At 41.1% G+C, this 57671-nt stretch carries 40 protein-coding genes and 3 tRNA genes (2 of these 43 cut by a window edge); 27 read left to right on the top strand and 16 right to left on the bottom strand.

Annotated elements, in window-relative coordinates:
* The 8 genes from ABDW32_RS16855 to ABDW32_RS16820 form a co-directional block, all read left to right on the top strand.
* Nucleotides 1–2481, top strand: partial view of a valine--tRNA ligase gene (locus ABDW32_RS16855; protein WP_343564458.1) — the 3' portion only. It extends 156 nt beyond the left edge of the window; only the last 2481 of its 2637 coding nucleotides appear in the window; its start codon lies off the left edge, out of view; its stop codon occupies nucleotides 2479–2481.
* Between the two features lie 234 nt (nucleotides 2482–2715).
* Nucleotides 2716–3057 (top strand): DUF4342 domain-containing protein, encoded by a 342-nt coding sequence (locus tag ABDW32_RS16850; protein WP_343564456.1) that lies wholly within the window; start codon nucleotides 2716–2718, stop codon nucleotides 3055–3057.
* Nucleotides 3058–3079: 22 nt separating this feature from the next.
* Complete coding sequence (locus ABDW32_RS16845) at nucleotides 3080–3454, top strand: DoxX family membrane protein (RefSeq protein WP_343564454.1); 375 nt, start codon at nucleotides 3080–3082, stop codon at nucleotides 3452–3454.
* A gap of 317 nt (nucleotides 3455–3771) precedes the next feature.
* Entirely contained in the window at nucleotides 3772–9057 is a 5286-nt protein-coding gene (locus ABDW32_RS16840; RefSeq protein ID WP_343564452.1) for a translocation/assembly module TamB domain-containing protein, read from the top strand.
* A complete protein-coding gene (locus ABDW32_RS16835; RefSeq protein ID WP_343564450.1) occupies nucleotides 9029–11353 on the top strand; it encodes a BamA/TamA family outer membrane protein in 2325 nt (774 codons plus the stop codon). The genes ABDW32_RS16840 and ABDW32_RS16835 overlap by 29 nt, the downstream gene beginning before the upstream one ends.
* 349 nt (nucleotides 11354–11702) lie before the next feature.
* Nucleotides 11703–12173: a hypothetical protein gene (locus tag ABDW32_RS16830; protein ID WP_077437596.1), complete on the top strand. Its 471-nt coding sequence runs from the start codon at nucleotides 11703–11705 to the stop codon at nucleotides 12171–12173.
* A gap of 359 nt (nucleotides 12174–12532) precedes the next feature.
* Complete coding sequence (locus tag ABDW32_RS16825) at nucleotides 12533–13471, top strand: malate dehydrogenase (protein ID WP_343564447.1); 939 nt, start codon at nucleotides 12533–12535, stop codon at nucleotides 13469–13471.
* A 129-nt stretch (nucleotides 13472–13600) separates the two neighbouring features.
* Nucleotides 13601–14056, top strand: a complete 456-nt coding sequence (locus ABDW32_RS16820) for an aspartyl protease family protein (protein ID WP_343564445.1) — start codon at nucleotides 13601–13603, stop codon at nucleotides 14054–14056.
* A 45-nt stretch (nucleotides 14057–14101) separates the two neighbouring features.
* Here the strand turns inward: ABDW32_RS16820 and ABDW32_RS16815 are convergent, their stop codons facing one another.
* Nucleotides 14102–15322 carry an MFS transporter gene (locus ABDW32_RS16815; protein WP_343564443.1) on the bottom strand — a complete coding sequence of 407 codons (1221 nt, stop codon included), beginning with the start codon at nucleotides 15320–15322 and terminating at the stop codon, nucleotides 14102–14104.
* A gap of 180 nt (nucleotides 15323–15502) precedes the next feature.
* On the opposite strand from ABDW32_RS16815, the gene fsa reads away from it, so the two are divergent.
* The 3 genes from fsa (at nucleotide 15503) to rnr (ending at nucleotide 19131) form a co-directional block, all read left to right on the top strand.
* On the top strand, nucleotides 15503–16162 hold the full coding sequence (fsa, locus tag ABDW32_RS16810; RefSeq protein ID WP_343564441.1) for a fructose-6-phosphate aldolase: 660 nt from the start codon (nucleotides 15503–15505) through the stop codon (nucleotides 16160–16162).
* 130 nt (nucleotides 16163–16292) lie between these two features.
* Nucleotides 16293–16721, top strand: coding sequence for a transcriptional repressor (locus ABDW32_RS16805; RefSeq protein ID WP_343564439.1), 429 nt, complete (start codon nucleotides 16293–16295; stop codon nucleotides 16719–16721).
* A 277-nt stretch (nucleotides 16722–16998) separates the two neighbouring features.
* Nucleotides 16999–19131, top strand: coding sequence for a ribonuclease R (gene rnr / locus ABDW32_RS16800; RefSeq protein WP_343564437.1), 2133 nt, complete (start codon nucleotides 16999–17001; stop codon nucleotides 19129–19131).
* A gap of 71 nt (nucleotides 19132–19202) precedes the next feature.
* On the opposite strand, the gene ABDW32_RS16795 is transcribed toward rnr, so the two are convergent.
* Nucleotides 19203–19613: a hypothetical protein gene (locus ABDW32_RS16795; protein ID WP_343564435.1), complete on the bottom strand. Its 411-nt coding sequence runs from the start codon at nucleotides 19611–19613 to the stop codon at nucleotides 19203–19205.
* A gap of 515 nt (nucleotides 19614–20128) precedes the next feature.
* Between ABDW32_RS16795 and rpsL the strand changes: the two genes are divergently transcribed.
* The 4 genes from rpsL (at nucleotide 20129) to rpsJ (ending at nucleotide 23670) form a co-directional block, all read left to right on the top strand.
* Nucleotides 20129–20542 (top strand): 30S ribosomal protein S12, encoded by a 414-nt coding sequence (rpsL, locus tag ABDW32_RS16790; RefSeq protein ID WP_002993550.1) that lies wholly within the window; start codon nucleotides 20129–20131, stop codon nucleotides 20540–20542.
* 19 nt (nucleotides 20543–20561) lie between these two features.
* Nucleotides 20562–21029: a 30S ribosomal protein S7 gene (gene rpsG / locus ABDW32_RS16785; protein ID WP_077437603.1), complete on the top strand. Its 468-nt coding sequence runs from the start codon at nucleotides 20562–20564 to the stop codon at nucleotides 21027–21029.
* A 133-nt stretch (nucleotides 21030–21162) separates the two neighbouring features.
* Nucleotides 21163–23286, top strand: coding sequence for an elongation factor G (fusA, locus tag ABDW32_RS16780; protein WP_077437604.1), 2124 nt, complete (start codon nucleotides 21163–21165; stop codon nucleotides 23284–23286).
* Nucleotides 23287–23364: 78 nt separating this feature from the next.
* Nucleotides 23365–23670 (top strand): 30S ribosomal protein S10, encoded by a 306-nt coding sequence (gene rpsJ / locus ABDW32_RS16775; protein WP_028070501.1) that lies wholly within the window; start codon nucleotides 23365–23367, stop codon nucleotides 23668–23670.
* A gap of 73 nt (nucleotides 23671–23743) precedes the next feature.
* Here the strand turns inward: rpsJ and ABDW32_RS16770 are convergent, their stop codons facing one another.
* The 4 genes from ABDW32_RS16770 to ABDW32_RS16755 all read right to left on the bottom strand — a co-directional run bounded on the left by ABDW32_RS16770 (nucleotide 23744) and on the right by ABDW32_RS16755 (nucleotide 28048).
* The gene (locus ABDW32_RS16770; protein WP_343564432.1) at nucleotides 23744–24406 is read right to left on the bottom strand and encodes a porin family protein; all 663 of its coding nucleotides are present in this window, start codon (nucleotides 24404–24406) and stop codon (nucleotides 23744–23746) included.
* A 229-nt stretch (nucleotides 24407–24635) separates the two neighbouring features.
* Complete coding sequence (locus tag ABDW32_RS16765; RefSeq protein ID WP_343564430.1) at nucleotides 24636–25580, bottom strand: hypothetical protein; 945 nt, start codon at nucleotides 25578–25580, stop codon at nucleotides 24636–24638.
* Nucleotides 25581–26189: 609 nt separating this feature from the next.
* Nucleotides 26190–27323, bottom strand: a complete 1134-nt coding sequence (locus ABDW32_RS16760) for an AI-2E family transporter (RefSeq protein WP_343564428.1) — start codon at nucleotides 27321–27323, stop codon at nucleotides 26190–26192.
* Between the two features lie 116 nt (nucleotides 27324–27439).
* The gene (locus ABDW32_RS16755) at nucleotides 27440–28048 is read right to left on the bottom strand and encodes a porin family protein (protein WP_343564426.1); all 609 of its coding nucleotides are present in this window, start codon (nucleotides 28046–28048) and stop codon (nucleotides 27440–27442) included.
* Between the two features lie 378 nt (nucleotides 28049–28426).
* On the opposite strand from ABDW32_RS16755, the gene ABDW32_RS16750 reads away from it, so the two are divergent.
* Together ABDW32_RS16750 and ABDW32_RS16745 are read left to right on the top strand one after the other, a co-directional pair.
* A tRNA-Cys gene (locus tag ABDW32_RS16750) sits at nucleotides 28427–28497 on the top strand.
* Nucleotides 28498–28529: 32 nt separating this feature from the next.
* Nucleotides 28530–28709, top strand: a complete 180-nt coding sequence (locus ABDW32_RS16745) for a spore protein (protein WP_077437607.1) — start codon at nucleotides 28530–28532, stop codon at nucleotides 28707–28709.
* Nucleotides 28710–28743: 34 nt separating this feature from the next.
* Here ABDW32_RS16745 and ABDW32_RS16740 read toward each other — a convergent pair whose 3' ends face one another.
* Complete coding sequence (locus tag ABDW32_RS16740) at nucleotides 28744–29490, bottom strand: copper homeostasis protein CutC (protein WP_343564424.1); 747 nt, start codon at nucleotides 29488–29490, stop codon at nucleotides 28744–28746.
* Nucleotides 29491–29762: 272 nt separating this feature from the next.
* On the opposite strand from ABDW32_RS16740, the gene ABDW32_RS16735 reads away from it, so the two are divergent.
* A complete protein-coding gene (locus ABDW32_RS16735) occupies nucleotides 29763–30182 on the top strand; it encodes a hypothetical protein (RefSeq protein ID WP_343564422.1) in 420 nt (139 codons plus the stop codon).
* 45 nt (nucleotides 30183–30227) lie between these two features.
* On the top strand, nucleotides 30228–30521 hold the full coding sequence (locus ABDW32_RS16730) for a hypothetical protein (RefSeq protein ID WP_343564420.1): 294 nt from the start codon (nucleotides 30228–30230) through the stop codon (nucleotides 30519–30521).
* A gap of 109 nt (nucleotides 30522–30630) precedes the next feature.
* On the opposite strand, the gene ABDW32_RS16725 is transcribed toward ABDW32_RS16730, so the two are convergent.
* The 8 genes from ABDW32_RS16725 to ABDW32_RS16690 form a co-directional block, all read right to left on the bottom strand.
* Nucleotides 30631–31611: a DUF1080 domain-containing protein gene (locus tag ABDW32_RS16725; RefSeq protein WP_343564418.1), complete on the bottom strand. Its 981-nt coding sequence runs from the start codon at nucleotides 31609–31611 to the stop codon at nucleotides 30631–30633.
* Between the two features lie 288 nt (nucleotides 31612–31899).
* Nucleotides 31900–32325: a hypothetical protein gene (locus ABDW32_RS16720; RefSeq protein WP_343564416.1), complete on the bottom strand. Its 426-nt coding sequence runs from the start codon at nucleotides 32323–32325 to the stop codon at nucleotides 31900–31902.
* 236 nt (nucleotides 32326–32561) lie between these two features.
* A complete protein-coding gene (locus tag ABDW32_RS16715; protein WP_343564414.1) occupies nucleotides 32562–33719 on the bottom strand; it encodes a helix-turn-helix domain-containing protein in 1158 nt (385 codons plus the stop codon).
* Nucleotides 33720–33808: 89 nt separating this feature from the next.
* Nucleotides 33809–34969, bottom strand: coding sequence for a helix-turn-helix domain-containing protein (locus ABDW32_RS16710; protein ID WP_343564411.1), 1161 nt, complete (start codon nucleotides 34967–34969; stop codon nucleotides 33809–33811).
* Nucleotides 34970–35532: 563 nt separating this feature from the next.
* Nucleotides 35533–35606, bottom strand: a tRNA-Pro gene (locus ABDW32_RS16705).
* Between the two features lie 201 nt (nucleotides 35607–35807).
* Nucleotides 35808–36242, bottom strand: a complete 435-nt coding sequence (locus ABDW32_RS16700; protein WP_343564408.1) for a hypothetical protein — start codon at nucleotides 36240–36242, stop codon at nucleotides 35808–35810.
* Nucleotides 36243–36518: 276 nt separating this feature from the next.
* Nucleotides 36519–37412: an alpha/beta hydrolase gene (locus ABDW32_RS16695; RefSeq protein WP_343564405.1), complete on the bottom strand. Its 894-nt coding sequence runs from the start codon at nucleotides 37410–37412 to the stop codon at nucleotides 36519–36521.
* Nucleotides 37413–37958: 546 nt separating this feature from the next.
* Nucleotides 37959–38032: transfer RNA gene (locus tag ABDW32_RS16690), tRNA-Pro, on the bottom strand.
* A 583-nt stretch (nucleotides 38033–38615) separates the two neighbouring features.
* Here ABDW32_RS16690 and ABDW32_RS16685 point away from each other — a divergent pair.
* From ABDW32_RS16685 to ABDW32_RS16650, 8 genes are read left to right on the top strand one after another with little or no spacing between them, the layout of a single operon-like run.
* The gene (locus ABDW32_RS16685) at nucleotides 38616–45590 is read left to right on the top strand and encodes an SDR family NAD(P)-dependent oxidoreductase (protein WP_343564403.1); all 6975 of its coding nucleotides are present in this window, start codon (nucleotides 38616–38618) and stop codon (nucleotides 45588–45590) included.
* A 19-nt stretch (nucleotides 45591–45609) separates the two neighbouring features.
* Nucleotides 45610–49854, top strand: a complete 4245-nt coding sequence (locus tag ABDW32_RS16680; protein WP_343564400.1) for a beta-ketoacyl synthase N-terminal-like domain-containing protein — start codon at nucleotides 45610–45612, stop codon at nucleotides 49852–49854.
* Nucleotides 49842–50141, top strand: coding sequence for a phosphopantetheine-binding protein (locus ABDW32_RS16675; RefSeq protein WP_343564397.1), 300 nt, complete (start codon nucleotides 49842–49844; stop codon nucleotides 50139–50141). Before ABDW32_RS16680 ends, ABDW32_RS16675 begins: the two co-directional genes overlap by 13 nt.
* Nucleotides 50132–50914: an alpha/beta hydrolase gene (locus ABDW32_RS16670; protein ID WP_343564394.1), complete on the top strand. Its 783-nt coding sequence runs from the start codon at nucleotides 50132–50134 to the stop codon at nucleotides 50912–50914. Before ABDW32_RS16675 ends, ABDW32_RS16670 begins: the two co-directional genes overlap by 10 nt.
* Nucleotides 50907–53300, top strand: a complete 2394-nt coding sequence (locus ABDW32_RS16665; RefSeq protein ID WP_343564391.1) for a nucleotide disphospho-sugar-binding domain-containing protein — start codon at nucleotides 50907–50909, stop codon at nucleotides 53298–53300. The genes ABDW32_RS16670 and ABDW32_RS16665 overlap by 8 nt, the downstream gene beginning before the upstream one ends.
* A gap of 3 nt (nucleotides 53301–53303) precedes the next feature.
* Nucleotides 53304–54575 carry a condensation domain-containing protein gene (locus ABDW32_RS16660; protein WP_343564388.1) on the top strand — a complete coding sequence of 424 codons (1272 nt, stop codon included), beginning with the start codon at nucleotides 53304–53306 and terminating at the stop codon, nucleotides 54573–54575.
* Complete coding sequence (locus ABDW32_RS16655; protein WP_343564385.1) at nucleotides 54572–55825, top strand: condensation domain-containing protein; 1254 nt, start codon at nucleotides 54572–54574, stop codon at nucleotides 55823–55825. Before ABDW32_RS16660 ends, ABDW32_RS16655 begins: the two co-directional genes overlap by 4 nt.
* A 7-nt stretch (nucleotides 55826–55832) precedes the next feature.
* Complete coding sequence (locus ABDW32_RS16650; protein WP_343564383.1) at nucleotides 55833–56375, top strand: hypothetical protein; 543 nt, start codon at nucleotides 55833–55835, stop codon at nucleotides 56373–56375.
* Between the two features lie 180 nt (nucleotides 56376–56555).
* On the opposite strand, the gene ABDW32_RS16645 is transcribed toward ABDW32_RS16650, so the two are convergent.
* A protein-coding gene (locus ABDW32_RS16645) for a tetratricopeptide repeat protein (protein ID WP_343564380.1) crosses the window boundary here: on the bottom strand, nucleotides 56556–57671 show its 3' end. 1425 nt of this gene lie beyond the right edge of the window; only the last 1116 of its 2541 coding nucleotides appear in the window; the start codon falls outside the window, past its right edge; the stop codon is at nucleotides 56556–56558.

Here is a 57671-nt window from a genome sequence, read left to right as displayed (position 1 = left end):
CATATGCTGAACAATACTATTCAGGACGTTTTGATTCGCCGCGCACGTATGCAGGGCAAAAACGCCTGTTGGGTACCGGGGACAGATCACGCCTCCATTGCCACTGAAGCTAAGGTCGTCGCTATGTTAAAGGAGCAAGGTATTGACAAAAGATCCCTATCCCGTGAGGATTTTTTAAAGCATGCTTGGGAATGGAAAGAAAAATATGGTGGCATTATCTTAAAGCAGCTGGAAAAACTAGGTGCTTCCTGTGATTGGGATCGCACCCGTTTTACCATGGACCCTGAATTATATCAATCCGTGATCCGAGTATTTGTTGACCTGTACAATAAGGGATTAATCTATCGTGGTTACCGCATGGTTAACTGGGATCCGGAAGCAAAAACCAATATTTCAGACGAAGAAGTTGTTTACAAGGAAAAGAACGGAAAATTATACCATCTGAAATATCAGGTTGAAGGAACGGACAAATATATTGTCGTTGCGACGACGCGTCCTGAAACGATCTTTGGTGACACAGCAGTATGTATCAATCCAAACGACGAACGCTACACCTGGTTGAAAGGAAAACAAGTGATCGTGCCTATTGTAGGACGTAAAGTGAATATCATTGAAGACGAGTATGTGGATCTTGAATTTGGTACCGGCTGTCTTAAAGTAACTCCGGCGCACGATGTGAATGACTACGCATTGGGTAAAAAGCACGATCTGGAATTTGTGGATATCTTTACCGACGAAGCGAAATTAAACGACAACGGCTTACATTATGCTGGCATGGATCGCTTTAAAGTACGTAAAGAAATCGAAAAAGAACTGGAAGAAAAAGGATTATTGGAAAAAGTCGAAAACTATACCAATAATGTCGGAACATCTGAAAGAACCGGTGCTGTTATCGAGCCTAAGATTTCTAACCAATGGTTCTTGAAAATGGAAGATCTGGCAAAACCGGCTTTGGATAATGTCATGGATGATACCATTAAATTTCATCCGACGAAATTCAAAAACATCTACCGCAATTGGATGGAAAATGTTACTGATTGGAATATTTCGAGACAACTGTGGTGGGGGCACCAGATACCAGCTTATTTCTACGGTGATGGTAACGAGGATTTTGTCGTTGCGCAAACTGTTGAAGAAGCGCTTGCATTGGCACAACAAAAATCAGGCAACGCAAACCTAACACTTTCGGATTTACGTCAGGATGAAGATGTGCTTGACACTTGGTTTTCAGCTTGGTTGTGGCCAATATCTGTATTTAATGGCATCAATGAACCTGAAAATGCGGAAATCAACTACTATTATCCTACACAGGATTTGGTTACTGCTCCGGATATTATTTTCTTCTGGGTCGCGCGTATGATTGTATCGGGTTATGAATTCCGTGGACAGCTCCCTTTCGAAAATGTCTATTTTACCGGTATTGTACGGGACAAGTTAGGACGTAAGATGTCAAAATCTTTGGGCAATTCACCTGATCCTATTGATTTGATGAATGAGTATGGTGCTGACGCTACCCGGATGGGGATGTTATTGACGGCACCTGCTGGAAATGACTTACCATTTGATGTTGAACTGTGTGTGCAAGGGCGTAACTTTGCTAACAAAATCTGGAATGCATTCCGTTTGGTAAAAGGCCTAGAGGTTATCGATGCGCCGGCATCAGCGTCAGACAAAATATCCGCTGCATGGTTTGACGCACGATTCAATCAAGCATTGACTGAAATTGAAGAAAACTTCAAGCATTATCGTTTATCGGATGCTTTGATGACAACCTATAAATTGGTATGGGATGATTTCTGTGCCTGGTACCTGGAGTTGGTCAAACCAGCTTATGGTTCGCCAATAGCTTCGGAAACTTTGGAAGTGGTCAAATCTTTCTTCCAACGTATATTGACACTTGTACATCCTTTTATGCCTTTCTTAACCGAGGAACTGTGGCATGATGAGCTGTTCGGTGCAAAAGAGAAAAAAGACTGTATCATTGTCGCTGAATTTCCAAAAGTCAGCGCATTTGATGAGCAGATCATCAAAGATTTTGCTATTGCACAACAGATCATTTCTGAAGTTCGTAATATCCGCAACTCGAAAGGTATCTCACCGAAAGTTGCCTTACCTTTAGCGATCAACCAACAGTCTGACACCGACCTTGCACAGTACATCGCGATCATCACGAAAATTGCCAACCTGGAGGCAGTCACATTTGTTACGGAAAAAGTACCTGGTGCAACAAGTTTCCTTGCGGGTAAGGATGAATGTTATGTCCTTCTAGAGAACAATGTCGATGTTGAAGCGGAGCGCGAACGTATTACAAAAGAGTTGGCGTACCTGGAGGGATTCTTAATCTCTGTAGACAAAAAACTTTCCAATGAACGTTTTGTGCAAAATGCAAAACCTGAAATCGTAGAAAACGAAAAAAGTAAGAAAGCCGATGCAGAAGCTAAAATCAAGATTCTTCAGGATAGTTTAGCCACTTTAGCTTAAAAGATACAGACGATATGTTTCCATAGGGGCTGTTCGAAAAAAATCGGGCAGCCCCTATTTTCTTTAAATCTATTCGTATGTCATACTATGCCATTTCAATCATCAACAGGTTATATTCACTTTTGTGAGGTTTCGTTTTTTCACTCTCATCTCCATACATGATTCCTAGGAATGATAAATATTGTGTCCTTGCTAACTGTTGATTTTTAACTTTATAGGAATTCCTGTAAAAAAATGAATAACTTTATAAGAGCGAACTTAAATTATAACAATATGGGATTCAAGGAGACATTTCAAATCAATGGTGAAAACCTTTTACAAAAGATCAAAGAAATCATTGCAGAGGGTAATGTGAATAAAATCAGTATTTCAGACAAACATGGCAAAGAGATCATGAGTTTTCCGGTTACTGTCGGCGCAATAGGACTGATTTTAGCACCGGTATTTGCTGCCATTGGTGCAGTGGCAGCTTTGCTCACCGAATGTACAATCACGGTGGAACGAAACAGCGAAAAGAAAGAGGCGGAAAAACCGGATGATTCCGCAGAACCGCCAACAACAATCACTGTCAATTAATCCGATCTTAAAATTTACGATTATGAAAACCATTAAGAATATCCTTTGCGCATTATTTGGCCTACTTTTTATCAATGCTGGTCTAGATAAGCTCCTTCATTATATGCCTGTTCCTCCAATGGACATGGATATGCAGAAGGTATTTCAAGCTTTCGGCACCATAAAATGGCTAATGCCGCTGGTGGGGATCATTGAAATCCTCGGTGGCTTATTGTTCATTCTCCCGAAGACCAGAACAGTAGGCGCATTGGTTATCTTTCCAATCCTAATTGGCATTTTCACACATAATATGATTTTCTATAGCCAAGTCGGATTAATTATCTGGGCTGTACTTTTCATCATTTGGTTATGGGTGATCTTTGAAAATTGGGGAAAATACAAAAAGCTAATGGAATAATGGCGTTGACAAATTGATCGATATCGCGTGCTTTTGTTAGCATAAAATTAAAAAACAAAAAACTTTATACTCCAAAAATGGTTTGGTCAATTATTTGATGTGTTTTATAGATTATCCCTTCACTAACAATGTTTTTAGGGATGGTTGGAAAATTGTTTAAAATTTGTCGACATATGTTGCACAAATTAAACTTGCATATACAAGCAAATTTATCTTAGTTTGCTGATATGGCGGCGATATAAGTTAATATCTGAAAAACTTTGCAAACTTTTTTCCGTTTTAATTTTTATTAATAGATACTTAAATCAAATTATACGTTGAACAGATTTACCCGAATTGCTTTCAAAACAATATTGTGGATTATTGGAGTAATCATTGCGCTGGTTATTCTAGTTGTATTTTTAATCCGGATACCCTCCGTTCAGAACTATATTGCAGGGAAAGTAACTCACTATGTTGAAGGAAAAATAGGCACACCGGTGAAAATCGGTTACATCAATATTGATTTTCCCAAAAAATTAGTATTACAGGATATCTATCTGGAAGACCAGAGCAAAGATACTCTTGTCGCTGGGCAGCGCATTGCCGTCGATATCAATATGCTCAAGTTATTGAAAAATACGGTAGAGATCCAGCGTATCGAAGCAAAAGGGATGACCGCAAAAATCCGCAGAACACTACCGGACAGTTCTTTTAACTTCGATTATATCGTCAAAGCATTTGCCTCCGAAAAGGAGAGCAAGCCTACTGCCGATACGACCTCTGCCCTATTGTTCAATCTGGATAAAGTAAAACTTGATAAATTTCATATCGTTTATGCGGATGATGTTATTGGAACAAGTGCTGATGTTTATTTAGGTACGCTAAACACCAATATCAAGAAATTTGACCTGACCAAAAACATGGCCTTCAATCTACCGAAGGTAAAAATAGACGGGTTAAATGCAACCGTAAAACAATGGCGACCGGTCGTAGATGGTACGGGCCCTACGGTCGAAGACTTTGGCATCACAGACAAGACGGCACAGACGACCAGCCTACTGCCGGATGTAGGGATACAGATTGCCGATCTGGCCAATATCTTTGTGCGCTATGAAGATCAATCCAGTGCACTTAAAACCAAATTTAACATCAAGAATCTCCGCGCAGACATCAACAAAATTGATTTAAACAAGGAACTGGTGGATATTCAAACCATCCACCTGGATGGTTCGGATAATGATGTGCTTTTTGGTAAAATAGCCAAGAAAACTCCATCAAAGGGCAACACGACTGCTGATACGACAAAAATCAAGTGGGTTGTCTCTGCCAAAGATATTACGGTTAACAACAGCAGCCTAGCCTACCGGGATGACAACCAAGCCCGTATGAAAGGTTTTGATTATTTCAACATCAAGATTCCCGGAATAAAAACGAACTTAACGGATTTATATTATAGTGCGGACTCGATCAGTGGGTCGTTGCATGAACTGACCGCATCCGATCACTCGGGCCTCGTCATCAAACAGCTTAAGGGGGACTTTAAATATACCAATACGGGGGCAGAAATTAAAAACCTATACGCGGAGACTCCACGTACACTCATTCGGGATTATCTCAAAGTGAGCTATCCTTCATTGGATATTATTACAAAGAAACCTGAACTGATCTACGTCAATGCGACAATCAAGAAGAGCCGTGTCGATATGCGTGACATTTACTATTTTGCACCGTTCCTTGATACAATGCAGGTTATGAAACCGTTGATGGACAAGAAGTTTAATATTGATGGCCGAGTAGTGGGTAAATTAAATGACCTGAATATTCCCAATATCGATTTCCAGACGCTATCCAATACACGGGTTGTTGCAAGCCTGCGGTTAAGGGGCCTACCCAATGTAGATAAGATGTCCATGGACCTCAATCTGAAAAAATTAACGACAGGCCGCTCGGATATTGAAAAATTGGTCGCTAAAAGTATGTTACCAGCAAGCCTGCAATTACCAAATACAATCGGATTGACCGGAACCTTCAAAGGTGGTATGACTGCTTTTGATACCAATCTCTCCTTGGTAACTGAAAAAGGAACAGCCAAATTTGATGGGAAAGTCAGCATGGCAGGTAGAGATACGACCTACGATGCTTTTGTTAGTATCCGTGATTTTGATATTGGTAAGATCATGAAAATGGATAGTACCTTGGGTATACTTTCATTTGAAGGAAAATTAAAAGGCCATGGTACAGATCCCAAAAAACTTGTTGCCAATTTCGACGGCAAAGTAAACCGCGTAGACGCTTTAGGTTATCGTTATCAGAATATCGATATGAATCTAACCGCAGACAAAGGAGATATTAAAGCTTCTGTTGTGAGTCCTGACCCCAATATTAAATTAAAGCTGGATGCTACCGCCAATATGAAATCTAAATATCCGCAGGTGGATTTTGAATTGATGGTGGACACCATCAATTTCAAAAACCTGAAACTGATGGAGGACGATTTCAAATACCACGGTAAGTTGGTGGGACATTTTACTTCAGCAGATCCCAATTTTTTAAATGGGGAGGCACATATTACCAATTCCTCTATTGCCTACAATGATGCCTATTATTCATTGGATAGTATATCGCTGATTGCAAAATCAGATACTAGCAGGAATCTGCTCCTTTTAAAATCGGACTTTTTAAATGCCCACTTAGTCGGGAAGTATAAGGTTCTGGAATTACAAAATGCTGTTCAAGATATTCTGCAAGTTTATTATCAACCCGGAAAACCTGTTAAGGTGCCGAAATATGAACCCCAGAATATCGAATTTTCGGCGCAGTTGACCCGGACTAGATTTGTACAGGATTTTGTTCCAGAACTGACAGAGATGAAAGATATCACACTGGATGGGATGTTTAATAGTGAGACCAAAACAATTCTGGCCAAATTGGATGCACCAAAAATAATCTATAGTGGAACAGAAATCAATAACGTGACGCTGGATATCAATACCCTGGACAGCACCTTATACTATTCGGCGCTGATCAATAAGATAAAGGTCAACAATATCGAACTTATCAATACTGTATTCAGTGGTTCCGTCATTCAGAATAACCTGGATTTTGGATTGTGGATAAAAGATAAAAAAGAGAAAGAACAGTACCATTTGGGCGGAGATATGGCGGTAGACAATGGCGCTTTTGTTTTCAGCCTCCATCAAGACGGCTTAATGCTGAACTATGACAAATGGAATGTAAATCCTGCCAATGTACTTAAATTTGGAAGCACCGGTATTCAGGCAAAAGATTTTATCCTAAGCAGTAAAGGGCAGGAATTGAATATATCCTCGCAGGACAGCGTATTGAATTCACCGGTAAATATTTCCTTTAAAAACTTCCGTATCGAAACCTTAAGTAAAATGCTGGAAAGCGATATTGTAGATCTGGGGGGTGGTATCAATGGACAGGCGACAATATCACGTCTGGAAAGTAGTCCGGTTTTTGTTTCGGATCTGGTCATCAATAAATTCTATGTTGGAAAAGATACTGTGGGGAATGTGAATATCAAAGTCAACAATGAAAAAGAAAACACCTATAATGCACAGATCAGTATTAGCGAAAATGGCAATAATGTCGTTTTAAGTGGAGATTTTATCAGTCCTCCGAAAGGCGAATCGAGTCTGGACTTCACATTGGATATCCAGCCGTTGACAATGCAGACGGTGCAGGCATTTAGTTTGGGCTATCTAAAAGATTCAAAGGGAAACCTTGAAGGTCAACTGAAAATTACCGGTTCACCATCCAAACCGCTGATCGATGGTGATGTCAGATTTAAAGAAGCCCAGTTTAATATTGCTATGTTGAACGCTCTTTTCAAAGCAAAGGATGAGACGATCCATTTTGATAATAGCGGAATCAACTTCACGAAATTTGCGTTGGAGGATAAGAAAGGAAATATTGCCAAAGTTACCGGTTCGATAGATACAAAGACCTATACCGACTTTGATTTTAATTTCAACGTCAATACGGACAATTTTGAAGTCTTAAACTCCACCCAGACGGACAACGACATGTTCTATGGAAAGATGTACCTGACATCCAACCTCAGGATCAGAGGAAATCTGGACAAGCCGGTTGTAGATGGAACAATCAAGGTCCTTGGTGATACCGATTTCACTTTTGTGATGCCAAATGAGAACCCAGGTATGGCTGATCGCAAAGGAGTGGTCGAATTTGTCGATAAAAGCGATACAGCACGTGCAAATGTATTTGCGAAATTGGATTCCATGACTGTTACCAAATTGACCGGAATGGATGTGGATCTGAACCTACAGACAGATAAGGAAGCGAAGTTTAAGATTCTCCTTGATGCAGGTTCACAGGATGCGCTGAATATCCAAGGTCAGGCGGAATTAAATGCGGGGATAGATGCCAGCAGCAAAATTACCCTGTCCGGAACATTTACGGTAGACAAAGGAAGCTACTCGTTTAGTTTTGGTCCCGTGAAAAAAGATTTTACCTTCCAAAAAGGAAGTACGATCACCTGGAACGGAGACCCATTGGATGCGCGGCTCAATATTACGGCAGCCTATACGACCAAAGCCCCTACCTTAGAGCTGGTTGCGACACAATTGGGATCTGAAAACGCGAACCTGTATAAACAACGCGTACCATTCAATGTGTTGTTAAAAATCACGGACAAACTCTTCCAACCCCAATTGGGTTTTGATATTGATCTGGATGAGAATAACTCTATCGTGTCCCAGGATGTGGTCAGCAAAGTCAACAATGCCTTGACTACCCTCCGTGAAAACCCATCAGAGCTCAATAAACAGGTATTCTCTCTCATTGTATTGGGCAGATTTATGTCGACAAATCCATTTGAAAGTTTATCCGGTGGTGGTGGTACCGAGGCTATCGTCCGGAATAGCATCAGTTCGTTCCTTAGTGGACAATTGAACCGCTTAGCTTCGGAATTGATCACTGGTGTAGAGCTGGATTTCAACCTCACATCTGAACAGGATTACGCAACCGGTGCTGGACAAACTCGAACCGACTTAAATATCGGTGTATCAAAAATGCTCCTGAATGACCGCCTGAAAATTACGATAGGTTCCAATTTTGAGGTTGAGGGCAATACCAGGCCCGGTGAGACCGCCAATAATATTGCGGGTGACATCCAGCTGGATTATCAATTATCACAAGATGGCCGTTATTTTGCTCGCGTCTATCGCAAAAACCAATATCAGGTAACGCTACAGGGGCAATATGTCGAGACCGGTATCGGCTTTATTATCAATATGGATTATAATAAGTTTAAAGAAATCTGGATGAGTTCAAAAAAACTCAAAGAGTATTATGATACGGACAGCAAAGGCTTCAGAAAACGTTTCAATGTGGAACGTATGGAAACGGATTCGGTCTATCGGGATAGCGTAAGAACTGTCATCAGAGATAGTTTGATGCTGCATAGTCCGGAATATAGAAAACGTATTGAAGAACGCGAAAAGGAAAAGCGTAAACAACAATTGGATTCGGGCAAAAATCAGTCAAAACAGCCGAGTCCCAAAACAAACTTGGATACCATAAGAACAACTGCGATTAAAAATGAAGATGAGGAAAGGAGTTATCATGTGGGCTAAACTGAAATTTGCCATTGCAATAGTAACGTTAACGACGATTATCACGTCCTGTTCTTCCACCAAGAATTTGAAAGAAGGTGAAAGCCTATACGTCAAGGGTAATGTCATTATAGATTCAGATACGATTTCCAAGGAGAATAAGGAAAAACTAGCAACCTATCTCCAATCATCATTGATGCCTAAACCCAATAAGCGTCTGGCAGGTGTACCGTTTAAGTTATATTTTAATAATATGGCCGGTGATTCGGCCAATAAAAATATCATCAAAAAATTCTTCAAGAAAATTGGTGAAGAACCTGTATTGCTAAGTGATGTCAACCGCGAATACAACGAGAATCTGTTGCGTAACCGCATGGAAAACATTGGTTTTTTTAATGCCGAGGTAAAATCAGATACATTGGTTGAGGAAAAGAAAGCAACAATAAACTACACGGCCAAACCGAACCTGATCTACCGGATCAGATCGGTCAAGTTCGACGTTGACAGCACAACACAACTGGGTCGGGATATACGTTCTTCATCCGACAAAAGTCTGCTTCAGGTCGGGAAAAATTACAGCTTGGACGTCATATTAAATGAGCGAGATCGCATTGACAATGATCTTAAAAACAAAGGGTATTACTATTTTAGTCCTGATTATATCCTTGTACAAGTCGACAGTTCACACCGAAACAACAGGGTCGACATGTATGTAACGGTAAAAAAGGAAACGCCAGCACAAGCGAAGGTTCCTTCCAAAATCAATAAGATCTATATTTTTCCGAATTATACAGAAACAAGTTCAGGTTACCAACGGTCTACCCGAAATGCAGAGTTGTTTGATAGCAGTTACTATTTTATAGACCGGAGACATACCTTTCGCAAACCCGTTATCGCAAAACATATCTTTTTCCATCCCGGAGATACATATAATCGTACAGCGCACAACCAGACGATCAGCCATTTGGTCAATCTGAACAGCTGGAAATTTGTAAAGAACAACTTTGTGGATAGCAAAGAAGTGCCAAATGCGCTTGATGTCTATTATTACCTAACGCCACTGCCAAAAAAATCCTTGCGGGTAGAGCTACTGGGAAAAATGGCTTCTGTGTACAACGGTACGGAGGTCAATGTCAACTGGACACTGCGTAATGCATTTAAGGGTGCGGAGCAATTGAGCTTTAATGTCTTTGGCGGTTATGAGACCCAGACTGGAGGAAATGCGGATCTAAATTCCAGTTATTACCGCTATGGTGCTGAAGCGACATTGACTTTTCCACGTATCCTTAGTCCTTTCGGAAGCATTGATCCTTCCCGTCGTTTTATTCCCAAAACCTATGTCAAAGGACGTTATGAATTCTTAAACCGTCGTAAAGCCTATACCTTGAATTCGATTGCATTGGATTATGGTTATATCTGGCAAGAGTCTGAAGAAAAACAACATGACCTTGCTTTGTTGGAAATTACCTATGTGCAGCCTAAAGGCATTTCGGAAAATTACCAAAAGCAGATGGATACCATTCCAGCGTTGCGGCATGCGATCGACCCTCAGTTTACAATCGGCCCCAACTATAACTTCACGTTCCAGAATACGATGAAGCAACATTTGAAGAATACGTTCTATTTCAAAGGCAATTTGGATCTTTCGGGGAATATCCTTGGTTTGATCAAAGGAGCCGATTTTAATAAAGGCAAGACTTTCAAATTATTCGATGCCTATTTCTCGCAGTATATTAAATTAAGCGGTGATGGTAGACATTATTTGAAATTATCCGAGAATTCGCAATTGGCATCGCGGGTCAGTCTCGGATTGAGTTATTCCTATGGTAACTCGCGGTCCCTACCTTATTTGAAACAATATTATGTTGGTGGGCCAAACAGTATCCGTGCTTTTGGTGCCCGTGCAATAGGTCCTGGAACAGTTGCTCCAGAGAAATTGAGCAACGGACTATTTTATGCGGATCAGACTGGTGATATCAAGTTGGAGCTAAACACAGAGTATCGTTCGAAACTGGCTGGTTTTGTTCATTGGGCAGCATTTATCGATGCTGGTAATGTGTGGTTACAACGAGAAGATGTGAACAAACCTGGTGCTAAATTCAGCAAAAACTTCTTGAATGAACTCGCTGTAGGTGGCGGAGCCGGCTTGCGCTTCGACTTTACCTTCCTGATCATCCGAACAGATTTTTCGATTCCATTCCGTATCCCCTATTTGCCTAAGGGGGAACGTTGGGTATTTAAGGACATCGATTTTGGCAGTTCCCAATGGCGCAAAGATAACCTGATGTTCAATCTGGCTATCGGTTATCCATTCTAGCTGCGCTTTGAGGTCGTACGTATCGACCTATACTATGAACGGCAACAGCCTGTGACTGGGTATTCACCGGAGCAAGAGGCTTTCTCAACATAAAGAGCCGTTTATAAGTTGAACAAGGTCAAAATAATAATCAAGGTAATGAGCTCGATATTTTATCGGGCTCATTCTTTTTATAGTCCATTTCGGTTTCTTTCCTTCAAGTCTAACCCGGTAAGCGATCTCCAAAAAACGACCACCTTATAAGGTGGAGCGCTTTTGAGCATTAGTCGCCATAACTTTATCTCTCAAAGCAGATCAAAGAATATTATACACATGTTAAATGAATAACAATTTAAAATTCAAAAAAATTATGAAATCAAACATCATGAAGATTTGTGGACTATTGGGAATTGTATTTATCACAATCTCCACAGGCCACAATGCATTAGCGCAGTCCAAGGTAGACTATGCGTTAAATACGGCTGAAGGTGCAGCGGAAACAGTAAACAGAGCTGGCAAGACACTTAAAACAATTGGTGGTCTATTCAAGAAGAAAGACAAAAAAGAGGCCGATAGTTCCATGTCTCCAGCAACTACCATACATGTCGTAGGTATAGCATCCTATGACGATGTCGATAAATTTAAAGACAACATAGCTTCATGCAAAGGCGTAAAAGGCGCAAACCTAAAATTTAAAAAAGACAAGTCAACTATCCAAGTTGCCCATGCAGGAACGACAGAAGAATTTTTCGAAAATTTAAAGAAAACAGGCAGCCTACAAGGCAAAAACATCCTATCATTGGAAGAGGGAACGATCGAGATAGAAGTTCCTGCAAAGTAAGCATAGGTCCAAGTCTCCGGGGTATCTTGCAGGTGAATTTTACACTTGCAAGATACCTAATCAATTAACCATCTTGTATAACAAGCATAGAAAATAGCACAATCAGTCCTGACCCCGCATTTATCTTCCTAAAAAAACAAGTTATTCCAGTGAAATTGATTGATTTACTGACAATAATTCGTTAAATTCAAGCAATATTTAATCATTCACATACATGCTCATGAAATATCCATGTCTAAAAATAGCACAAGCATTCGTGAAAATAGACTGGATATTCCGTACGGCCATAAACACTGCCGAAAGCAATATGTATGCTTTAGAAGGGGAAATTAGCTCATGAATAAACAAATAATTTACATATGAAAGTAACTATTGTTGGTGCAGGAGCTGTAGGCGCAACTACAGCTGACAATTTAATCCGTCGAAATGTCGCTGAGGAGATTGTGTTATTGGATATCAAGGAAGGGTTTGCAGAAGGGAAAGCGCAAGATATGGCTCAAACAGCGGCCTTATTGGGTTTTGAATCCAAAATAAAGGGTGTAACCAATGACTATCTGTCTACCGCCGGCTCTACTGTTGCGGTCATCACTTCTGGCATCCCCCGTAAACCGGGAATGACGCGGGAGGAATTGATCGGAACAAATGCAAATATTGTCAAATCAGTTGTAGAGAATTTGGTTAAACACTCTCCTGACATCATTATTGTCATTGTTTCCAACCCTATGGATACGATGACCTACCTTGCACTCAAATCGAGCGGTTTGCCTAAGAATAGGATCATCGGAATGGGTGGAACTTTGGATTCAGCCCGCTTCAAATATCAATTGAGTGAAAAATTAAATGCTTCGGCTGCTGATCTCAATGCCATTGTCATTGGTGGTCATGGTGATACAACCATGATCCCACTGATCAAGCACTCCACGTGGAACAGCGTTCCGGTCAGTAATTTTCTTACTGCCGAAGAGCAGGCAGAGATTGTTCAAAAGACGATGGTAGGTGGAGCGACATTAACAAGCCTGATCGGAACGTCAGCTTGGTATGCTCCCGGTGCTGCTACGGCCGCGGTGGTAGAAAGTATTGTCCGTGACCAAGGTAAATTATTTACCGCTTCTGTTTACCTCGAAGGTGAATTTGGTCAGGAGGACATTAATCTCGGTGTGCCTGTTGTTATTAACAAAAAAGGTTGGGATCGCATTATTCCTTTGCAACTGGATGAGGAAGACAAGGAGAAGTTCAACAAAAGTGCCGATGCCGTGCGCGCCATGAATAATGTTTTGAAAGAGATAAAGGTATTGTAATCAACATAAACAAGTGCGAGAAGAGGCTGTTATTAGAAATAACAGCCTCTTCTCATGTTGTAGAAAAGATTTTACGTTTGTAGGAGGATAAGCCGACTTCAACCTTCTTTTTTAATTAAATTTTTGGCTATGTTTGGGAATATGACAACAGTACCTTTTCAAATATTAGATCTTCAGGGACAAGGAACACATATTCTGGTAGATGTGACACTATACGAACGCAGCTTTAAAATGGTTATTGATACAGGAGCGTCTAAAACCGTTTTTGACAAAACACAATTGGGACATCTTTTGGAAGATCAATTGCTGTTGGAACCCTCAGAAACCTTATCTACAGGTCTTGGTACCAACTCGATGGAAAGCTTTAACATGGAAATTCCCCGTTTGACAATCGGTACATGGCACATCAATAAATTAAAAACCGCCGTACTGGATCTAAGTTCAATCAACTATGCCTATCAACAAATGGATCTGGAACCTGTGATCGGCGTATTGGGGGGTGATATTTTCGCCGACTATGGAGCTGTTATTGATTACGCAAAACAAACATTACGCTTGCGGGACCGAAAAATCAAGAGTAAGTAAGCCCTCGGCTTGTACTCCTAAAATCTAAATACTAACTACTCAATACTAAAATCGAAAAAGTCGTTTATGAATATGCATCCGTAGATAGGTGTAATAGAGCAAAGCAATGACTATTCCCAGCCCCCCCATGAGATATAAGGTTGTGCGGAGCCCACAGTAGCTGGCTAAGGAACCGATCATGAGTGTTCCTATTGGAAATATCCCCTGAAAGGCCATGACATAATATGAGATAGCCCGTGCCCGGTAGATCGGTATGGCATGTGTCTGGATGTAGGTGTTGATACTGGAATTCTGCATCATCATGGCAAAGGAAACCAGCATCACATAAACTAAGGCCATCTGTAACATACTTGAATGCGCCAGAAAAAGTAACGCTAGCCCCATCAGCGCTGCAGCTCCCATCACCTGATAGCGTAGATTCGTTCCTGATTTCAGTCGTGCCATATTAAATGCACCAATCATGGCTCCCAATCCGGCAGCACTTTCAAACCAGGAGAATATGCGTTCGTCCCCATGAAACATTTCTTTTGCGATGGCGGGTAAGAGTGAAGTATAAGGAATGACAATCAAACTGGAAAAAGTCATGATAATAATCAAGGAAGAGATATGCGGTGAACGTTTGAGATAGCGAAATCCTTCAACCAGTCCCTCCCAGTTGCTCCCTTTGCTTAACTGCACATGGGTTTCATCCACCCGCATCATCAAAAGGGTGATGATGACAGGTACGAAACTGATAAAATTCAAAGCAAAACAGACCAGTTCACCATAGGTACTGAGTAAAATCCCACCAATGGCGGGTCCAAGCATGCGGGCTCCGTTAAAGATGGTAGAATTGAGCGCAATAGCGTTTGGCAGATCCTTACGGTCGCCGACCAGATACATCATCAAAGACTGTCTACCGAGCACATCGAAGGAATTGATGACCCCTTGTATCAAACCGAGGACTGAAAGCCACAGCACACTCTCCCACTTGAGGTAGACCACCAAGGTCAGCATTCCGGCCTGTATCATCAGACCGATCTGCGTCAATAACACCAATTTATACTTCTTGTGTTTATCAACAAAACTTCCGATAAATGGAGACAAAACCAAGGAGGGCAATAAGGAAATAAACTGAACAAAACCCAACCAGAAGACGGAACCTGTCAGTTCATAGACCAGCCAGCTGATTGCTATCCGCTGCATCCAAGTTCCCATCAGGGAAATTGCCTGTCCTATTACATGTAGACGGAAGTTTCTATAATGGAGCGCCCTAAAAACCTGCATATATTATAAAGATATATTATAAAAGTATAACAAAAAATAACCGTAAGCGATTGTATTTTGGAAAAATAATGATTTAATTCATCGAAATAGATGTGTAATACTGGAATATAATCTATAACTTTGCAGCTATTATTTTGAACGTTAAAATAATCAAATAATTATCATTCAATAACATATACAATGAAATTTTTTATTGACACAGCGAACCTAGAGCAAATCAAGGAAGCCCAGGACTTAGGCGTATTAGACGGTGTAACAACCAATCCAAGTTTAATGGCTAAAGAAGGTATCAGCGGTGAGGAGAACGTAATCAACCACTACAAAGCAATCTGTGCAATTGTTGACGGCGACGTGAGCGCTGAAGTTATTTCTACAACTTATGAAGAAATGATCAAAGAAGGCGAAGCATTGGCTGCACTTGACAGCAAAATTGTGGTCAAAGTTCCTATGATCAAAGATGGCGTGAAAGCAATCAAATATTTCAGCAAAAAAGGCATCAAAACAAACTGTACATTAGTTTTCACTGCTGGTCAAGCTTTGTTGGCTGCAAAAGCTGGTGCGACATATGTTTCTCCTTTTATCGGTCGTTTGGATGATATTTCTACAGACGGATTGGCATTAATCGAAGATATCCGCTTGATTTATGATAACTATCAATACCCAACACAGATCTTAGCTGCTTCCGTACGCCATAGCGCGCACATCTTGGGTTGTGCTAAAATCGGTGCGGATGTAATGACAGGTCCATTATCGGCAATTTTATCCCTATTGAAACACCCATTGACCGATAGCGGTTTAGCAACATTCTTAGCTGACCACGCGAAAGCTGCGGGTAAATAAAATAGGCTGTATTTAGATATAGGTTCAAACCGATAAGGGGAAGATGACAATAATCTTAACCTTATCGGTTTTCTTATGTGGATAAATTGCTTATTTTTGTAGTTGATCTAAGGTTTAACGAAAGAAGTCCATGGAACAATCCAATACCGTATATCCAGAAATTCTGAAACGAAATAGTTTAAAAGTTACCCAACCTCGTTTAAAGGTGCTTGAAATTATTTCAACGAAAGATTCGGCCATTTCCCAACCGGAACTGGAGAAATTATTGGGTAAGGATATTGACCGTGTGACATTGTACCGTGTATTAGCCAGTTTTGAGGAAAAAGGTATTATCCACAAGATCTTTGATCTGCATGGAACCGCTACCTATGCCATGTGTTCCACCAACTGCTCTGAACACGACCATCATGACCAACACGTACATTTCATCTGTCGGGTATGTAACTCGGTCTATTGCCTGGACGAAATTACATTACCAAAAGTGTCTATCCCCGACGGTTTTATTCTTGAGGCAATTGCCGTAAACGCGCTTGGCGTATGTAATCACTGTAAAAAATAAATCACAACATACAGCTTTAAAACAATTTTTCGCTTGGTCTGTCTATAGTTTGGAAATCGGATTTGCTCCGATTAGCTGGACTATTACACTGATGACTGCTGTTTTTTTTGTACCTTGTATCAACGGATAAAGATTACGCAAATTGTCGGTTTATTAGATATAGCGGGCTAATACCCCTGTAAAGAATTGGGCCTACTAGTTTGTAATGCAGGCACAGCACAGCAGGTATCGTTCAAATGACCTGGTTGCGAACACAGATGAGTAAATAATAACACGAATGAAGACAAGAAAAGAAAATCCCTATAAAGAGGTATTAACGCAACTGATTATCGATATTTTCGAAAAATCAGGAAACAAGCCGCTCAACTATAAACAAGTTTCTTCCAAATTGAATCTGACGGACAACGATTCCAAAGTTGCCATTGCTGATATTTTACAGGACAATGTGCGAAGCGGACTTTTCGTGGAAGTAGAGCGCGGGAAATTTAACCTTAAGCAGATCAAAGTATATGTCACGGGAAAGGTGGATATGACAGCAGATGGCTCCGCCTATATTATTCCGGATGATGAATTTGAAAACGACATCTATGTTGCGCCGCGTAAACTCAGACAGGCCCTACACGGAGATATTGTTAAAGTACACACTTTTGAAAAGAGAAAAGGTGGCCGCAAAAAAGAAGGTGAAGTTGTTGAAATCCTTCAACGCGCCAAAACAGACTTTACCGGAACGATCAGCATTTCAAATAATTTCGCATTTTTTATTGCTGATGACCGCAAGATGTTGCACGACATCTTTATTCCGTTGGACAACCTGAACGGTGCTAAAGATAAAGAGAAAGTCGTGGTTTCAATTATCGACTGGCCAAGTGGCAGTAAGAATCCGGTGGGAACAGTCAAACATGTGCTGGGCACCAAGGGCGAAAACAATACTGAGATGAATGCAATCTTGGCTGACTATGGATTTCCATTGGAATTCCCAAAGAAAGTAGAAGCTGAGGCCAATAAAATCACGGAGAAAATCAGTAAGGAAGAGATGGCGAAAAGACGTGATTTCAGAGCCGTCCCCACATTTACGATTGACCCTGCGGACGCCAAAGATTTTGACGACGCCATCTCTTTCCAGAAGCTGGAGAATGGTAATTATGAGATTGGTGTGCATATTGCCGATGTATCGCATTTTGTGATTCCAGATACCGAGCTGGATAAGGAAGCTTTCAACCGAGCGACATCAGTCTATTTAGTCGACCGCGTTATTCCAATGCTTCCAGAGCGTTTGTCCAATGGCGTTTGTTCATTGCGTCCACATGAAGATAAACTTTGTTTTTCGGCAGTATTCGAAATGGATGAAAAGGCCAATATCCATGAGCAATGGTTTGGCCGTACAATTATCCATTCGGACAGACGGTTTAGCTACGAGGAGGCGCAGGAAGTCATCGAGACCAAATCCGGTGATTTCAGTCATGAAATCCTAAAATTGAATGAACTCGCTTATATCCTTCGGGAGCGTAAGTTTAAAAATGGCGCGATTGCCTTTGAAAGTGAGGAGGTTAAATTCACCCTGGATGAAAATGGTAAACCTACAGGCGTGTATACCAAAGTAAGGAAGGATGCACACAAGTTGATTGAAGATTTTATGTTGCTTGCTAACCGTAAAGTGGCTGAATATATTGGAAAACAAGGCCGCGGCAAAAACAAACTAACCTTTGTATACCGTTTTCACGATGTTCCGAACCCTGAGACGTTGACTACATTTTCGCAGTTTGCGGCACGTTTTGGCCATAAGTTGACCATTAAAACAGATAAGGAAACAGCGAAATCCCTGAATGCGATAATGACTAAGATTGAAGGTAGCAAGGAACAAAATATGCTGACCTCTCTGGCTGTGCGCTCCATGGCCAAGGCCATCTATACAACGAAGAAAACAAGCCATTATGGATTAGCATTTGACTATTATACCCACTTCACCTCCCCGATCCGTCGGTATCCGGATGTGATGGTTCACCGTCTTTTGCAGTTCTATCTGGATGGAGGCACTAAGGTCAATGCCGAGCACTACGAGAAGATGGCGGAGCACTCCTCGCAGATGGAGAAAAAGGCTGCTGAGGCAGAACGTGCATCCATCAAATACAAACAAGCCGAATACCTACAGGATCAGATCGGCACAGAATACACCGGAATTGTCTCGGGTGTAACTGAATGGGGTATGTATGTGGAAATTGAAGAAAACAAGTGTGAGGGTATGGTACGCTTGCGCGATATCACGGATGATTTCTATGTACTGGATGAGAAGAACTATGCGATTATAGGTCAACGGAAGAAAAAGAAATTCCAGTTGGGCGATGAGGTACAGATCCGGGTGAAGAAAGTGGATCTGGATAAACGACAGATTGATTTTACGTTGTTGTCGTAGTAAAGTCAGAAATCAAAAGGCCCAATCAGTAATACTGATTGGGCCTTTTGAGGTATTATTTAAAAGAAAAGTTATTGTTTAGTTCCATCGAAAGAATATTCCAGCTGGCCCTCTTCTGTTCGTTCCGCTAAAAAAGTTAGTCCTTTATTTTCAAAAGTGAAGATAAATTGACCTTGAGGCTCATTAGGTAAAGCTTGAATAGAAATATTATAATTATTAGATACCTGAATCTCTCTTACAGGGAGCTTAAGATCAGCATTTTGAGCGCTAACTTTGACTTTATTATCACTAACTTTTGTAACGACCAATATTTGATTAAAGACTTCGGCACCGCCAATAATTTTAATTTTTCCTTTATAAGTACCTACTGCCGCATCAATACTTCCACCGGTTTGGATAGGCTCATCTTTATCCTTGGAACATCCCACAAAAGCGAAGGTCACTAGTGCCAATACGATTGCATACATCAATTTCATTTTCATAATCTGAATTCTTTAAATTTGTTTTTACTTAATTATCTGTTCGTATTTGACAAACCTCTTGCCAAAAAGAAGCATAAACACGCAAAAAAGTAAATATACTCAGAAACCAGTAGAAGAATATTTTCACAAAAAACACAGAGCAACTCGTATTCAAGACAATAAAGATTTTTACGAGTCAAACATAAAATCTCATTTTTTAGCTCTAAGGCTAGACAAAGTCACTATTATTGTCCATATTTGACAACATCATATTAATCAGTAGCAGCTGTTAAACTTACTAGCGCAAGGTCGCATTGACAAGCGAAATCATTTTGACCAAGGACAGCATGCAGCAGAAGGAGCGCGAACTTGTCAATCCATCCTGGAAATGGTTTCATTATTGCGAAAAGGAGAACTGTCTTTTCTAAAAAATAATCTAAATTTTATACACTAACTATTTAATATTCAAAACGGAATCAGTATCTTTGCGAACTTAAAATAATTTAGGTATAAAATTTATAAACAAAAACAGGTAAATGCCTACTATTCAACAATTAGTTAGAAAAGGTAGAGTAGCTCTGGTTGATAAGAGTAAGTCACCAGCGTTGGACTCATGTCCACAGCGAAGAGGTGTATGTACACGTGTATATACTACTACCCCTAAAAAACCAAACTCAGCAATGCGTAAAGTAGCTCGTGTACGTTTAACAAACGGTAAAGAGGTCAACGCTTACATCCCTGGAGAAGGTCACAACTTGCAAGAGCACTCGATCGTATTGATCCGTGGTGGTCGTGTTAAGGATTTACCAGGTGTACGTTACCACATCATCCGTGGTGCATTAGATACTTCAGGTGTAGCAGGTCGTAACCAACGTCGTTCTAAATACGGAACTAAGCGTCCTAAACCAGGACAAGCAGCTGCAGCTCCAGCAAAAGGTAAAAAGAAATAATTAAACGGAGGAAAGAAAAATGAGAAAGTCAAAACCGAAAAAGAGAATCATTTTACCTGATCCAAAGTTTAATGACGTTCAGGTAACACGTTTCGTAAACAATATGATGGTAGATGGTAAAAAATCTATCGCTTATGATATTTTTTACGATGCAGTAGAATTAGTAGAACAAAAAACACAAGAAAGCGGTTTAGAAGCTTGGAAAAAAGCTTTGAACAACGTTATGCCTGCTGTTGAAGTTAAATCACGCCGTGTAGGTGGTGCTAACTTCCAAGTTCCTATGGAAGTTCGTCCAGAGCGTAAAATTGCTTTGGGTATGAAATGGTTAATTTCATACGCTCGTAAACGTGGTGAAAAAACAATGTTCGAAAAATTAGCAGGAGAAATCATTTCAGCTTCTAAAGGTGAAGGTGCTGCTGTTAAGAAGAAAGAAGATACGCACAAAATGGCGGAAGCTAACAAAGCGTTCTCACACTTCAGATTCTAATTTTGAAGACATTCAAAAAAATATGATTACACCGACCTCCGATAAACGAACACTCTTTTATCAAGGTCGGTGTACTTATTTAACATTACATTTAAACACATAAGGCCCCTATGGCCAGCTGCTTAAAAATATTATGGCAAGAGATTTAAAATTCACTAGAAATATCGGTATCGCTGCACACATCGATGCTGGTAAAACTACAACAACTGAGCGTATCCTTTATTACTCAGGTGTAAACCACAAAATTGGTGAAGTTCACGAAGGTGCTTCAACAATGGACTGGATGGAGCAAGAGGCTGAGCGTGGTATCACGATCACTTCTGCTGCAACAACTGTATTCTGGAACTACCGTAACAACAAATACCAAGTAAACGTTATCGATACACCTGGACACGTGGATTTCACGGTTGAGGTAAACCGTTCGTTACGTGTATTGGATGGATTGGTATTCTTGTTTTCTGCAGTTGATGGTGTTGAACCTCAATCTGAGACAAACTGGCGTTTAGCTGATGGTTACAAAGTACCTCGTATCGGTTTCGTTAACAAAATGGACCGTTCAGGAGCTGACTTCTTGAAAGTTGTAAAACAAGTAAAAGATATGTTGGGTTCTGAGGCTGTAGCTTTACAGTTGCCTATCGGTGCTGAAGATACTTTCAAAGGTGTGGTTGACTTGATCAACAACCGTGGTATCGTTTGGAACGAGCATGATAAAGGTATGACCTTCACTGAAGTACCTATTCCTGATGATATGTTGGATGAGGTTGCTGAATACCGTGAGAAATTATTAGAGGCAGTAGCTGGTTACGATGAGTCATTGATGGAGAAATTCTTCGATGATCCAAACTCATTGACTGAGCGCGAGATCTTAAATGCATTACGTGCAGCCGTATTGGATAACTCTATCGTTCCTATGGTTTGTGGTTCATCTTTCAAAAACAAAGGTGTTCAAACCATGTTGGATCTAGTAATGGAATTATTGCCTTCACCTCTAGATGTTGAGGCTGTAAAAGGTACTAACCCTGATACTGGTGAAGAAATTGAGCGTAAACCATCTGTTAATGAGCCTTTCGCAGCTTTAGGTTTCAAAATTGCGACTGACCCATTCGTAGGTCGTTTATGTTTCATCCGTGCTTACTCTGGTAAGTTAGATGCAGGTTCTTATGTATTGAACACGCGTTCAGGAAACAAAGAGCGTATCTCTCGTATCTTCCAAATGCACGCGAACAAACAAAACCCTATCCCTTTCATCGAGGCTGGTGATATCGGTGCTGTTGTAGGTTTCAAAGACATCAAAACAGGTGATACACTTTGTGATGAAAAAGCGCCTATCGTATTAGAGTCTATGACTTTCCCTGAGCCAGTAATTGGTTTAGCGATCGAACCTAAAACGCAAGCTGACGTAGATAGATTAGGTATTGGTCTTGGTAAATTAGCTGAAGAGGATCCTACATTCGTTGTTAAATCTGACGAAGAAACTGGTCAAACAGTTATCTCTGGTATGGGTGAGCTTCACTTAGAGATCTTGATCGACCGTTTGAAACGTGAATTCAAAGTTGAGGTTAACCAAGGTGCTCCTCAAGTAGCGTACAAAGAGTCTATCAATGGTACTACTGAGCACCGTGAGGTATACAAAAAACAATCAGGTGGTCGTGGTAAATTCGCGGATATCAAAGTTGTTATTTCTCCGGTAGACGCAGACTACGATGCTTCAAAATCAGCGCTTCAATTCGTAAACGAAATCGTGGGTGGTGCAATTCCAAAAGAATACATCCCTTCAGTTCAAAAAGGATTTGAAGCATCATTGAATAATGGTGTATTGGCTGGTTACCCACTTTCTGGCATGAAAGTTCGTTTGATTGATGGTTCATTCCACGCAGTCGATTCAGATTCATTGTCATTCGAATTGGCAGCTAAAATGGCATACCGTGAGGCGTTACCTAAATGTTCACCAGTATTGATGGAGCCAATCATGAAAGTCGAAGTATTGACTCCAGAAGAAAACATGGGTGATGTAATGGGTGACTTAAACCGTCGTCGTGGTCAAATGCAAGGTTTGGATTCACGTAACGGTGCACAAGTAATCAAAGCATTGGTTCCACTTTCTGAAATGTTCGGTTACGTAACTCAATTACGTACAATCACTTCAGGTCGTGCAACATCTACAATGGAATTTGATCACTATGCTGAAGCTCCACGTAACGTTGCTGATGAAGTAATCGCAAAATCTAAAGGTAGAATCAAAGGTTCTGTAGAATAATATAGAACTCAAAAATAAACCGACCGCTGGTTGTTAATAGCTCTAATCAGCGGTCATTTTTTAATAATATCATATACTATGAGCCAAAGAATCAGAATTAAATTGAAATCTTACGATTACAATTTGGTTGACAAATCAGCTGAAAAAATCGTAAAAACAGTAAAACCTACAGGTGCAGTTGTTAGTGGTCCTATTCCATTGCCTACTGAGAAAAAGATCTACACGGTATTACGTTCACCACACGTTAACAAAAAAGCACGTGAGCAATTCCAATTGTGTGCTTACAAAAGATTGTTGGATATCTATTCATCAAACGCTAAAACTGTTGACGCATTGATGAAACTTGAATTACCTTCAGGTGTTGAAGTAGAAATCAAAGTGTGATAGATTTCAGTCACTGAAAAAAGAAGGGGCCTTTCGTAAGAAAAGCCCCTTTTTGTTGTTTATACCTCTTTGATTAGAATTGGTAACCAACACCTACTGAGAATACGCGGTTTTTTGAAGTTACTCCATCAATATCTTTCAGCATATTCGTTAAACCTAATCCATAACCACCATTGATCAGAAATCCATTTGTCAACTTAAATCCCGCAAGAAAATTCAGTCCAGCATCAAAAGCCTTCAAACCCGCGTCGCTAAAACTGCCGATTTCACTTAAATTTCCCTGAGTAGATTTAGCATGAATACCTATTGCTGCATATGGGCCTGCTCCGAAGAATACCTTTCCAGCCTCTCCTGTAGGAACATAATAAACAAAATTTACAGGAACCTCAATATACATCAAATTATCTTTTGTACTCACCTCTGTAAAATCACCTGCAGGTGCTTTTCCCCCTTTTCCCTGTAAGGAAATACCCGGTTGTACACTAAAGTTCATTGCTACGGGGACATCTGCATATCCCGTCACATAAAAAAAAGTTGCAGCATCTGACGTATAACTCGTATTCCCTCCACTTACTTGAAATTTAGCGAAGTTAGCCCCAGCTTTTAAACCATAAGAAGTCTGTGCTTTGGCTCCAGCAATAAAACACAATGCTGCAGCGATTGATAATAATTTTCTTTTCGTAAAAAAACAAATTAAATATAGAACGAAAATAGCATATAATTTACTGAAATACAACTAAAAAAACTTGATATAATTCTATAACATTTTTTTAGAATTACAAAAATTGATATATCTATAATTCACCATGAGGAAGTTGTTCAATTCATATAACTGATCACTAAAACAGTAAAAGCCACATTTTATCTCGTGGCTTTTATAATTAATATTTTTTGATAAGGATCAACTTGCAATAAATCGTCAACAAAATCCATTATCTGTTATCCATAAATTACCCTCCTTGTTATTAATCAAGCCAAGATGATAAATAGAAAGGTAATTCAACAGCCTGTTTTACCATGCGGTCCTCATCGAATATATCCATGATGATCAACCCACTATAATAAGGCTTACCATACCGATTATCGGACATTTTTTGGATATTAACTAACTTTCCTCTTGTCTGAAAACGCTTCCAATTTCTGTCAATCGGCCCATAGGATTCTGAGAGCATATAAGGTCCAATATATTCCCAATATCGTACATTAAACATTTCATTTCCTTCGTCAAATGCAATCTCTTCGCCCACCAATTTTGATATATCGCGATCTAGTCTCAAGCTCAGAAACTGACCAGCGTTGGAATAAACATTGTATGCAAACTCTTTATACTTATTTGGTCCCCCAGTAGTATTCACAGAATTATTGGACGTTCCGGGAATAGCGAAAAAGTTGAAAGTAGGATTAACTGTCATCACATCAAATATCAATGCCTCACATGGGGCGTATTGAATTGAGTTAAGTTCTACTTTACCAGCCAATATACGCTCACCACCGGGTTTATTATTTTTGAAAACTTTCCCATCAAAGGAAAAGGACAAACGTCCTCCCTTTTTATCATATTTAAAATCTGAGATCTTAAAAGATTTTTCCGTTTGGAGATGCGGCGCAAAATAATTACCATCATCCGGCGAGTTTTGTTTAAAATACTGCACCTTGGCCAGTGCACCATTCTGAAGTAAAGTCAGCTTCAATTCGGCATAATTACCGTTGTCTTCCTTTACTGCGGTAACCAGATTAATCTGTCCACAATTATCCATGTTGTAATCGTAGGTCACTTTTCCTCTAACAGCATGATTGTTGTCCGAAAATAAAATACTCGTCTTGGAATCAGCGCCACGTTCCTCCGATTTTTTACAACCAACCATTATAAACAAGAAAAAAACAAAAAATACAAGTAGAGTTCTATTCATTATATCATCATAATTTTCATAAAAACAATTAATTATTTACACAAAATACATTAATTATTACTAAATAGCAAATCTTAACATATTAAAGACCTTAGAGGTATCGGCCATATAAGTAGAAGAAAGCACATCAGAAGCTCGTACAGTTAAATTCGCGACAAATTTTGGTATTGAGCCTACATTCGCAGGGTTAGCTAAATTAGGTTTAAAATTCGGTGCAAATTTGGCAAAAGACGAATCTTCTACAGTCTCTTGGAAAGTTACCAGACAAAGTGATCAATTAAGGGATGTACTTATTAACTTCGCGGATTATGTAATTACTGGATTTAATGGATCCTCGTATACAACGAGAGAATACAATTCAGGGCTGTATACAATTGGTGTTGAACCGCGTAAAGTTTAATAAACAGAGAAAGATTTTTTATTGCAATAGAGTCTGCTCTGTGTACTAGATCAAATGAGAGATACTCAAAAGCATCTCCCATTTGATCTAGTACATTTCAATAATATCCTACCTTTAATTTCACACAGGAATATAACCCTTCGAATAACAATATTAATAGAAGAAAATTCCTAAAAAGCATAATAATTGAGCTAGTAATTTAAATAAAATTATTCCTTCGCCTCATTTTCAATGATTTTCTTCTCTACCGGATTGAGAGAGTCAAATAAATCTTTGTATACCTCATCTTTACTATCCTCCTCCCCTAATAAGAATCCCCAAGGCTTAAGCTCTTTAATACGGTCCATCACGATCTTAACAATTGCCAATATTGGAATGGCCAAAAACATTCCCGAAATTCCCCAAACCATTTCGCCGATAATAATGGAAAGCATAGCAAATAAAGAATTGACCTTAACCTTTGATCCGACAATTTTAGGAACAATAAAGTTGCTATCAATCATGTGGACAATAATCAGTGCCAAAATCACTAGAACCACATGGGTAAATGAAGATGTAGCAAAAGTAAGAATAGCGATAATAAGCATTGACGAGAAAATTCCCACATAAGGCAACACATTGAAAACACCGGTAATTAAAGCCAGCAACAGGCTATATTTTACACCAATCAGCGATAGGGTGATAAAAACCAATAGTGAAACCAAACTCATTTGGATTAACAGACCAATCAAATACTTCTTAACCACATATTGGATCTGCCTAACCACATCCACCACAATTGGTCGGTCTTCAACACGGTTAACAAATAACAGAAATTTCACGATATGCCCCCTATAAATCAGTAGGAAGAAGGTATACAGGAATGTAAAAACAAATAAAATAAACAGGGAAGAAAGTGAAACCAATGCTGTCCCCAAAAACAAAGTACCGGAATCCACTGACTTTGAAGCCGTCTTATTGATAAATTCCATCTGTTCTTTATGTTGTATACCAAACTGTTGACTGACCCAACTTTGCAATTTGCCTGCACCATCCATAATCTGCTCTTTAAATGCCGGAAAATCTTCTTTCAGCAGAGTAAGCTGAGAGGCCAATAAGAAAAGTCCGTAACCCAATACACCAAAAAATAGAATCACACTGAGTATGCCGGCCAATGTTCGTGGAAAACGTAACTTCCGCTCCATAAAATTGCTCAACGGAATCAACAGCAGCGCAAATAGAAGTCCCAAGATCATTGGAATCAATATGGTATCACCGATCTTAGCCAAATACCCTAAGAGAAGAATACTAATCAATATACAGGCTAATTTTACATAGAACGGTAGGGAGAGAAATCTTTTCATTGCATATTTTTTTGAATAAAAATAACAATTTCACATGACTTAAGTTTAAGGAAATAAAAAAGTCCCTACACATGCAGGGACTCTTTCCTCATAATAAGTTTAAGTACTTATATTTCTTATAGTCCAAAACCGATTCCCACAGACCAAACACGGTTTTTGATTGAACCGTCATTAGGAGCTAAATTGGTTAAACCTAAACCATAACCGGCATTGATCTGAAAGCCATTCGTTAATTGGTAACCCGCCAAGAAGTTTACACCAAAATCGGTACGTTTCAAATCTTTACCGGCTCCGCTACCGAACTCTAAATCTCTTTCATCTTTTGCATCGCCTAAATTTCCTTTTTGTTTCCCACTCAAGCCAAACCCAACATACGGTCCTGCTCCTATAAAGAAGTTACCAGACCCGCCTGTAGGCAACTTAGCCACTAAGTTTACTGGGATATCCAAAGACATTACACTTTCTTTAAGCTCTCCATTAGAAGTCTCTAGCCACTTAGCACCTTTATTCTGTAGAGACAAACCAGGTTGCACGGAAAAATATGGCGATACTGGAGCATCCAAATATCCCGTTACAAAGAAACCTGTATTGGATTTGGTATCTCCCAAACTTGTTGAATATTTAGGAATATTTACACCCGCACGTAGTCCGTATCCCAATCCTCCTTGAGCAAAAGCACCCAATGAACCAAATAAAATTGCTGCAGATAATAATAGTTTTTTCATGTTTCCTAATTTAATTTACTTTATTCTTTTTATCATTTTTCTCATATACTTCCTGTATGAGATTTATGACATATCCATTTGCAATATCTATTCCAAAATACGTAAGCGACTAATATTCACTTCGAAACAAAAGAAAAAAGCGATACCTCTTTTTTTTGATTGTCCTTTAAAAGATACAGTAAATAGAATACAGTTCAGCTTTTTCAACTCCCCCTACCTACTTAAAACAGGCGTTTATAAAGTTTAGACTATTGACTTCCTAAAAACTACCAGCTTGGTTTTCAGAATAATGCTCAAAAACACAAAAGTTTTATCACAAAGATTTTTTAATTCCAATTATAAGTTTTATTTTTGCAGACCTTCAAAAGGAAAAAATAGGGTCGGATGGCCGAGTGGCTAGGCTGAGGTCTGCAAAACCTCCTACAGCGGTTCGAATCCGCTTCCGACCTCGTTTTATTTAAACAATAAAAATATTATCAAAATGGGAGTTACACGTTTAAAAAGAAAAGATAGAAGAAATAAAACTGTTTCACGTGTTGAAGTTCAGTTCTTGAAATTAGGAACTAACGTAGAGTTAGGTTCTAGATCAAAAATGAAAGCTAGCAACCAAATCGTTAAAAACGATGCTATCTTAAATCAGTTAGCTGCAGAAGCTAAATAAGTAAAAAGAAATTAGCAGCCTTTAAAGTTATACTTTAAAGGCTTTTTAATAAGTCTACCATTTGGTGGACTTTTTCTTTTGAGCTTACCCACTGTGGTTCATCCATTCCTTTGACCTGATCCTGCGAAAACTGCATCTTTGAAGCTTGGCTTTCTTTTGCTGAACTGTGTATAGCAATAGCGCCTGTTTCTTCCAAAATTGTCCTGATATTGGAAGCATCCACACCCGCCCCCGGCATAATCACAATACGTCCAGCAGCCTGCTTGATCAATTGCTGCAGTATCGATACTCCCGATAAAGCTGAATTTCTCAAACCGGAAGTAAGTATGCGGTCTATGCCTAAAGCAATGACATCTTCCAATGCAGTAAAAGGATCTTCAACGCGATCAAAAGCACGATGGAAAGTCACATGCATAGGCCGTGCAGCATCAACTAAACGCTTCGTATTGACCTTATCCACGGTACCATCTGCATTCAATGCACCGATAACAACTCCATCCATTCCTAATTCCTTACATAACTCAATATCTGCGATCATTTCCAATACTTCTTCTTCGGTATATAGAAAATCTCCCCCCCGTGGCCGAATCAATACGTGAATACCAATATGTACAAGTTCACGCACCAACTTCAATTGGCCAAAAGAAGGTGTTGTTCCACCGTTCTCCAAGTTTTGACAAAATTCAACACGTGTTGCTCCGCCTTTTTGAGCCTCGATCGCCGAAGCGACTGAATTGGAACAAATTTCTAATTGATAATTTCCGATTGCTTTCTCCTTCATTCAATTCAATTTTAAATGCGATTTTATGCAATGCGAATAACGTAAAAAAAAAGCAGATTACCTATTTTCTCATACTGAGGAAGCAAAAACTATTTTTCCGGAACAAACTCCAACTGATAGATTCCACCTAATATCAGGCAGCATCCTCTAGGTCAGCCGTCTATTATTATTTATAAATAGGAAAACATTTCTCCAAACCATTTGTATATACCTTACATGCTTTTATTTAAAACATTAATAACCAACACTGTATAAACTTTAAGTAAAATATCATGGCGATTATATCAAGAAATATGGAGACACAGGAACGGATTATAAGTACTTTTGAGGAACTCCAATCCGCTATACATGGTCTAAAAAGTCAGATTGTTGAATTCGAAATATTGTTTAACCAAGCATGTGATCGGCATATCGCTTCTGATTTCAAAAAAGAATGGCTAATAGATCGCATTTCTTCCCGCCATACCATGATGCTGATCCGCTACGATAGTCTACTGCTTATTCAAGAAACCGTCTCAGCCTACCGTGATTATGATGGTTTATTTCTTGATCACAAACAATTACTAGATGCGGTCGAACTATTAATGCTTACTCATGCCGAAGAGGAAGAATATGAAATTGCCGCCATTATAAAAAAATGGTATGAAAAATTTGCCGATGCTGTCTATTTCCTGGCTGACCTCAGCTATTAAGTCATTGTTTTGTTTTACATTTGCGGCACTGTAAAATATTGAATCATGCGCAAACCACCCGCAATAGTCGATCTACATGCAAATGCATTCCTTGAAGATTGGGAAGACTATTCCGCCGACGAACTTATGCTAGAATCCATTGATTTCTTAAGATCCAACCTGGATGCAGCTATTTATTGGGAAATGAACGAAATCAAGTTTATTCACGGAAAGGGAAAAGGTGTCTTAAAAAAACTAATATTTAAAGAGCTTCAAGAATACAAGGAGAATGGTTCAATAGACCGGTACTATACTTCATACCAAAATGAAGACATTGTAGTTGTGGTAATCGGTATCTAAAAGAGACTACCCATCGATAGACTGCTCCAGAAAAGTTAAATTCTAACTTTGTTAAACTTTTAAGGTACGCATCAAAAAGATAGTCTCTTCTAATATATATATGTTGCCCTTATTTAATGGCTGGCGTAATGATCACCTTTCGAAACTCAACGGGTCCATGGTCGCCTTGAAAATAGATCGGGCCTGGTTCAGCTTCTCTACTGTCCAAGGCTCCTCCAGTGATACCAGGAATCTCTTGGTTGCTAATCACTGTTTTACCATTGGCCACAACTGTCACTAGACGCCCGACCAATGTGATATCATATGTCTGCCATTCTCCGGCTCCTTTGTTCACCATCTCATTTGCGGCAAGAAAACCGTATACACCAGCAAACAGCACTGCATTCGGATGCGCTTCTTTCGGGCTATCCTCAATCTGTACTTCATAACGACCTCTTAGATAAACTCCACTATTACTTCCGGCTGGGATTTTGAACTCCACATGCAATTTAAAATCTTCAAACTTCTGTTCGGAAACAAGATTAGATCCTGATTGAGGGCTGGTTAGTATACCATTTTTCACAACCCATTGGTTTGTTTTGCCAGTAGCTTTCCACCCCGATAGATCCTTTCCATTAAAAAGCTGAATCGGTTTTCCCCATTTAACGGCAGCTGTTCTTTTTAATTCTGGTGCACGTACACCTTTAAAGCGGTGTGTTTTCCCATCAGGCTCTGTTATTGTGCCCTGCAATGTTCCATTTTGAATCTCTCCTTCCACACTTAAATTCATCTTTCCGCTCTCCCATTGTGGAGGTATCGCAAATTTAAACTTTCCGTTTTCATAAAAAACCTGTGAAACAGGTCTTGCACTCCCCGAAGTACTCACATAGTGACCTACTAAGGTCTTGTAACCTGACAATTTTACCTCAAGCCATGAAGGTGCAGGCGTACCATTAATGTCAACCTCTATATCCCATCGCCCAATTAGTTCCTTTCCATCAATCTCCTGGTTCTGGACAATTGATTCCATCATTGAATCTTTAGCGAAAGTTGCCTGCGGAAGCGCAGCGGAGGCCAAAAGCCCCAAAAGAAATGCCGCTTTTCTTTTCATATTATTTATGTTTATATTCTAATTGACAATAAATTTCCAGCAATTTAACTGTTTCGACGCTGTTATCCAAGGGATCTCATGTTAAAAAAGGCTAAGGCTACACTGACATTAAACCTAGGGACAAAACGAAAAGAAAGCCTATACTGGAGGTCAACAAAGCCGAAGAGGAAGTAAGCATCCATTGATGTCTATAAAAAACAAATCAGCTGAGCCGAGCCACAGCTGATTGGATATATTAATTAATTTCTATGCAGTAAGCTGTTCTGTGCTATACCGAACTATGTGTTACTACTGTTTTGTACCTTCAAAATAAAAGCTGACTTCGGTCGCTGCTTCTTTTTCCGTTGAAACAACAACGGATTTACTATCCAGAATATAGGTAAATGAACCAGATGGTCCTCCCGAAGAAGAGATATGAACATTGGAAATATTCTGCACTTTAAATATTTTAGGCGTCACAGCGCTATATGCCTCACCAGATTTGGCAGCGACTTTAACACGGTCGTCACTTTCTTTTGTTACCATGACTATGGCATTGTAGTAATCCCGCTCCGCTACACGAATAGTTCCTTTAAACGTCCCGATAGCTGCTTGAATATCACCCACTGGTTTGGGCGCATCGCCATCATCCTTAGAACAGCCGACTGCAAAACTCAAAAAGGCAATTACTAATATACCTGTCTTTACACCACTTTTAATAATTCGATTTTTCATGTTCTGTTTTTTAATTTTAATATGATTAGTGTCTTTCGGAGAGTTTCCTCCGCTCACCTGAACAGCAGAATTTCTTCTACCATACAGATGAGTATCCAAAAATAGAGAAGCCACTTTTGTCAGACGCTCCATCTTATAAGGTGAAACCTTTTTTTGATGGCAATGAATATTTCAAATAAATGATAAGACGATAAAGCGCATGAAGATGAACAGTTTACTCAAAGATCTGCGGTTATTCAATCTAGTGATTTAAACGTGATCTGGCGTGATTTTGCATAGGCACTGGGAGACATATGGGTAATCTTCTTAAAATTCCGGTTGAAGCTGGTCTTCGAATTAAAACCACAGTCAAAGGCTAGCGACAGCAAAGTAAACTGCTGACTTTTGGGATCCAACAACAGTTCCTTAAAGGCCTCCACCCGATGGCTATTCACATAATCGTAAAAGGATTTCCCTTCCTTTGAGTTAATTACCTGCGACAGTATGACCGGATGCAGTTCCAATCTTTTAGCTAAATCACCCAAAGTTAGCTCTGGATCCTGATAACATTTTTGCTCCTTCATCAGAACGTTCAGTTTCCCATGGATGAGCGAAGCAACTGATTCATTCAGTCTCGTTTTTTCATATTTCAATTTTTCAGCTGGTATTGCTTGATCGACGTCTTGCCAGCTTTGCTTTAGTAAGCTTGGAGCGTATATTTCATGTGCTGCGGATAAATTTGAGAAGACACCTACCTGACGGATTCCAAAATAACCGATAAAAAAAATAAAAAGGGCAACAACGGTGTATAATGTCTGTGGCGAATCGGAGAAAATGACAACTACCCATATTGCACTCATTCCCAAGATTAGATACCGGATCCAGTTTAGTGTAATGCGGTCGGTATTCGACAGCTGACCAATTATGTTCCGGCGATGCGCATGCAGCAGCCGAAGCGACAGGACAACGTAGGTCAGACCAGAAAGTATGATTGCTACGACTAGGATTTGGAAAAAAGCTTCAAATTGCGGCAATATCTTTATTTCGCTCTGCGTCCTTACAAATACATCTGGAAGCACAAAAGTTAATATCATAAGGACGACAACCGCTGGGATAAAATGGATTAAATAACGCCATCGGTAACGCTGCTGTGCGCTCAAAAATAAAATGTATAAATAAAGGAAAGGCCCATGTAAAAATGGAAATGGCAACTGCCACAAAATGAACTGCGGATTTTTGAGAGCTAAGCCCGAAGCGTACCAGCCTATAAAAGCCAAATGGATACATGCGAAAAGGAACCATGCACATAAAATCCGATCAGCCATTGTCTTTTTACGTTTACTGACAATCATAATGCACAAAAAGAGCGCAATAGACAGTCCCCCGATATAAATAATCTGCCAAGCTAATATCATAGTCAGATAGCTAAAAAAATAAGGCTAACAAGCACAATTGAAAGCTCAGCTGCTAGCATATTGTTAATCTTTTTGACCTTGTCCAGCTTTTATGCTTTCAATTGAACATCGATCCCTTTTGCATAGGCGCTGGGGGACATCTGTGTAATCTTCTTAAAGTTTCGATTGAAACTGGTCTTCGAGTTGAAGCCGCACTCGAAGGCCAATGACAGCATCGTATATTGCCTGCTGTCAGGTCGTAACAACAATTCCTTAAAGGTCTCTACCCTATAGGTATTGACATAATCATAAAAGGACTTTTGTTCTCTGGAATTGATGACCTGTGAAAGTATAACGGGATGCACCTCTAGTATCTTGGCTAAGTCTCCCAAAGTTAATTCGGGATCCTGATAGCATTTTTGCTCCTTCATCAGGGCATCCAATTTTCCATGAATGAGCGAAGCTTCAGATTCCTCCAGCCTCGTCTTTTCATATTTGACTTTGTCAGCAGACTCTTGGGCGGCCTCGTCATACTGTATTTCATCCACTGATTCCAGTTCCCGCAGCGGTACCACCTCATGTACCGATGACGCATGGGAAAAAATTCCTACCTGCTGTACACCAAAATAACCGAAGAAAAAAATGAACAACGTGATGACCACAAAAAATAGCTCTGGGCTCCCCTCGATAATGACGACGACCCAGATTGCACTAATACCGAAAATAAGATAGCGCATCCAGTTGAGGGTAATTTTTTCCGTATTGGAAAATTGTCCGACAATATTCTTTCTATGCCGACGCAACAACATTAGTGAAAGGATTATATATACGATCCCCGAGATCATAAAACCCAACATCATAATCCAAATGAAAGTATCATATTCCCGCAACATGTAATATTTCCCTTTATATTCTGCGACCGCGTCCGGTAACACAAAAGCCAGTATAACTGATACAATCACAGCAGGAAGGAAATGGAGCAGATAACGCCATGTATGCCGCTGCTGTCCAGTAGCAAACAAAATATACAGATACAAGAAAGGCCCATGTAAATAGGGAAAAGGCATTTCCCAGCCAAACAGCTTCGGCATACTTAGAATTTCTCCGGATCCGTACAGGCCAACTAAAATCAGATCAAAAAAAGCGAAGAAAAGCCAGGTGCTCAAAATCTTATCCGCAGCACTTTTCTTTGGTTTGCTGATTAACAGAATAAAAAGAAACAGGGCCATAAAGACACCACCGATATAAATGATATGCCAGATTGAGGTCATAGGGAATTAGTTAGCATAAATTGTAATTAAGCAGCTGATTCTGAGTCTGCACCTATTTTCTAAAAGTCATTTTTACAAACATTGGACATCAGCAATATACTCTCTTTTCTGTTATTTATCAAATCGAAATCTTCGCATAAAACCAAGGCCAATAGATTGCGATTTTATTGAGACTGCTTTCAAAATTGCGTAAACCTCGCGCGCGCATCGTCCCATCTTATAAGATGGCACCTTTGTAACGTAAAGATACACATAGGCTGAGGCGCTCTTTTACGATTAACAATGTGCAGAGTCCAAGAAATATATAGTTCGGCTTACTGAGCCTCCTTCGGATCGAACCTCACAGCTCCTTAATAGGTCGTAGGTTCTCATCATACCTAGAAACAAAAAAAGCCCGACTTTCGTCGAGCTTTATTGTCGGGGTGGTAGGATTGGCTCAGCCGCGCATGCCTCAGACTCTGCCCTGAGCCCCCTTTGGGTCGAACCTCGCAGCTCCTGAATAGGCCCTAGGTTCTCATCCTGCCTAGAAACAAAAAAAGCCCGACTTTCGTCGAGCTTTTTTGTCGGGGTGGCAGGATTCGAACCTACGACCTCCACATCCCAAATGTGGCGCGATACCGGGCTACGCTACACCCCGAAAAGGTATCACCTTTGTTTTGTGTGGCACAAAAGTACACTAAAATATTTTGTTTTCAAAATTATTTTCACCCACACACTTAAAACACTGACACATTGATAAATAATTTTAAAACGAGCGTGAAAATGATATGTATAGACGAAAAATTAGATTGTCAATGAGGTTTAATTTAAACCTCATGACAATCTAACTAGGATCAGGTTACCAACTTCTCTTGATTACCATCGTTGTTTTAATTGCCCCTTGCTGATTAACTAATGTTAGCTTGGAGACTGTAGAAACAATATTTTCTTGTATTTTATATTCAACACCATCAAAAATCATCGTTTTTGCATCAGGCATACTGTAGTCGTAAGAAACTGCAGTATTATCTTTTTTCTTATGCCAAGCACCGTCTTTATCAAAATTAAGTGTCTCTCCCTGCTCCATCATTTCACGGGTCACATTTAGCTCAGCAACACTATTACCTTCAACAGTTTTAGTCCAACGTTCCCAATTACCTGTACGGATTATATTCAATGCGGCATCTCTTCCGATGCTATCAACGGTTTCCTTACTGCAAGACGTCATTCCCACCGCGATTACTCCAAGCAATAGCAGCATCCAATTCTTAAAAGTCATTTTTAATGTGCTCATAATTTATTTTTTGGGGTACACTTACAAGTATTATACCAAACTACGTGAACTTCGCTGCGTCAAGAAAAAACAGCTTTTTTAGCCCGGGTGACCAATTGAAATTGTAAAAGAATACAAAATACGATCCGACACATTAACCATTGTATCAACAAACTATGACATCATGATAGCGAAGATAATAAAAAGAGGGAAGGGCGTTTGGCCGATGGCTATTATGCATTAAAGAAAGATAGTGAAATTACCCGCTTGTGGAATAGCCTTTAAAATACTCTATTTTCATTTTTTAGACAGTTTCATGTTCAACGTTTTCTGCTTTATCCATTGAACTGAAATATCGAAGGGTTCTGAAATATTTTCCGAAGAAGTATCATGTCCTAATGTTGGAAATAACGTGTATTCAAAAGGTTTGCCTTGTACTTTAAATGAGTTTAATTGTTCTATACACAACTTTACGGGAATTTGTATATCCTTCTCTCCAAAAAGCCAAAGTCCAGGAACTGAAAGCATATTCAAAGAAATTTTTGGGTCAGTCGCTACAAATTGATATTTGTCTGGGTCATTTTTAATATGCTCACGGGCATCGGCATCTGTATGATGTTCCCAAAAGTTATTATTGCCATTCGTATAAAACTGAAATCGGAGTTGTTCTACAGTTGTTATCGTAGGACAACTAAATAATACCATAAATTCAATCTGTTGGTTCTTACTTGCAGTAATCGGAATTATCCATCCTGCCTGACTAAACCCGACTAAACCAATTGGCACCTTTTTCTCTTTCAAATAGGTTCTAAATGTTTTTACTGCTTCATTTGCATCGTTAGATAATAAATTAAGGTTTGTTGTGTCAATATTATTCGTACCAACAGACGGTCCAACATATATACCTTCAGATTGTCCAACTCCACGTTTATCATAGGTCAATACAGCAACACCTTCTTTAGCAAGACGTGTTGCAAACTCGATTTCTCTTTTTACCGGGTCAGACCCGTGAACAATCACAACTGCCGCAAATGGATTTTTAGGCATTAAAATTGACCCCGCAAGAGTAACACCTTGGCTTTTAAACTTAACTTCTTGGATGGTAAAATCAGTTGATTGAGAAAAGACCATTTCCGGTAAAATCAACAATAACAACAGAATAACTAAGTTTAAGAAAAAATTAATATTCATTTTAGTTCAATTAGAAAAATTTTATCCGGCTGGCCTCATAGCATGGTTACGACCAAGAATGCATTGGCGAAGTATCGGATAAATTAGATGAAAAGTTCAATTTAGCGGAAACTTAACCGTGCAATTTCAAAGAAGTAAATTACAAATTTTGTTAGGAATGTGAAATACATTTAGCGACTAAATGTGTAAATTTTTTAATTTAGCTTAACCCGCCATGTCAATTCAATGTTCATGTACAGCTTATTTTGATAATTCGTTAGCAAAAGCAAACACCAAACGGGGAGACACGAGTTTATATCTTGTAACATTAGCCCCCATTAAGCTAAACTTATCTATCTTAATATTGAAAAAAAAATGTCCGAAACATATTCAAAAAAACCTGATAATAAATGATTTTAGCTAGAATGGCAGGATTAAATTAGCCACACAATGCCCACACGACATAGAACCCTCTCCGGATCGAACCTCGCAGCTCCTTATTAGGTCGTAGGTTCTCATTCTGCCTAGAAACAAAAAAAGCCCTAACTTTTGTTAGAGCTTTTTTAGTCGGGGTGGCAGGATTCGAACCTACGACCTCCACATCCCAAATGTGGCGCGATACCGGGCTACGCTACACCCCGAAAAGGTATCACCTTGTTTTTGTGTGGCACAAATATACGCTTATCAAGCATTCTTTGCAAGTAAAAATGCAAAAATAAAACTAATCACCTGATCTATTGAAAGATATTAGCTGCTATTCATATTTAACTAAAAAGTTAAATATAAACCAATAAGCGAAGTAGGTTACCATACGTGCCGCTAATCTTATCCATTATACAGATGGTTCAAAAGCAGGTTATACAAATAATGTAAAAATAAAGTATGATAACCTATTGCGATAAAACACAATTAAAAAAGCCTTCTGAGATAAAATTATCCATTTAGTTATTCAGACATAAAATGAATATTTATTTTTTTTTGAATCATAGATCCAAAAAACGGTCTACGACTGAATTTAAACAAATTTGTAGCCTCATGGTTAATAATACTCAGGCATTTATTCCTTTTTTGTTAAAAAATCATTATCAAATTACCTTTATTGTTAAAAATATAATAGAAATTAATTACTTTTATTCCAACATAACAGCCCCCCCGTCAATACCACTACGGTTTTGATTTCTGTTATGGGATCTCCTGCTATTATATTTTCAAGATCATCAATGCATGAAAAATTTAACCATTATTGGATTAACGCCTTTTGAAAAGCCTGACGCCAATCTGATGCCCAAACTCCATCAAGCGGGTGTATTTCCCGTATTAAGTTTGGGGCACGACTTAGCCAATGCTCAGGAAGCACTGAATCAACTTGATCAGACTGCTCTATTTAATTATGGAATTTATTTTCCGAATGATAAATTACTATCCCTTCAAATCCCAGCGAAAGTAAGCGTCATCATTCTTCCTTTTGGCAGCCCTGTACCCACGGCTCAACACTCGTCTATTGTGTATCAGGTTTGTAGCCTTGAACAGGCCTTGCAAGCAGAGCAACAAGGAGCTGCAGGAATTATCATAAAAGGGAATGAAGCTGGCGGACTCGTTGGATATGAATCCACCTTTGTACTCTTCCAACGGATTATCAATAAAATTCAGTCCATCCCTGTCTGGATACAGGGCGGCATAGGTCTTCATACAGCGGCTGCGGCAAAAGCACTTGGTGCTACTGGAATTGTATTGGACAGTCAGCTCGCGCTGTTTCCCGAAAGCTCATTTACACGGGACTTCAAAACGCTCTGTGGAAAGCTAAATGGAACTGAAACTAAAATCATCGCCAACCACCGTGTACTGGTACGTCCAAACTCGCCGGCCTTATCGGATCAGGTTGATACAGCCGAACTCCGATCCTATTTCACTGGCCTGGATCCAGCAATTAGTTATATACCTATGGGGCAAGATATCTCTTTGGCCATCGATCTTTACGAAGATTTTAGGACATTAAAAAAACTTGTTTTCGGATTTAAGGAAGCCATGTACGGTCATTTAAAACAGGCAAAAGCGCTGCAACCAATAGACGGTGGAAATGTACTGGCACAACAACTTGGCCTGCGTTATCCAATCGCACAGGGGCCCATGACCCGTGTCAGCGATGTCCCTGCTTTTGCAAATGCCGTAGCGGAAGCCGGAGCGCTCCCATTTGTTGCCCTATCCCTGCTGGGTGGTGAACAAGCCAAAAACTTGGTTATGGAAACCAAACAACTCGTTGACAAAAAAACTTGGGGCGTAGGTATCCTAGGCTTTGCGCCACAGGAATTGCGTGAAGAACAAACGGCCTATATCCTGGAAGCTAAACCGCCCGTTGTACTGATTGCCGGTGGTCGACCAGCACAGGCTAAGGTATTTGAAAAAGCAGGCATAACAACATTTCTACACGTACCATCTCCTACCCTGCTCGACATGTTTCTAAAGGAGGGCGCAAAAAATTTCATTTTCGAAGGCCGCGAATGCGGTGGCCATGTAGGTCCTCTTTCAAGTACTGTGCTTTGGGAAAAACAAATTGAACGCATTTTAAAAGAAGATCATCCGGAAGAGATCAGCATATTTTTTGCCGGTGGCATCCACAATGCATTCTCTACAGCGTTTGTTTCCATTATGGCAGCTCCCTTGGCAGCTCGGGGTGTAAAAATAGGTGTATTGATGGGAACGGCATATCTATATACACAGGAAGCTGTCAGTACAGGTGCAATTCAGGAAGAGTTTCAAAGACAGGCGATGCAAGCCAAAGATACTGTTCTCCTGGAGACAGCGCCAGGACATGAAACCCGTTGCTTAAATACGGCTTTTGCGCAACACTTCAACCTAGAAAAAGCCAAATTATTAGCCGCTGGTGTCGATAAGAAGGCAATCTGGGAAAAACTTGAAAAATTAAATGTTGGTCGCCTTCGTATCGCAGCAAAAGGCGTAGAACGCCAAGGTGATAAACTGATCAATATTCCCACAAGTGAACAACTGGAACTGGGCATGTATATGATCGGTCAGATCGCAACCATGCATGATCAGGTAATCTCCCTAGACTCTCTCCATCAACATGTAGGCATCGACAATAAACTATATATTCAGGAAGCAATATTACCGGAACAACCTTTATCCAGTGAAAAACCGTTAGATGTTGCTATTGTCGGGATGGAGTGTATATTTCCGGGAGCCAAAAATCTTGAAGAATTTTGGCGCAATATTATTCTTGGGAAAGACAGTGTAACCGAAGTTCCGGACGAACGCTGGAATAAAGAATTATACTACAAACCCGACTCGGACGGTCCGGATGTCTCCCATTCCAAATGGGGTGGCTTTATTCCGAAAATTGATTTCGATCCCTTGGCTTTCGGGATTCCACCGCAGTCACTCGCAGCTATTGAACCAACACAGTTGTTGACATTATTGGTAGCCAAGCGTGCCATGGAAGATGCCGGTTATGGCGAAAAACAAATCAATCGTGAAAATATTTCCGTAATCATCGGCGCGGAAGGTGGTAACGACCTTGCCAACAGTTATAGCTTTAGAGGATATTACAAACAAGTATTCGGAGAACTCCATGAGGAAGTGAAAGAAGCATTCCCGCATACCACCGAAGATTCTTTCCCCGGCATTCTAGCCAATGTTATTGCTGGCCGAATCACAAACAGACTGGATCTTGGCGGTCGAAATTTCACAGTAGATGCTGCCTGTGCCTCATCACTCGCAGCGATTGATCTCGCTTGTCAAGAACTTATTCTGGGCAAATCAGATATGGTGCTTGCCGGTGGAGCAGATCTGCATAATGGAATTAACGATTATCTGATGTTCTCAAGCACACATGCGCTCTCACGTAAAGGACGATGTGCTACATTTGATCGGGATGCCGACGGTATTGCCCTTGGCGAGGGGATAGCGATATTGGTGCTCAAACGCTATGAAGATGCTATACACGATGGCGACCGCATCTACTCTGTCATCAAAGGTGTGGGCGGCTCAAGTGATGGTAAAGCCCTGGGCCTTACTGCTCCCCGAAAAATCGGTCAGGTACGCGCACTGGAACGCGCTTATAATCAAGCAGGCATCAGTGCAGCAGCCGTGGGACTGGTTGAAGCCCATGGCACTGGAACAGTTGTTGGTGATAAAACAGAACTAAGCGCACTGACCAATTTATTCAGCCGCTCAGGTGCCTTACCGGCACAAACGCATTTAGGTTCGGTCAAAACCCAGATCGGCCACACAAAATGTGCTGCAGGATTGGCGGGCCTTATCAAAGCTTCTTTAGCGGTATTTCATGGTGTAAAACCACCGACACTTCACCTCCGACAACCTAATGCCTATTACAACGAACTAACCAGTCCTTTCGCTTTCCATGCCGAAACTGGTTTATGGGGAGAAAAAAGACGCTATGCCGGCATTAGCGCCTTTGGTTTTGGCGGAACGAATTTCCATGCTGTTATTGCGAATCACCCACAAGAAGATAACACTATAACCTTACAATCCTGGCCTTCGGAATTATTTGTGTTCCGTGGTGACAGCTACGACGAGGCTAAGGGACAATTGAGCCAGGTAAAAGCACTTTTAGATATTAATGATAGCGTCCCGCTAAAAAATATCGCGTATAGTTTAGCTATTGCATCTGAAAAAACAATACAGCTCAGCATCGTTGCCGATACAGCGGAAGACCTGATGATGAAAATTGAACTGGTGTTATCCGGTATTGAAAGCAAAGACACCTTTATTGTCAATAGACGAGAAGGGAAAACCGCGTTCTTATTTCCAGGACAAGGAAGTCAGCGTATCAATATGGCTCGCGATCTCTTTGTGATATTCCCCGAAATGCGAAAGCTTATCGCGCAGTATCCTGAACTGGAAAAAGTGCTTTTTCCCTCAACTACTTTTGATGCTGACTCTTTAAAACAACAAAAAGAAACCATTAAAGATACACATCTGGCACAACCACTTTTGGGTATTGTTGACCTGGCTTTGGCCAAATTCCTCCATTCACTCGGTATCGTCCCGGATATGCTGGCGGGGCACAGCTATGGTGAACTACCAGCATTATGTTTCGCTGGTGTGTTTGATGAAGATCGATTAGTCGAACTGAGCAGCAGGCGGGCTCAATCCATCCTGGATTCGGTCGAAAATGGCGATCCCGGCACCATGGTTGCTGTTAACGCAAATGCGGAACAGTTGAAGGCACTCCTCAATCGTGTGGAAGGTGTTTATCCCGTAAACTACAATTCACCGACGCAATGTGTTGTCGCCGGCAGCACAGCAGCTATCGGGAAACTTATGGAACTATTAAAACAGGAACGAGTCTCCGCTAAAAAACTGGAAGTGGCCTGTGCTTTCCATAGCCCTTTAGTCGCTAAGTCAAAGGAACTTTACGCCAATGTGTTAAAGGATGTTCCTTTCCAAGAAATGCGACTACCAGTTTGGTCAAACACTACAACAAGCTTATATCCTACTTCAGCTTTTGAAATAAAAGCAAGATTGACGGAACATTTGGTTCAACCTGTCCGCTTTGTAGAGGAACTCCAGGCCATGTATGCAGATGGCGCACGGATATTTATCGAAGTAGGGCCTGGTAAAGTACTGACCGGCCTGACCAAATCTTGTTTAGAGCAAGATCACTTAACCTTATATGTAGAAGATAGCAACCGTAACAAATTGACGCATCTCCTCTGTATGCTTGCGCAATATTTGGGAACAGGTCGCAATTTTTCGATTGATAAACTTTTTGAAGGCCGTCAGGTTCAACCAATCCAGCTAGATCAACCAAATTTATATAAGAAAAAGCCTACGATCTGGCGTGTCAACGGACAGGCTGCACATCCAACCAACGGATCTTTACCTGTCAATGGTGCATTGCCCATCATAAGCCCCATCAAAATGAGTAACCTTAACAACCCTATAGCTGCAACGACAGAAGCACAACCTTCTGCTGAGCGTATGCTCCAAGAATATTTAAACAGCATGAAAATGCTGATCCAGGCGCAACGTGATGTTATGCTTTCCTTTTTGGGGCAAAACCCACAAGTACCCCCAACGCCGGTTTATTCGACTCCTTCACCAAATGTTACCGCTGATCAGCCCCCCCACATTCCCGTTCAACCGGCTCTTAACGAAAATTCTACTGTCACAACAGCTGTAAAAACTAAAGACATCAAAACTTTATTGTTGCAGGTGGTAAGCGACAAGACTGGCTATCCACATGAAATGCTGGGTTTGGACTTGGATCTGGAAGCTGATCTCAGCATCGATTCAATCAAACGGGTCGAAATTATAGGAACACTGCGCACCGAGCTCGAAACACTGAAATTCGATCAGACAAACGAAGACACAATCATGGAACAATTAGCTGCCATCAAAACTTTAAATGGTCTGGTTTCCTGGTTAACGGAGTTCAGTGATCCAACAGCATTGTCCACGCCAAATGGTCAAATAGCAGTATCGACATCTGCAACGGCAAATCAGTCTGCGCTCTCCCTTGCGGAATTACAAACAGCAATATTGGATATCGTCAGTGAAAAAACCGGTTATCCGAAAGAAATGTTAGGATTGGATTTGGACCTGGAAGCGGATTTGAGCATAGACTCGATCAAACGGATGGAAATCATTGCTGAACTGAAGACCAAAATTGGTTTTGGGGAGGATCTCGAACATGCCGAAGATCTGATGGAAACCTTAGCAGCGATTAAAACCCTTAACGGTCTTGCTTCCTGGATCAGTGAAGTTAGTGAAACAGCTCCTGAGCAGAGGCTCTTGTCCAGACTTCGTTTTGACCTGACACCAGCAGATGCAGCCTCAGCACAAGAAACAGAAATTTTACAGGGCAAACGTTTTGCCATTGCTCCAGATCATGGACAACATACCTTGGCCATCAAAACCATGCTCGAAAAACATGGTGCCATCGCCGAATTGGTCAATCCAGAACAGGATCTCGCCGTCTTCGATGGGCTGATCATTACAGATACCTATTCAGCAACCATCAAACATAATATTATCGACCAGGTTGACCTGATCAAAAAGATGGATCTGGACCGGGTCAAATGGGTCTATTTAATTTCAGATATCCCCGCGCATGTGGAAAAAACAAATGATACACATGCATTGCGCCACTATCAGGGGTACCCAGGCCTGTTTAAAAGTCTGGCCCGTGAGTTTGAGCAGACCAACTGTCGATTGATCAGTCTAAGCACACCACAGGAAACAGATCAAATTGCTGAAATTGCACTAAAAGAGATCTTGACGACTGATAAAACCGTAGAGGTTATCTACAAAAATGATCAGCGGCATACGGTCGATATCATACCTTCGCCACTTTCTACAGGCAGCGAAGAAGTGCACATCCAATTGGATGAAAAATCTGTTGTCCTTGTACTTGGCGGTGGACAAGGGATTACCGCCGAGTTGGTAAAACATATGTCAGCCTCCTACCCTTGTACCTACATCCTTGTAGGCAGATCGGCAGATCCAAGGAAAGATACCCCGATCCCGAAAGAGCTGGAAACAATGACCTCCAAGGAGCAGATCAGGGCGCACCTTATTCAATCAGGACTATTCCATGCACCAGCACAAATTGAGAAAGAGACCCTCCATATCTATAAAAACAATCAGATCCTACGGACTATCCGCGATATGGAACGTTTAGGCAACACCGTCATTTATGAATCACTGGATCTCTGTGATGAGGCTGCATTAACAACCCTGCTCCGTCAGATTTATGAACAGTTTGGACAGCTTGATGGTGTGATCCATGGTGCCGGCCTGCTGGAAGATAAACTCTTCAAACAGAAAACAACCAGTTCTTTCGGACGCGTCTTTGACACCAAAGTAAAACCCTTACGTGTATTGGCGGAACAATTACGTTCGGATTGCCAATTTGTCGTTTTATTCTCCAGTATAGCATCTGTTTATGGCAACAAGGGCCAGACAGATTATGCCGCAGCAAACAGCGTATTGGATGATTATGCCAATGTATTGAATAAGCGACTGAAAGGAAAAGTTATTTCGATCAACTGGGGGCCGTGGAAAGGTGCCGGAATGGTTTCGCAGACACTGGAGACGGAATACGAACGCCGAGGTATCTCCCTTATTCCTTTGGAAGAAGGGAAGGAAATTTTCCTTAATGAGATCAGATATGGTACGGAAAGCCAAGTATTAATTATGTCAGGCAACAATTGGTAAACCGTCATAGCTATTGATTATGAAGAAAACAGATGTTGCCATCGTTGGTTTATCTTGTGTCTTTCCGGGAGCCCAAGATGCTGATATGTTTTGGCAAAATATCATTAATAAGGTCGATTCCACTGAATTTGCTCCAGCCGATCGCATTGACCCGATCCATTTTAGTGATGGTCCCGGAACCGTGGATCGCTTTTATTGCAAACGTGGTGGGTTTATTCAGGACTATGTGTTCGATCCAACGGCATTTGGCATTTTACCACTTGCCGTTGAGGGAACCGAGCCCGATCACCTGTTAACGCTTGATCTCGTACAGAAAGCTCTGGAAGATGCCGGCGTATTTCAAAAACAGCTGTCACTGGAAAAAGCAGGAATTGTGATCGGGAAAGGAAATTATACTGGCCCGGGGGCTACCCGTGCCATAGAAATCGTACGTACTGGCGAACAGATTTCCTCCCTTTTACAGGAACTTTTACCGCAGGTGCCAGCTGCTGATATCGAAAAGGTAAAACAAGCATTCCAGGAACGCAAGGGGCGCTTTGCTGCTGATACGGCTATGGGCTTAATCCCTAATCTTGTGGCTTCGCTTGTGGCCAACCGCTTCAATCTTGGTGGTGTGGCCTTTACTGTAGATGCTGCTTGTGCCAGCGCCCTGATCGCTGTAGACCATGCAGTACAGGAACTGCAGCGTGGCCGTAGTGACATCATGATTGCAGGTGGAGTACATACGGGACAAAATGCTGCCTTTTGGAGCATTTTTACACAATTAGGAGCCTTGTCGCGCAAACAGCAAATCAAACCTTTCAGCATGGATGCCGATGGCTTACTCATTGGTGAAGGCTGTGGTTTTATTGTATTAAAGCGACTCGAAGATGCTGTGCGTGACCAGGATAAAATCTATGCGATCATCAAAGGGGTGGGGGTGAGCAGCGATGGCCATGGCGCCAGCGTTATGAGTCCATCTGTGAAAGGACAATTAAGAGCGCTACAACACGCCTGGATCAATGCTGAACTGGATGAAAAACAGATCGGTTACCTGGAAGCTCACGGTACAGGGACACCATTAGGGGATAAAACTGAATTGGAGACCCTCTCACAATTTTTCGGTAAAGACGAAGCAGCCCCAGTGGCTGGAATCGGTTCGGTCAAATCCAATATAGGTCATGCCATGCCGGCAGCAGGAATCGCGGGACTGATAAAAACCTGCCTGGCCCTATACCATGATACATTACCACCAACGCTGTATTGTGAAAACCCGACCGCCGACATGCAAACAACACGATTTGCTCCTGTACATGAAGCAAAAAGCTGGTCAAAGACAGGTCTCCCAAAAGTGGCCGCAGTAAATGCTTTTGGCTTTGGCGGTATTAACGCCCATGTGGTCTTGACAGGCTATGATATGCCAAAAAAAGATCCAGTGCTATTACTAGCCCGGCCAACTCATGCGGAATTATTATCGGCTTTACGGAATAACGACAATACCCTGGGTGAAGGCAATTATCGTCTAGCACTATTTGACCCTACCCCAGAGCGTATTGAAAAGGCAATCAAAATCGTTTCCAAAGATAAACCCTGGCGCAACAAACAGGACATCTGGTATACCTCGACCCCATTATTGAAGGAAGGAGGTAAGATCGCCTTCGTCTTCCCTGGTTTAGATGGCTTAGCCAAGGGAGAGATTGACTCGGTCAGTCGCTATTTTGGATTATCAGCACCTATACAAACCGAAGGTGAAGGACTGCTGAATGATGCCTTGGCTATTTTTAATTCTTGCAGCATTTTGGATAATTCCCTAAAAAAACTGGGAATATATCCGGACATGAATGCCGGGCATAGCTTAGGTGAATGGCTGGCGGGCTATTCTGCAGAACTGGCGGAAGCAAGTTCGGTCAAGGATCTGATTGATGTTCTTAATCCGCAGACTTTTGAACTCAAGGATTCCAAATTTATTGCCATTGGAACAGGGCTCCAGGAAATTACACCTTTAATTACCGACATCCCCAATATTTATGTTTCCAACGACAACTGTCCCCATCAGGTCATTCTTTGTGGTAGCAACGCCGCTTTGGAAGAACTTGTGCCCTTATTGAAGGCAAAACAGATATTCCATCAGATCCTCCCCTTCCAGTCGGGTTTTCACTCGCCTTTTGTGGCCGACAAGCTTGATCTGATTTTAGCGGGCATGGAAAAAGTACAATTTCAGGCAACCAAAATTCCTTTGTGGTCAGCAACGACATTAAAGCCCTACCCTTCGGATCAACAGGCTATCCGTCAGTTGAGTGCCGAACACCTTGTTGAACCGGTCCGATTCCGCGAGCTGACGGAAAAACTATACGAAGAAGGGGCCCGATTTTTTATTCAAGTAGGTACCGGAGGATTGATAGGCTTTATTGACGATACCCTAAAAGGAAAAGCATTCAGCACACTGGCTTCCAGTGTAGCGACACGCTCGGCGCTTGCGCAGTTACAACGCGTTGTTGCAGCACTGTTTGTGGAAGGAAAAACCGTAGCGCTGGATTTTCTTGCATTACCAAACCACGTAAAAAAAACAGCAAATAAAGGGATAAAGTTACAACTGGGATCTCCTATTGTCCGCAATTTTGAAGCAGTCAAAAATTTAGGAAAATCAGTAAAAACAGGGCAATCGCACTCCATCGACGATGTCGTGGCAAAAGGCAGCCATCCATTGGTACAGGCTTTTCAAGAGAATATCACCGATATGATCCGGATGCAGGAAGAAGTATTGACACTCTTTCAAAACCGAACTACCTCTGGTATTACAGCAGCCGTTGCTTCCCCGCCAATCCCGGATAAAACGATAGAAAGACATTTCGCAAAAATGCTGGAAGTCAATTTGGACAGTCACCCTTACCTGATTGATCATAGTCTGCTGCGACAGCCAAAGGGATGGCCTGAAGTCGCAGATATGGAGCCCGTCATACCTATGACAATGATCTTTGAGTTGCTCGCGGAAATCGCCCTGGCAGAACAACCCGCAACCAAGATCCATAAAATCATGCACGTAAGTGTATTTCAATGGATGAATGTGGCTAAACCATTTGAAAAAATGGTTAAGGGTGAATGGCGTAGCCCGCAGCTAGCCTATCTGGATATCGAAAATTTTGTAAATGCGGAAGTAGCACTATCTACAGCATATCCTGTAGCTGCAGAAGCTGACCTTTCCATTGGTGAGCAGCTACCTATCACGCGAACTTCCGAAGAAATCTATGATAAACATATGTTCCATGGAACAGCCTATCAAGGTATTGTGGCGGTGACGGCTGTAGGTAAAAAAGGGATCACAGGCAAGATCAAGGGTAATGGCGGGAAGGGCTCGCTATTGGACAATGCGGGACAATTGTTCGGCTTGTGGCTGCAGCTTACGCTGACCAAAGATCGCATTGCTTTTCCAGTGAAGATCAAGGAAATTGAATTTTTCGATGACATGCACAATCAGGACGGTATATTTGAATGCACCTGTATGTTGACTGAGCTGAACGATGAGTTTGCCATCGCCAACATTATATTAAAGCGAAATGGAAAAATTTGGTGTGCGATCCGTGGATGGCAAAATAGACGACTGGAAATTGACGAAGCGCTATGGAATGTTTCCATGTCGCCATTACACAATCGTCTGTCAACGGAAATCGCACCGGCTGTTTTCTTCTTTCACCAAGCCTACACCCGGGTTGCTTCTTGGGACTTTATTCTGAAACGTTATTTCAACCAAACGGAAAAACAGCATTACCAACGACTACTACCCAACCGCCGAAAAAGTTGGATGGTAAGCCGTGTCGCCGTAAAAGATGCTGTGCGACAGCTGTTGAACCGTCAGAAAAACCTCCCCTGCTATCCCATTACCTTTGAGATCCGCTCGGATGAAGTCGGTAAACCTTATCTACTGGGCGATGCGACTAAAGATATTCATGTATCACTTGCCCATAAGGGAAAAGATGCCGTAGCTATCGCCCGTCAAGACAGACCTGTAGGTATTGACATGGAACTCATCGAGGAGCGTAGTGCTGGTTTTTACCCACTGGTCTTTACCGATGCTGAAATGGAATTGCTAAAAGACAGAGAACAGGCCGAATGGACGACCCGTTTTTGGGTAGCGAAAGAAGCTTACGGAAAATTTCTGGGGACTGGCCTACAGGGCAACCCAAAAAGATATGAAATAGAACGCATCCAGGGAGATCATCTCTGGATCAATCAAATAGAAATAAAAACAATCAAACACCAAAATTATATTATCGGATGGACACTGTAAACACGACATCAAAATTGAATCACGAAGAATTATTCGCTTTATTAAAAGGCTTTATAACAGAAGTTATCGGCGAAGAATTTGTAGAAGAGATGGATATCACACCAGAAAGTTCCTTTACAAAGGACCTTGAAATGGACAGTATTGAAATTGTTTCTTTTTCAGAGAAAATCAAAGCGCATTTTGGTGAGCAGATTGATTTCACCGGCTGGTTATCTTCGATGGACCTGGACCAGTTGATTAATCTTGACCTCCGCATGATCATCAATTATATCCACGAATGCCAATAATTACGGTCAACAATAGGAAAGTTCATATACAGGAACTGAACAAAGGTGCTGAACAAACCGTGGTACTGATCCACGGTATGTTCAGCAACCTCTCTATTTATTATTTTAATATTGCTCCAATCCTGGCGCAACATTTTCACGTGGTCATGTATGATCTCAAAAGTCATGGCATGAGCGAACGTGTATCGGAAGGCTATGATCTTGAGAATATGTCTTTCGATCTGATTGCTTTGTTGGATAGCCTACAACTTCAAAACGTCCATCTGCTGGGTTACAGTTTTGGTGGACTTATCGCACTTAAGACCGCTTTACGGGTACCTGACCGTGTGGAACGGCTCGTCGTGATGGAGGCTCCGGATCCACAGGATGAAAAAGCGCGTAACATCATCGACGAATATAGTAAAGAGTTTTTGGAACATTATATTACCAATTTTACCGATACCACAAACATGAAAATGGGCAAGCGACAGTTTGAAAAAAACCATCGCCTTTACGAGTTTTTATTCAACCAGACGAGTATCAAAGCGGATATGATCAAGGAAAAATATTTCCTCCATGAAATGGATACTGCAACATTACCGCCATCCACCTTACTGTTGTATGGAGATACATCAAACTGTAAACCAACGGGGGAATGGCTGCAAACAAAAATATCTGGCGCTCAACTTGAACTCATTCCGGGAGATCACAATATCCCCATACAAGAACCTACACAGATAGCTGAAACTATCGTTGATTTTTTATCTAACCCTTTATTACAAAACCATGGCTAAATTTGTGTTTGTTGTCCCCCCACTGACAGGTCATGTCAATCCGACGTTGAGCATTGGTGCTGAACTATTGGAAAGAGGACATGAGGTGGCCTGGATCAGTCTCGACAAAAACTTAACCGATAAACTTCCGGCTGGCGGAAAACTATTGCTCATTCAATATGACCAGACGGATGAAGAAAAAAAAGAAAGCGAACAATACCTCGATATTATCTCCAAAAAGATCGTTTATGGTATTGATAGCATCAAATTTCTTTATGAAGATGTACTTATCCCTTTAAATAGACATTGTTATAAAGGTATCCTTCCCTTATTGGAGGCATTTACACCAGATCTGGTCATCGGTGACCATCAATTATTTGCTGCTGCGATTGCGGCAAAGAAACTTGGGCTCCGCTATGCAACCACTGTCACAGCCCCTGCCGCGATCAAAATTGTCAGCGAGCTTCCGAAAGTACACGAGTGGGAAGAAAAACAGATTGTTGCCTTACAGCTGGAACTCGGGGTTGTGGGTGATAAGCCGTTGGACTGCTCAGATCTACTTACGCTAGTCTTAACCTCCCGTTATTTTTTTGGCGAAATGGATCTCAGCTCAAACTATCAGTTCACAGGACCTGTCCTGGCCGAACGTCGGGGATCGGCTGTATTTGACTGGGATAAACTGCATGCTAGTAATCGAAAAAAAATCCTCGTCAGCATAGGCACTACCTTTGATCACGACCATAAGAAAGCATTTTTCCAAAAGGTTATCGATGCATTTGCAGGAGAGGAACTAACTGTCGTTGTTGTTTCAGATCCAAAGCTATTTGATGCCTGGCCTGAAAACTTCATGGTTTATCAACAAATCCCTCAATTGGATCTTTTACCACATCTGGATGCTGTTGTATGCCATGGTGGCCATAATACCGTCTCCGAAACTCTTTCACAGGGTCTGCCACTTGTGGTCATCCCGATCGCTTACGATCAGTCACATGTCGCGGGTCGCGTAGTGCGTACCGGTGCCGGCGAACGACTGAATTTCAATCGCTTTAAAGCACATCATTTAAAAGATAGTGTCGATACCATCTTGAATAATTCAACCTATCGTGAAGCTGCACATACCGTACGTCAATCTTTTATCGATGCGGGTGGCACGAAAACCGCTGCAGACCTCTTGGAACAAACTGCCGCTCCTATCGCTTCAGCAGCTAAGTTCCTCTTTGTTGTTCCACCATTTTTTGGACATATCAGCCCAACGTTAAGTGTAGGCGCAAGCCTCCTTGCCCGTGGGCATGAAGTCCGGTGGTTTGGCATAACGCCATTAGCTGATCAACATATCCCTGCAGGTGGAAGTTATATCTATCCTGAAGCGGATCTGGCACCTTTTCAGGAGGAGCTCCAACAGCTATTAAAACGACAGGATGATGGCCCTTCCTGTTCGGGACCTGAGGTCATGAAACTCGCTCTGGAAGAAACCTATGTCCCCATCGCGAAAATGATGATGCCGGGATTGGAACGTCTTCTTAGCCAATGGCAGCCCGACGTAATCGTCAATGACTGTATTACTTTTGGAGGAGCACTGTTCGCGCATAAACACCAAATCCCTTGTGTGACAACAACGCCTGTTCCACCGGATGTTATGGGTGACACAGAGAAAAGCGCCCCTAAGATATTCGAATGGCAACAAAATCTGATTAAAGATCTCCAGAAATCAGTAGGAATTTATGATGAAGGGATCTTTATACACTCCCATCAGCTAAACCTTATATTTACCTCGCAAAAATTCGCAGGTTTTGAAACCGTACCGAAACATATGAAATTCGTCGGACCGGTTAAAGGTCGTCCAAACAATACCCCTTTTGACTGGGAGCGTTTGGCGGCCAGCACTACTCCAAAAGTATTTGTATCCTTAGGTACACTGCTCGTGGATATTCGAAAAGCATTTTTCGGTAAATTAATTGAGGCCTTTGCCGATCAGCCAGTGACAATTATTGCTGCTACCCCACCGGAAATATTTGAAGAATGGCCTTCCAATTTTATTGTGAGTGGCTTTGTCCCACAATCCGACCTGATGCCACACATGGACATGGTCATCTGCCATGGCGGGTTCAATACGGTGAACGATACCTTTACAAATGGGTTGCCCATTCTGATTACGCCGATTGCCTATGATCATTTTCATACAGCCAAACTTATTGAGCAGGCGGGTTGCGGGCTTAGCATCCGATACAAACGTATGCGTATCGATGCCCTGCGGGACACTGTGTTTGAATTGTTGGAAAACCCGATCTATCGAAATGCCGCCAAAGAGGTACAAAAGACCTTTCTAAATGCTGGTGGCAACGATAAAGCTGTAGCCCTATTGGAAGATTTTGTAAAAAAAGAATGTTTAACCTTAGCACAGGATTAAGCAATGAGGAGAAAATTAATGTTTGGGGAACGCATGCTGCTGGGGGATGGAACTGAGCCTTTCAACGCGGTTATTCCTTTTCGGCTACGTGGTATCTTCAGCGAAGAGGATATCCAATACACGTTGAGCCGGTTGCAGGAAAAACATCCCTGGCTACGGGCGCTCGTCCAATATGATGAGCAGAATGTACCTTGGTTCCAAATTCCGGTACTCCCCGTATCGATTCCGTTACGGATAGTACAGCGACAGCATGAAGAACAGTGGCAAGAGGAATCCAAAAAGGAATGGCATTCCGCTTTTGATTACACGACCACACCTTTAATCCGGTTTGTCTGGATTAAGGGAGAAGAAGTCTCAGATATGCTATTTGTTTTCCATCATTGCTTATGTGATGGAGGCTCGGCCATGGCATTATTGCATGAATTTCTAAAGGTACTGGACAATCCTGCTGCGGACATCGGACTGGAAAACGCGATACGCGGTATCCAGGATGTGGTACCAGCACATATTCTACAGAATAGCAAGAAGCGATTTAAGGCAAAAGCCATTGGAAGACTAGTAGCTTTAGCGATAAAATGTATTCCGGTCAGTAAAAGGGCGATTGACAGACAGAATGACTATCTGATCCATTGGAAGTTAGACGAAACCACCAGCAAACAACTGATTTCCTTTTGCAAGTCTTCAGGAGTAACCGTCAACACCTTTTTGGGTGCAATAGTATTGGAGGCATTTAAAAAAGTACGTGGCTCGTCGGCATTCAATAAAGTTTCCTGTCCAGTAGATATCAGGCGTTTTGCACCACAGATAAAAAATGACCATATTTTTGCTTTCGGATTAATGATTGTCATGTCTTCGAAGCAGAAAATAAGCTTTTTGGATAACCTCCGGTTGATGCAGGATGAAGTGGAACGCAAAACAGCGAAGCTCAATCCTTATATCACCATGATGGTGATGGAATCTGCCCACGATGCGCTAAAGAACTTTACCAGACTTTTAAAACGAGGTAAGTCATCCAACGATTGCATGTTTTCAAACTTGGGGCGCATACAGATCCCTGATCAATATCAGGAATTCAGCCTGGAGACCATTTTCAGTCCATCCGTTATTGGGCCATTAGGCAATACGACGACCATGGTCACTTCTACCTTTCGTGGACAAATGGATTTTTCCTTTGTGGGAAGCGAAGGCTATTTACCAAAAACAGAAGCCTTGGCGATCCGTGATGAGATTATAGATCGCATCAGACAGCAACTAGATTATCAGGAGGCATCATGATCGAACGGAAATTAATGCTAGTGGAAAGGATCATGTATGTTGATCCCGAAACACCGTTAAACTGTGTATTTACGGCTAAAATCCAAGGGAAGATTGATGAGGAACATATTCGGAATGCCTTGGCAAAAATTCAGTGGAAACATCCTTTGCTCCGCTCGGCGATAGAGATGATCGATACCAAACAGCCCCATTTTGTTGTCCAGGAAGACATGAAATCTATTCCTCTGCAAATCGTTGAACGAAAAACGGAGCATGACTGGTTAATCGTATCCGAGCGCGAATGGTATCATCCATTTAATACGGACAACAAGCCGCTGGCTCGATTGATATGGATCAAAGGCGGCGCTGTATCGGAACTGCTTTGGGTGTTGCCGCATTGTGTCTGTGATGGAACCAGTATTGTCACGTTGATGCGGGAGCTCCTTAGTTTGTTGGATGATCCTAGTCAGGAACTCCAACCCTATCCACTTTTTAAATCGGTTAATAATTTCCTTCCGCAGGACTTTGAGCCGCAGAAAAAATCGCGTAAAGCTAAGTTATATTTACTGTTAGCGAGATTCTTTTTTTTCCTGCAACGAAAGAGCAGAATAAGAAATTCAGGAAAAAACTACACTATTCACTGGAAACTGGACACAAAGACGACAGCAACTATAACGCAAAGCTGTAAAGAGCAAGGTTTTTCTGTACATGCTCTTTTATGTACTGCATTTATGCAAGCTTTTAGGGAGGTACAGGGGAAATTGGCAAAAAGTAAAGCGATCAGTCCTGTTGATATCCGTCATTTTATTCCCGAAATTAAACAGGACCACATGTTCGCATTTGCACCAACAGTGGAGCTTTCCTTAAAAAAGAGGAAAGAGAATGTTTTGGCTAGTGCCCATGCCATCAAATCAGAACTCGCACAGAAAGTGAAAAAGGTCAACGCCCGAGAGCTGCTCTGGATGGGCGAGCAGATGCATCCACTGGTGGAACGTATGATTTCTATGTTGAAGTCAACCGCTGGCGGGCATGACATCACACTTTCCAATATGGGTAAAATCCAGATGCCAAATACGTACAAAAATTTCATTTTGGAAACCCTTTACAGTCCAACAGTAGCTTTCCCCTGGTTAAATTCCAACACCTTGGTCACAACAACGTTTAATCAACAAATGGATTTTACGTTTATGTCCAATGAAGATTTCTTACCAAAAGAAGAAGCGATTAAAATAAAAGATAAGGCTATCGAAATTATGAACTTATCCTTCTAGAATACAGATGTCGAAGTTTACTGAATCAAAGAAAATAGAAAAAACAACGCTCAAGCGCTTTTTAAGAAAGCGCGCAGTTTATTATATTCTTCCCAATGTGTTATTCAATTTCCTGATTGCTTACGCCAGCTTTCAGGAACTGGGATATACGCACTTTTTCGCGGGACCACAAAGTCTTGCTAGACTGACTCTACCCATGGCTATATTTTTGCCTGTTGTGCTTACCATGGATATTATCAAGCGAGTGATCGCAGCCATTGAGCAGGAATCAATCCAATTAACTGTAAACAGTGAACTGAACAAGAATAGATTTATGACGAAGCTATGTATCCTCCATGGTTTCGTAACAGGCTTACTTGTGTTGGCATGCCTGCTATTGGCACAATATAGTATGTCTACGCATTACAAATTAAATGCAACTGCAATGGCTATTCTGGACGCTATTCTTGCAGGCGTACTATCAATTGTATTTACATATCTACCAATCAGGAAATTAAAAAAACATTTATCTGAGCCTTCATTAGTCATTCAGGAAATAGAACGAAATTAGCTTCTCTTGGTGGGAAGCTCGCTCTTATAACATTTGCTACCTAAAGTCAGTAAAAGTTTTTTCCGAAATACTGTCGCTGTAGTTTGCTGATTTTTTTGTTTTATATACTGTTACGAATAAACAAAACGGCCGTATCAAACTAGCTATTTTGATACGGCCCTTTTACAAAAAAAATTGCTGCTACTTATTGGTCAATTTCTGTAAACGTTCTTTTGCTGCGGGGACGATATCGTCCTTTTTTTCATAATTTTCAATCACACTTTTCAATGTGCTTTTCGCCTGAAAAGTATTACCCTTGCGCGCATAGGTATCAGCAAGCAATATGAAACTCTTGGCTACCCAATATTCATGTTCCTCCCGAGTGTTGATGACATCAAAGGCGGTTTCCTGGGCTTTGTCGTATTCCTTGTTGTCATACTGCAGCTGTGCCACACGGTACCTTGCTTCTGCACCGAGTGCCGTTTGGCTCTTTAGGGCCGCCAGATTGAATTCCTTCATGGCAGAGGCGATATTCTTTTCTTGTAGAAAAGCCTTGCCACTGTATAAGTGTGCTTTGGCAATTTCCTCTTCTGTCGCTCCATCATAATCCTTTATCAACTGCACATATTTGGCCATCTGTTCCATATCCCCGAGTTCGAAATAACAGACCATCAAGTTGCTTACCGCATAACCATAGTTATTTTTGTATTCGTTATTGAGCTCAAGTTTTTTTAGATGCACAATGGCTTCGTTGTATTGTTTCAGCTCCAAGTATAGAGCAGCTACCGTCAATAGGGTATTCTCCGTATATTTGCTTGTCCAATCGTTCAGGATGATGTTCAGATCGTGCAGCGCTTCTTGTGGGTGTCCAGTCTTGTACGAACTCACCCCACGGATGTAACGCGCGAATTTCTCTTGTTTGGGTTTCGGGAATTTATCAAAATAGGCATTAATAGCTTCCACAGCGGCTGCGTATTCCCCTCGGGCAAAAAGGGAATGTGCTGCCTGGAACGCTTGGTCATCCTGCTCCGCGGGGCTCAGATTTCCCACATTGCTGCCGATCGCATAGCGGATATAGCTCGTCGCATCGCCTTGATCGAGGTAGATGTTTTCAATGAAACGCATTGCCTGCTCTGCTTCGGCAGTTCGCGCATATTTCTCCACCACCTGTTGGAAAGTAGCCTTTGCTGATTCGGGCTCATCGTTATTGTACTGTACAAGTCCAATAGTCATTAGCGCACGTGGGACATAGCTACTACGTGGATACTTTTCGATCATCCCTTGGAGTCCTTTTAGCGCGTTCTCATAATCTCCGGT

The organism is Sphingobacterium sp. (assembly GCF_039596235.1).
Lineage (GTDB): Bacteria > Bacteroidota > Bacteroidia > Sphingobacteriales > Sphingobacteriaceae > Sphingobacterium.
This window is presented reverse-complemented; position numbering and strand designations above follow the sequence as displayed.

What these genes read in the sequence shown, in the direction of transcription:
- ABDW32_RS16820 (WP_343564445.1), top strand. Translation starts at nt 13,601, where the DNA reads ATGTTTGGGAATATGACAACAGTACCTTTTCAAATATTAGATCTTCAG.
- ABDW32_RS16675 (WP_343564397.1), top strand. Translation starts at nt 49,842, where the DNA reads ATGGACACTGTAAACACGACATCAAAATTGAATCACGAAGAATTATTC.
- ABDW32_RS16765 (WP_343564430.1), bottom strand. Translation starts at nt 25,580, where the DNA reads ATGAATAGAACTCTACTTGTATTTTTTGTTTTTTTCTTGTTTATAATG.
- ABDW32_RS16700 (WP_343564408.1), bottom strand. Translation starts at nt 36,242, where the DNA reads ATGAGCACATTAAAAATGACTTTTAAGAATTGGATGCTGCTATTGCTT.
- ABDW32_RS16815 (WP_343564443.1), bottom strand. Translation starts at nt 15,322, where the DNA reads ATGCAGGTTTTTAGGGCGCTCCATTATAGAAACTTCCGTCTACATGTA.
- ABDW32_RS16740 (WP_343564424.1), bottom strand. Translation starts at nt 29,490, where the DNA reads ATGAAGGAGAAAGCAATCGGAAATTATCAATTAGAAATTTGTTCCAAT.
- fsa (WP_343564441.1), top strand. Translation starts at nt 15,503, where the DNA reads ATGAAATTTTTTATTGACACAGCGAACCTAGAGCAAATCAAGGAAGCC.
- ABDW32_RS16710 (WP_343564411.1), bottom strand. Translation starts at nt 34,969, where the DNA reads ATGACCTCAATCTGGCATATCATTTATATCGGTGGTGTCTTTATGGCC.
- ABDW32_RS16720 (WP_343564416.1), bottom strand. Translation starts at nt 32,325, where the DNA reads ATGAAAAATCGAATTATTAAAAGTGGTGTAAAGACAGGTATATTAGTA.
- ABDW32_RS16850 (WP_343564456.1), top strand. Translation starts at nt 2,716, where the DNA reads ATGAATAACTTTATAAGAGCGAACTTAAATTATAACAATATGGGATTC.
- ABDW32_RS16825 (WP_343564447.1), top strand. Translation starts at nt 12,533, where the DNA reads ATGAAAGTAACTATTGTTGGTGCAGGAGCTGTAGGCGCAACTACAGCT.
- ABDW32_RS16795 (WP_343564435.1), bottom strand. Translation starts at nt 19,613, where the DNA reads ATGAAAATGAAATTGATGTATGCAATCGTATTGGCACTAGTGACCTTC.
- ABDW32_RS16725 (WP_343564418.1), bottom strand. Translation starts at nt 31,611, where the DNA reads ATGAAAAGAAAAGCGGCATTTCTTTTGGGGCTTTTGGCCTCCGCTGCG.
- ABDW32_RS16665 (WP_343564391.1), top strand. Translation starts at nt 50,907, where the DNA reads ATGGCTAAATTTGTGTTTGTTGTCCCCCCACTGACAGGTCATGTCAAT.
- ABDW32_RS16670 (WP_343564394.1), top strand. Translation starts at nt 50,132, where the DNA reads ATGCCAATAATTACGGTCAACAATAGGAAAGTTCATATACAGGAACTG.
- ABDW32_RS16685 (WP_343564403.1), top strand. Translation starts at nt 38,616, where the DNA reads ATGAAAAATTTAACCATTATTGGATTAACGCCTTTTGAAAAGCCTGAC.
- ABDW32_RS16755 (WP_343564426.1), bottom strand. Translation starts at nt 28,048, where the DNA reads ATGAAAAAACTATTATTATCTGCAGCAATTTTATTTGGTTCATTGGGT.
- ABDW32_RS16745 (WP_077437607.1), top strand. Translation starts at nt 28,530, where the DNA reads ATGGGAGTTACACGTTTAAAAAGAAAAGATAGAAGAAATAAAACTGTT.
- ABDW32_RS16830 (WP_077437596.1), top strand. Translation starts at nt 11,703, where the DNA reads ATGAAATCAAACATCATGAAGATTTGTGGACTATTGGGAATTGTATTT.
- rpsG (WP_077437603.1), top strand. Translation starts at nt 20,562, where the DNA reads ATGAGAAAGTCAAAACCGAAAAAGAGAATCATTTTACCTGATCCAAAG.
- ABDW32_RS16650 (WP_343564383.1), top strand. Translation starts at nt 55,833, where the DNA reads ATGTCGAAGTTTACTGAATCAAAGAAAATAGAAAAAACAACGCTCAAG.
- ABDW32_RS16845 (WP_343564454.1), top strand. Translation starts at nt 3,080, where the DNA reads ATGAAAACCATTAAGAATATCCTTTGCGCATTATTTGGCCTACTTTTT.
- ABDW32_RS16805 (WP_343564439.1), top strand. Translation starts at nt 16,293, where the DNA reads ATGGAACAATCCAATACCGTATATCCAGAAATTCTGAAACGAAATAGT.
- ABDW32_RS16760 (WP_343564428.1), bottom strand. Translation starts at nt 27,323, where the DNA reads ATGAAAAGATTTCTCTCCCTACCGTTCTATGTAAAATTAGCCTGTATA.
- ABDW32_RS16835 (WP_343564450.1), top strand. Translation starts at nt 9,029, where the DNA reads ATGAGGAAAGGAGTTATCATGTGGGCTAAACTGAAATTTGCCATTGCA.
- ABDW32_RS16730 (WP_343564420.1), top strand. Translation starts at nt 30,228, where the DNA reads ATGCGCAAACCACCCGCAATAGTCGATCTACATGCAAATGCATTCCTT.
- ABDW32_RS16655 (WP_343564385.1), top strand. Translation starts at nt 54,572, where the DNA reads ATGATCGAACGGAAATTAATGCTAGTGGAAAGGATCATGTATGTTGAT.
- ABDW32_RS16680 (WP_343564400.1), top strand. Translation starts at nt 45,610, where the DNA reads ATGAAGAAAACAGATGTTGCCATCGTTGGTTTATCTTGTGTCTTTCCG.
- ABDW32_RS16660 (WP_343564388.1), top strand. Translation starts at nt 53,304, where the DNA reads ATGAGGAGAAAATTAATGTTTGGGGAACGCATGCTGCTGGGGGATGGA.
- ABDW32_RS16695 (WP_343564405.1), bottom strand. Translation starts at nt 37,412, where the DNA reads ATGAATATTAATTTTTTCTTAAACTTAGTTATTCTGTTGTTATTGTTG.
- rpsJ (WP_028070501.1), top strand. Translation starts at nt 23,365, where the DNA reads ATGAGCCAAAGAATCAGAATTAAATTGAAATCTTACGATTACAATTTG.
- rnr (WP_343564437.1), top strand. Translation starts at nt 16,999, where the DNA reads ATGAAGACAAGAAAAGAAAATCCCTATAAAGAGGTATTAACGCAACTG.
- rpsL (WP_002993550.1), top strand. Translation starts at nt 20,129, where the DNA reads ATGCCTACTATTCAACAATTAGTTAGAAAAGGTAGAGTAGCTCTGGTT.
- fusA (WP_077437604.1), top strand. Translation starts at nt 21,163, where the DNA reads ATGGCAAGAGATTTAAAATTCACTAGAAATATCGGTATCGCTGCACAC.
- ABDW32_RS16715 (WP_343564414.1), bottom strand. Translation starts at nt 33,719, where the DNA reads ATGATATTAGCTTGGCAGATTATTTATATCGGGGGACTGTCTATTGCG.
- ABDW32_RS16735 (WP_343564422.1), top strand. Translation starts at nt 29,763, where the DNA reads ATGGCGATTATATCAAGAAATATGGAGACACAGGAACGGATTATAAGT.